The organism is Cupriavidus pauculus (assembly GCF_022179805.1).
GTDB classification, from domain to species: Bacteria; Pseudomonadota; Gammaproteobacteria; order Burkholderiales; family Burkholderiaceae; genus Cupriavidus; species Cupriavidus pauculus_E.
The window spans coordinates 1-57,671 of the sequence record NZ_BPUO01000010.1; the positions used below are offsets into that span (position 1 = coordinate 1).

A 57,671-nucleotide genomic window follows, 5' to 3' on the forward strand; every position below is an offset into this window, starting at 1 on the left:
GCGATCAGATCTTCGGGAATGGTCGGCAGCTCACGATCGGCGGCCTGGCTCGTCTTGGTTCTACGTGGCATGACATGCTCCTTGGCGACATGTTATGCCCTAAACACAAAATTTCTGACGGGCCCGGCGATACGGATCGCCCGCTCGATCTAAATTGCCATAACGTCAACAAAAACGACCCAAAAAACCATGTAGCTATGTGGAATTGACGCTAGCACCTACCGGACAAGCCGCCGCCATCCCACCACAACCCCACTCACCGACATCACAAGCCCGACAATAGAAAGCACCCACACCACCGCATCCCATAGCGGACGTCGCCCGGTCAGCGTAACCAGGTCATAGCTGTGTACGGCGTTGAACAGCCACCGGTAAAGCCGCCGGCTGTCGTCGCTGCGGCCGACCACCTGTCCGATCTCGGGATCGATATAGGCCCAGGTGCCGTCCGGGTCGTCGAAGGCGATGCGCAACACCGGAAACCGGCGTATCTGGTGATGGCTGTACCAGTAGGCATCAGGCTCGTTCTGAACCAATTGCGATTCGATGCGGGCGTGCGGCATCAGATTTGCGGCCGCACGCGCCAGTTCGGCGCCATCCCATTGCACGGCCGCGCCAGCCTGCGGATCGATGGCCCGGACTGCGCCGTCGGCGGCGGACACCAGCAAGACCGGCTTGCCGCCCACCCATACCATGCGGACTTCGCGTAAGTCCTCGGGCAATGCCCGCCAGGCCGGTGCCGGGAACGAGGCGGCTGCATGCCCGGCGTAGCGCTGCAGCGCGGCCCCGTCGAAGCCGCGACCGTTGAACCACTGGTTCGGATTGACCGACAGCCAGCCCGAGATCAGCCAGAGCAGCAGGAATAGCGCGCCTGCCAGCCCCGCCACGTGGTGCCAGGCCATCCAGCCGTGATAAGGCGACATGCCGTCCATGCTGCCGTGGGCAAAGCGGCGTCGCACGCGCAGTCGCAGCCAGCCGATCCAGATCCCCGTGATGGCCACGGCCACGCAAGGACCCGACGTCCACAGCACCACCTGGCGCCATAGCGGCGGATCCTGGCGGATCGGTGTGAAGTAAAGCCAGTGCGGCACCGAGCCCAGCCAGTTCCAGAAGCGCTCGGCGCGGTGGGTATCGCGCATGACCTCGCCGGTTTTTGCCGACACGTAGAGTTCGGTGCCGAAACCATCGTCAATGGCGATTCGATGCAGCGGGCGCCAGGCGTTGAGGCCGTTGGGCACGGTCCACTGGTCGCGTTCGGCCGTCTCCAGCCATTGCGCGGGCTTGCCCGCGAACCGCTGCGCCGTGGTCTGCGCCGTAGCGGCATCGACCTTAGAGATTACGTGGCCGTCCACCGCCGATACCGTATGCGGCCGTCCCTTGCCGTCGATCATGCGATAGACCGGCAGGTCGCCCGCCATTTCAAGCCTCAGGCTCGGCGTGAAGGCATCAAGCCCTGCCGCTGCCATCGCAGCATCCGGCGTGGTGGTGATCGAGCCCAGCGCCAGAGGCGGCAGCCCGGCCAGTCGTTCGGCGTCGGTCAGCTTGGGAAAGCCCACATACATCATGACCAGCCCTGAGCCGAACCACATCGCTATCAACAGACAGCCGGCAATACCCATCCAGCGATGGATCAGGTACAGCCATCGTTTCAGCTTTAACTTGCGCCACACGGATAGGACCCCAATGATAGAAATGCCCGCTAGCTCCGCCGAGCGGGGACGGCCCGGCATTTTACGTGTGTACGCCGCAACAGTCGCTACAAACCTAGCCGCCCAAACAAATCCTTCCACCCATCCCCGCCTCGCTTTCGGTTATCCCATCCGGGCGGCTGCGATAGCACGACAGAACTCGGGCCAACCATGTACGTATACGTCGCGAACGGATACGGTGCATAACGCATGAAATGCATCTCGAAATTGAATGCCGCGTTCTCGAAACGGTTGCTGGCGTACGACTTCTCCGCGCGATAGGCGGCATTGAAATCCGCGAAGCCCGGCTCGCTGAAGGTCTGTTCCTGATACTCGTGGTATAGCTCGTGCGCTTGGGTACTTCGATACTGCAACCAGGAGTTGCCGATGTTGTCGTGCTCCATGGTGACAACACCACTGGTCTGAAAGCCATAATTAGTGGTGTTTCGATTGAAGCTGCTGACGTAGTTCACCTTGTCGAAGTTGGCCTGATTATTGACTGCCGCCTGCACTTCGGCCTGGGTCTGCTTCACACGTGGCGAGTGGTTCGGGTCAACCCAGGTGTTGCTCATCTTCATCAACGCATTCCCGATGGCATTACCGACAATCGCCCCGACCAACGCCCCTCCCGCCCCAGCCAGCAGGTCCCAGTTTCCGTGCTCCATCACTTGAAGGGCACCACTGCTGAGCGTCATGGCGACTCCGAGCGACGACACAATGGTATTCACGGCGAGTCGCCCGACATGCCCGAATATCCAGCCGCTGACCGCAGACAACCCCCATAGCGCCGCGCCCCCTATGGCGCCGGTCAACGCTCCGAGCAGACCGCCCACCACGGCGCCCTTCACACCGCCGTCAATCGCACCCGCTACAGCACCGCCTGCGAAGCCGCCCACAAGTCCGGCAGCGATAGGATTACCGCCGGTCACAATGAAGACCAGCGCACCAAGCGCGCCGCCCACCAGACCGCCCAGTGCCGCGCCGACCGGTGAAAGCCCGGAGGGGTCCGCATAGATCATGGGATTGTTGAGCCCATAGGCATATGGATTCAGCAGCCCCGGCGCCTGGAGTGCCAACTCGGGCGAGAGCAGGTACAGCGGATCGGGACTCACGAAGCGGCCGATCTCGGGAGCGTAATAGCGGGCTCCAAAGTGGTATAGGCCGCTGACGTCGTCCAGCGTCTGGGCACCGAACGCGTACGGGACGGTCGCGCCGGCAGTGCCCTGCCCCGCGTCCTCGCCGAACGGTTGAAGATGGCGACTGCCCGCGAGCACGCCGGCAGCGTCAGTCAAGAGCGTGATATGGCCGAGTTCGTTGCCATGCAGCCACGTACGTTCCCCGCCACGGTCGACGGCGACCGGCATCCCAGCTGCGGACAAATAGCGCCGGACCGTGCCATCGTCGTCCTCCTCGTAGCCACCCAGAAACAGGGTCCGCCGCACCGCGCCGGCAATACTCGTCTCGCGCCACGTCCTTTCGCCGGTGGCGCTGTACCGGTATGTCACCGAAGCGCCGTCATCGCGGCGCACCGACGTCATCCTGCCCAAGCCGTCAAACCTCAACTTCCTGCCGGGTAGCCGGGTGACATTGCCGTTGGCATCGTATTCGTAGAGGCGCACCAGGTTGCCACCGTCAAGAATGCCGGCGATGCGATTACTGCCGGGCGGATCGCAGACCAATGGCGCCGCGCCATGCGTCGGGAAGCGCGTCACGTTATTGGCAGGATCGTAGGCGTAGAGCCGGGTGTATGCGGGCACAGCCGCAGAGCCGCCTCCGTCGACCGCGACCAACCGGTACCGGCCATCCAGCGTGAAGCGACGTGGATGGGGCGCCCCCGGCCCTGTCGGACGGCCGTCCGCATGGGCTAGCACGTTGCCGACGTTGTCCCGGGTGTAGGTGGTGTCTTGCAAGACAGCCGCATTTGCGTCAAGCACGCGCAAGCGTGCGAGGAAGCGGCGCTGGGGATCGTATTCGATCCGGGTCTGTACGCCATTGGCATACTGCAGCGATGTGCGGCGACCCAAGGCGTCATAGGCGATTGCATCCAGCACCCCAGGCACATCCTTCAGTCGTCCGGCACGGTCGTAGCGGAACGCGAGCGTCGCGCCGTCGGGGTATGTGGTTTCTGACACCTGGCCGTTGGCAAGGTACTGCTGAGCCAGCGTCCAGCTCCGACCGTTCGCGGTCAGCGTCCGATGCGTCATCCGTCCCCGCGCGTCGTAGGCGAAACGCCAGGCCCCAGACTCGTCAGTCGCCTCGGTCATGCGGCCAATCGCATGCGGCGGGTCTGCCTGGTCGTACACGAATTGCTGGAGGACGTTGCCATCCACGCTTGTCGCCGTCAGCCGGCCGAGCGCATCCCAGGCATGGGTGATGCGCTGCCCGGCAGCATCGACGGTACGCACGAGCCGGCCCGCGGCATCGTGGAAGAACAGGCGGCGCCCACCGTCGCGATGGTTAAGTTCCAGCAACTGCCCCGCAAGATCCAGACGACGACTCAACAGAAGACCGCCATCCGGGCCGCTGATCTCGCGCAATTGTCCAGCATCGTCGTGGCGGAAAGCATGGCGCGTGGCCACACCGTCGTGCCGCTCCGTGACGGCCGCAAGTCGGCCAAGCCCGTCGAGGTCATGCGTCGTGGGGGTGTCAAAAAAGCCGCGTGCGATGTTCTCCGGCGATGCATCGGTGTCGTTGGCGTCGTACAGGGTCGTGCTGAACGGCTTGAAGACGGTGCGCGTGGTGCGTCCACCCGGCAGGTCGGCCCCGAGAGTGCGGCCCAGGGCATCGTAGTGCAGCGCCGTGACGACGGTGGGTGGCACCGGCGCGAAGGCCAGTCCCTGGCTGAAAGTTGGCTCGCCGATGGTGCCAAGCCAGCCTCGCGCGTTGATCGTGCGGGCGGCGGAAACCAGTACCGATTCCGGGTCGGCTTCGTCGTCGATGAGCATCCGTGACTGCAACACCTGGCCGCTGCCGTCGTAGTACATGCGACGCACCGCAGCGGGCAGCCCATCGTCCGCTTTCTGGGTGAGTTCGACGTAGGGTGGCGTGGCATTGAGGTGATAGGCGACGCTTTCGTCAGGATCCGCCTCTATGCCGGGATCGGGGCCAGCAAGTACGCGAGGCAGCATCAGTCTGGTGACCCTGCCGAGGGCGTCGAAGCTGAATCGGAACACTGCCCCGTTGGAATCGGTAACGGTGTCCGGTTGTAGTGCGGCATCGTCCCAGTGGAGTGTCGTCGCATGGCCAGCCGCGTTGACAACACGCACGGGGTACAGGCCGTCGGCGTCGCGCTCGATCGTGCTTTCGTTGCCGAGGGGGTCGCGGGACTGGGCGATGTTGCCCAAGGCATCGTAGGCATAACGAATTTCGTCGCGCCACCAGGAGCCGGGGGCATCAGGCTCAAGGCGATAACCCAGCGTCGCCGCATCCAAGACCTCGGCGCCGTAGTGCGTGGCAAACGCTTCGGCATCGATGACGCGCACGCTCTGCCGCATCAGGTTTCCCGCGCCTGCCTGCCCGAGCGGCAGACCGGTGAAGGCATCGCCGTCGTAATAAATGCGGCGCTCCCGCAGCATGACGCCATCCGCGTCGCGCTCTATCACGCGCGAAGGCAGCGACGTGAGTCGCCCGTTGGCAGCATGGGCGTACTCCACGTTGCTGGTGACGACCACCGGCGCTGGCCCGTTTGCCTGGCGGCGTTGCGACGTAACGTTGCCGGCTTCGTCAAAGCTGTATGTATGCTCGACTATCACGGCCTCGGCCGCCTCGCCAGTACCATCAAGCTGTTCGGTTCGCAAGGCGGTGCGTGCAATGGTGACCACTGGCGTGCCATCCTCGCCGCTCGCGGCGATCGTTGCGGTCCATGTACCGGTCGCCCGTCGCAGAGGCGGGCCGTCCGGTGGACCTTGCGCAGTTTCCAGTAGCCGGCCCCATTGCGCGACGGCCATTGCGCGGGCGTCGTCGCCCATCTCGGCAGTGGGCTGCGCTGCAAAATGCATGGCGGACAGCAGCGGCGGCGCGCTTGCCTCGCCCCACTCCGTCACTCCTACTCGCGCGAAGCCCGCAAAGCGTCGCTCTCGGCCGTCGTAGAGGCCGTCGCGATAGGCCAGCGTCTGCCGCAGCGAAAGCAACGACGCCGCATCATCCTGTCTGATCTCTGCCACCACCTGTACAGGAAACGGCAGGCTGGTTGTCCACGGCCGGCCTTCTTTCCGGTCGCGGCCGGCGTAGCGACTGGACGTTTCATAGCGGATGGTGGTGCGCTTGCCCAAGCCGTTGTCGACCGAGGTGAGCAGGTATGGTTTGGCCTCGCCGGCCAAATCCAGGAAAAAGCAGCGCGTGCGGGGCCTGACTTCGCTTGCGTAGGTCCAGAGAACGCCGCCGGTGCCGGCACCCAGCATGTCTGCGACGCGTATGTCGGCACCCGCCATGGCGGGTGTGTTGGCGAGCCGTACCGGCGGCGCGAACCCGATGCCGCAGCGATTGATCCAGACCGTGACGGCGTCGCCCTCGACCACCACCAGGTCCGCCACACCGTCGCCGTTCACGTCGCTCAGGAAGATGGCACGGGGCGCGCCGGGGCGCGCGAAGGCCGGTGCGCCTGCCAGCACGCGGCGCCGGCCCCATCGGCCCAGCCCCTCATACGGCCAATAGCAAATCTCGCCCGGACGAATCAACACGATGTCAGGCAGTCCGTCCCCGGTCATGTCCGCCAATTGCACGCGCGGATCGGACAGCGAGATGTCGGGGAAGGCGTCGAAATCATGCACGCGGGGGATCGGTGGCAGCGCTTCCCAGCCGTCCACGCCCCGGTTCAGATACAGCAGGAAGGCGCTATCGGTGGTCCGCAGCAGATCCACGCGGCCATCGGCATCAAGGTCGATCATCCGCGTGGAAGGGTCGCGAAGGCTGGTAGCGGGCGCCTTGGGAAAGCGCCGCAGCGGCCCCCATGTTGCCGGACCGGTGCGTGGGAAATAGCCGGCGTACGGGCCATCGCACGTGAAAAGGCCGGCAGCGCCCTCCCCGTCCAGGTCGCCAAAACCGATCCCCGGATAGCCCAGGTGGGCACCGTCCGGCAGGCTGCGAATCTGCCTTGGGGCGTCGAAGGTGCCGTCGCCTCGATTGGCCCAGTAGACGCGCCGCTCTCCGTCGATCTGCACGAAGTCTGGCAGCCCGTCTCCGGTGCAGTCGACGAGATCGGTGGTGCTGGCGCCCAGATTGGGCAGCGGCGCGCCGTCGGGGTTGGCCAGCGGCCGGCAACGGAACGAGGCGGGCTGCCATGTGCTGTAGCCAAAGGTCAGCGGGGGCATGGTATCGCCTGCATCCGCGTCCTGGCCGCGGTGGCCGCTCAGGCGCACCTCACGCAACAGTGATAACGGCGTCTCGTCTGGTTGCAGGTAATCCAGCGTATAGCGGCGGATGAGCGTATGGCCGGGCAGCCTGTCACAGTGAAGCTCGATGGCCACGCAGCGCAGAGCGGTCGTCAGCGTAAATCCATGGCGGGCCGTGCTGAACACGTCGGGGCGGGGTCCGTAGACAAACGCCAGGCGATATGGGCCCCATGCGGTTTCGCGCAGATAGCGGTTGTTGCCGTCGGACAAATATCGAAAGCGAATAGGGTTACCGTTGCGGTCCTCCACTTCCTGCAGCAACCACGCCAGCACGCGATTGGGATCATCGGGGTCACCCAGCCGTCCTTCGGCGTTCAGGCCGAAGCGCTGCACGCCACCCTCCTTGGGCGAAACTTCCCAGTGATCGCCGCGCGTGATGCGTGCAAATAGCGTGTCGTACTTGGGTCGGAAGCTGCCGTCGCCGATCAGGACAAGCTCGCCCTGGCCTGCGAGCCGAAAGCCATCGGTATCGTCATAGCGGACGAAGTGCCGTTCCGAGTCGAGATAGAGCGTGGGCACCGCCACGTCCCAACCCAGTCCGAATGCGCCATTGCCGGCCGCCGAGCTGTAGGCCAAGGCTAGTGATGGGCGTATGCCCCCTGGCCCCGGTGGCAAGCGCAGGTCGAGCACGTAGCTGCCGGTGCCGCGATTGCAATCAGGCAGAAACGAGCCGCCCAGGCCCCTGACGTCGCCGCCGCCTTTGGGCAGGCTGATGGCCTGTGGCGATATTCCCGATGAACGCGACATGACGAAGGCTGGAGACGATTCAAGCGTCCCGCGCCAGCAGATCGAAGAACCGCGCAGTCGGGTTATTCCACGCGAGAAGCCCGATCCGTCCGGCCGTTCCGATTGCCGCATCGCGGCCGCTGAGCACAACAACCCCATCTAGCGTGGCGACCAGCACGTTGTCCATGGCCGCCACACTCAGCAGATAGGTGCGCCCCGGCGTATAGGCGGCAGTGGTATCCACCGCCGGCACATCCAGGTCGGCAAACACGCCTGCCACCTTACGTCCGAAGCGGCGCAGGCCGTGTGCAGCGTCCATCAGGAAGTAGTAATAGTTGTCGGGGTCCTGGTAGCGGAAGACGACGCCGATGCCATCGCGGTCCGATGCTAGCCGTGTACGCACCACCACGTCGCGTCGGAGGGGCCAGTCGGGGTCGGTCTTGGCGAGGAGCATGGCACCGGGCTTGTTGGGGCCGGCGTCGAGCCAGGCGGTCGCATGGAGGGCGGATTGCTGCACGACAGCGTGCGCGGCGGCGTCGTATGCCCAGACAGCGGGACCGCCGTCGCTGGCGGCCGGATCGTCGATTCGGTCGAACGCGGCAAGCGGGTCGGCGTCAAAGCGGCGCTGTGCAAGCGCTTTGCCGCGCGGCGTATAAGCATAGTTGGCGAAGACCGCCATGTTGCGCACTTTCGCCCAGGTAAAACCGGCCGTGAAGGCGGCTTCGTTCGCGGCGCGGTCGATCTTCACGGCCCAATCGCCAGCGAGTGGCCTGCCGCGCAGACCCGCAAGTCCGCCGGCCGCGCCGGGCGCGGCATCGAGCGAGCCCGCCATGCCATTGGCATCAGTAGTTGCGGTGAAGGCCGAGCCGTCCACAGACACGTCCAGCACCAGACCCGCCGGCGATGTACCGTCTACCGTCTCCAGGTGCACGACGAAGTCCAGCACCGATGGCGCGGTCTGATGGAACGGCAAGTAAGCATGGTCAAGGGTAAAAGGCAGTTCGCCCGTTGCCTGGAAATTGAAGAATGCATCCGGGAATTGAAAGCGCAACGCAAGCCCCAGCATTTGCTCTTCCCGCCCTGCCGCTGCCAGTTCCGCGCGCACGACGCTGGCGGCCTGCGCACTGTAGTAGGCGTCGTAATACAGCACGAGGTGGACGTTGGTGATGGTCTCGTAGTCCACGTCGTTGAGGTCCGGCGGCAAGTCGAGCACCCAGCCGCCGGCAACGCCGCTGTTCTCGAACACCGTGAGCACCTGCTCTTCCGTGGCTGCAAAGACAAACCCATCGCCGCGCAGGTCGAAACGCGACAGGATCATCGTTTCGGGCTTCTGCACGCGCGTGAAAATCTTGCCGTCGCGGCGGCGGTCGACCGAGATGCCGCTGTTGGTCAGGGTTCCGTGCAGGCCGTCAGCCCCCACCAGCCCTTCGATCACTACCTCCACGCGCCGAAGCTTGCGACAGCAGGTGCCCGGGTTCCATCGATCGAAATCGTCCGGCGCGGTCTGGAAGTCAAGGCGCCCAGTCTTGCGAAAACCGCGCCGGAACTGGAAGGGATAGCGGTCCGCCAGCGCCAGGCTCACCTTGATAGGCGCCTTCTTGTCGGTTTCCAGCAACCGGTCATAGCTGAACTGGTCGATGTCCGATAGCAGCAGGTCACCGGCCATCAGTCCGCCAAGGTCGCTGCGCGTGTAGTCGAAGCGGATGCGATTGACCGTGGTGTCGTATTCAAATTCGTACGCACGCTCCATCAGAAATGCGGCACCGATGGCCCGATCGAGATAGCGGCGGCTCAGATCGCGCTGCGCCTCGGCCAGGTTGTCCCACAGTTCTGGCGTCAGTTCCTGGTCTTCGAACGCGTCGAGCTGGCTCCTCGCCTGATCGGCCCGCAACTGCGCTAACTGTTGCTGTGCTTTCGCCGCGGTCACGCCCTGCTTCGCCGCCTTCTTCTGTGCCTGTGCGATCGACAGGTCGTCGCCAAGCTGGTCGATCTTCCGGTCCATGTCGCGGAGTTCCAGATCGCGCGTGGCCTTGCCGCGGCTGCGGTTCATGGTGCGCAGGATCTCGGACTTGCTCACGTCCTTGGTGTAGTAAAAGTCGGACGTCCCGGTGATGCCTGTATAGCGCTCGTGAACGTAGGTGAGCGAAATGCCAAGTTGCGCCGCATAGTTGGGGTCAATATGCACGCCGCCGTCGGGCGCGGCGTACAGCGCACTGATTTCGTCGTAGAACGCGGTCTGTGCCGACACATCGGCGTAGTCGTCCCGTGACGCCTGCGCCTGTTCGATACGACGCGCGGCGACGTCGGCTGTTTCGCCGGCCACCTTTTCTTGCTCCTGCGCGAGCTTGACTTTCTGCTTTTCCACATTGACCGCAGAGTTCTGCGCGTCCACCGATTGCTCCAGCGTCAGGCGCGTAAACGCTTCCTTCTCGGCCGTTCCCTTGAAGGTCAGGAACGCTCGCTCGGCCTGGATGGCCTGATTGGTGAAATAGCGCGCCTGATTCTGCAGGTAGCGCCATGGATGGATAGGAACCAGCGCCTCGGAGAAACCCAGGTAGTTGATGCCTTGCGCAATCTGCTGCAAGTTGGCCAATGCCTGCAACACCAGCAGGCGACGCGTGTAGTCCACGATGTCAAACGCCAGCGGGTCAGGGGCGTTCAGCAGCCCCAGCGTCTCGTCGACGAGCGGCGCAAAGGCGCCGGCGTAAAGCGGGCTGTCGACCGTAAAGCCCTCGTCGCCCATCTTGACGATGCGCTCGTAGCATTGTCGCGCACCGTCGGGATCCTGCTGACGGTAGAGACGGTCACCCTCGGCCAGGTAGGTGCGCGCCAGCCGGGCCCACAGCATCGGGCGCTCGATGGTGAGGTTCAGGTAGCGGTACTCGCGCGCCATCAGGTAATAGTGGGCGGCCAGGTCAAAGCGGCCGAGCGCGTGATAGGTGTCGCCAAGCGCCAGCGGCAACGTGAAGCCGCGAACCTGTGTAAGGTACGTGACGAACAGCACGGGATCTGTGAGGTCAATGCCGAGATCGGACAGGCGCGCCGTATCGATACGCGGCTTGAAGAACGCTGCTTCCAGTCCGGCAGCCGCGTCGTTCGCGAGATCGACGGTGATGGCCCCGCCCTTCCGCGCCACGTCGATGCGCGCAATGGGCGCGATCGTGCGTATCGGCACGGGTAGCCAATCGGCGCCGCAACGCAGCACCAGCGGCAATCCCAGGTTGCCGGCCGGGCGCGTCACGCTGGCACTCCCTGGATTCAGCGCCTGGGTGACGCTCCAGCCAAGCGCGGCCGGCATCCGGTTGATTGCGGCGCCGAAGCGCACGGCGGCATTCTCGGCGTCGCCGGCAAGGCTACCGGCGACGCCGAGGTTATGCTCCATCGACGCTTCCAGGTCAGGCCGGGCCAGCGCCCTGTACCGCTCCGCTGCGCCGGCAAATCCTCCGCGGGCGCTCTCGGCGTCACCACTGGCTAGCGCAATCGCGGCGCGGATGGCCTCGGCGTCGGCCTGCTCCGCCTCGTCTCCCGATTGCCGGGCTTCATCGGCGTACCGGTTTGCCAGGTCAAATTCGCCTTGCTGAAGCAGCGTCAGGCTCAGCGACTGCGCGCGGCGCGCCTTGCCGGCTTCCCCGCCAAATCGTTCGGTCAGGTCGGCCAGCTCGCTGGGCGGATCGATAGCCGGCATGATGGCCGTCGCCCCGCCAAGCACCGGTCGAAGGCGATGCAACGCGGCGCTTGCCTGCAGCAGCGGATCGACAAGATCGACCTTGGTCAACACCAGGGGATCGATCTTGCCAAGGATAGGAGGAAAAACGGGCAGGACCAGCATGGGCAAATGGCCCCAAGCGGTCAGGTAGTTCGACAGCGCTTCGGCGTAGCGGCCGGCGAAGTACGCCAGGTTGCCACTCAGCACCCAAGTCTGGATTTGCCGCTCCAACGGATCGGAGGAAGTCGGCTCAACGAGCACAGCGGCCCGGGCCAATGACTTGGTGCCGTATGCCTCGGCCAGATAGATCGGCATCCTCGTCTCCCGGCAAGGTTTGCCGGCCTCGACTGCACGGGCCGGCCGCATGCACCGATTTAGCCTAGGCGAAAAAATGCAGCGTTGCGGGACTAATGCAATGCTCGCCGTTCCTACTCAGGTGTACAAACAGCCCGCATACAAGCCCTGAGCCAGCGGTGGACCGGATCGGCGTCCAGCCTCGGATGCCAGACCATCGACACAGAGAAGCTCGTCGCGCGCAATGGCAGCGGGAAACTGAACATGCCCTCGCGCAGTGATCCAGTGTGAAGTTCAGGAACAGTTGCTATCAAGTCAGAGTTTCTAGCCAGGGCCAATGCCGTCGCGAAACCACCCACTGAACTCACGACGCGGCGGCGACTGTTCTCCGGCAAAAACTTCCCTTCCATCGAATCTTCGTCAAAGCCGCTTCGCGAGACGATGACGTGCCGCCCTTCCGCATAGTCCTTGAAGCTGATCTCCGTTCGGGCCAGTGGGTGTGATGCACTGATCGCGCCGACCAGGCGGTCTCTGAAAAGGGCCTGGGTACGCAACTTTGGCGACATGGACGCCTCGACCACGGCTGTTTCCAGGTCGATGCGCCCCTCCCGCAAGGGCGCGCTGTCCTTGTCCGCCTTCTGGAGAAAATTCAGTCGAATGCCAGGCGCTTGCTCACCGAGGCGGGCCAGCAGTGGCGGGCCAAAATTCTCGACAAAGCCGTCGCTCGTACGAACGGTGAACGTGCGCTCCACCGTCGAAAGGTCCAGGGCCTTGGTCGGTCGCAGAAGGCGTTGACTCTCCTGCACCAACGAACCCACGCGGTCGCGAAGCTCGATGGCACGGGGTGTTGGCACCAGTCCACGTCCCGCGCGCACCAACAGTGGATCTCCCGTCACCTCGCGCAAACGAGCCAGCGTCCGGCTCATCGCCGAAGAACTCAGGTGGAGGCGAGCCGCAGCGCCGGCGACGCTCCCCTCATCGAGAAGAACGTCCAGTGCGACAAGCAGATTCAGGTCAGGGATCGACATGCCCGGAGGCTAGCATGACATGGCGTTTCACGCATGTATCTGTTGCAATCGTTGCGTCTTCCGCCTCGCCAGAATTGCTCTTACATTCAGTGAACACTTTCAACAGAGCACGAAATGGCAACGAATACACTCACTCGGGCTATGGCGGCGATACACGCGGCATGGGGTCCGCTGACCACGGAATTGGTGGAGACCTGCCGTCAGCAACTTGAATCGCTAGCGCATGCAACCTCCGATGAAAGCTGGCTTGTGGATCTTTACCGCGATCAGCCCGCAAGCCAGGAGCTTTATCGGGATCCGACGCACGGTTTTGTCCTGCTGGCGCATTTTGAGCAAGCTTCGCTCTATCGGCCGCCGCACGACCACGGCCGTAGCTGGGTTATCTATGCCGTGCAGCAAGGGGAAAGTGAGATGGGCACCTATGGGCGTATCACTACCCCGGGTGGTGAAACGCGTCTCGTCAAGCGCAACGCCACCCTCGTCAAGCCCGGCCAGGCCCAGGTCTATTTGCCAGGGGACATCCATGACACCCTTTGTGTATCGGGGCCGGCGCTGCTCTTTCGCTTCACCGAACGCGATCTGAAGCGGGAAGACGCCATCGATAAAAAGGTGACGCGATACGTTCAGCGCAACGGCTTCTGGACTGCGCCATGACCACGCCTATGGATTCAGCACATCAAACGCTTCGCGCACGCAATCCGAAATCCGGCTCGCGAGGAAATTCAGGGGGAAATGGTCGGACGTCACGGCAAAGCTCCTGAACATGACTTCTCCGGAGAACGGTATTTCCCGAAGGTCGGCCAGGCCAAGCGAGCGGCTGACGATTGGGCTCACGATCGAAACGCCCATCCCCTTGCTGACCATCTTGCAGATCGTCGTGGCATAGGGTGTTTCGATGGCCAGCACGCGCGAGCCCGTCGGAAAATGCCGGTCGATCTCGCGACGGTTCGCGCTTTCGGCCGGCAGCGAAATGAAGTGCTCGCCGTCGAGATCGCTCGGCTCCAGCGTCGCCCGGCCAGCCAGCCGGTGGGATCGTGGGACGATGCAGACGCCCCGTGCGACGTTGATTTCGGCATATTGCAGGCTCGGCAGTTCTGTCTGCACCGAGCAGAATCCAATATCGCAAAACCCGGTGGCGATCCATTTTGCGACGACGTCCGAGCGCGCGGTATTCAGCAGCACGGGTATATCGGGAAAAGTCTGCCGGAATATTGCCAGGGCATCCGGCAATATGCTTTCTGCGATGGACCCTACCGCGCCAATCCGGAGTAATCCGGTGCCCCGCCGGCGAATCGAATTGGCGCTATCGTCCAGTGATTCCAGCCCCAGGAACGCGCGTTCGACATCGGCATAAAACGCTTCGGCCTCTGCCGTGGGCAAAAGTTTGGTGCCCACGCGCTGGAACAACTGAAAGCCAACCTGACGCTCCAGCATGGAGATCCAGCGGCTGATATTCGGCTGCGACGTATGCAGGAGACCCGCCGCCGTGGTCATCGAGCGCGACATCATCACGGCACGGAACGCCTCGATCTGCTTGAAATTCATCGAACGGCTCCTGGAAAGTTGTGATTGTGGCACGCCATGGCGGCCGCACCGCCCGCCTTGCAACCTATATCAGAATTGTATAGAAAGCTGCGAGGCGCTGATTTGACGTATGGACCGTCAAAAACCAAACTCGATGCAGGTCTTGTTCACCGAGTTTGATCATGGAATCCAAAGTCAGTCGCCGTCTGAAACAACCTCCCGCGCCGGAGGTTATCCAATTTATTTTCCAGCCCCGCACCACGCGGGAATTCTTCGTCAAGAATTTCGATATTCTGACGCAGATTAATTTCGCTCATCTGGTTATGCTCGACCAGCAGCGAATTCTGGACAAAACCACCACCAAAACCCTGGCCGATGCGCTGCTGAAAATGCGCCAGGCTGGCCCCGACGCCGTGGAACTAGATGCCGCGCGCGAAGATGCCTATTTCAATTACGAGGCGCACCTGATCCGCCAGGTTGGCCAGAATGTCGGCGGCCGGCTGCATACCGCACGCAGCCGGAACGACATCGGCGCGACCAACGACCGGATCCGCGCCCGTGCCTTTGTGATCCGGATCAGCGCGGCGCTCGTGCGGCTGTGCGACAGCGCCCTGAACCAGGCCGACCAGTACGCCGGCCACGTGATGCCCGGATATACCCATATGCAGGCCGCCCAGCCGATCACCTACGGCTACTACCTTTCGGCGCTGGTGGAAGCATGGTCGCGCGACATCGACCGCCTGCAGCATGTTCTTGAAACGCTCGACGGCTGCCCGATGGGCGCCTGCGCACTGGCCGGCACCTCGTTCCCGATCGATCGCGATCTAACCAGTGACTTGCTCGGCTTCAGTCGCCCGCTGGGCAATGCGCTGGACAGCGTGGCATCGCGCGACTTTGCGCTGGAACTCAGCGCGGCGCTGTCGATCATGATGATCACATGCAGTCGCATGGTGCAGGACTTCTATATCTGGTCGACGCCCGAGTTCGGTTTCCTGACCTTTCCGGACAGCATCGCGGGCACGTCGAGCATCATGCCGCAGAAGAAGAATCCGGTGGTGCTCGAATACCTGCGCGGCAAGACCGCACATCTGGTGGGCCTGACGTCCGCCGCGCTGACGACCGTAAAATCGACCCATTTCTCGCACTCTGGCGACAGCAGCCGCGAGAGCACGCGCACCTGCTGGGAAAGCTGCGAAGAAGCTCTGAAATGCCTGGAACTGATGCACCTGCTGATACAGCATGTGGAACCAGAGCCCGAACGCATGGCGTCGCGGGCAGCCAACGACTTCTCGGCCGTCACCGATCTGGCGGATCTGCTCGTACGCAAAGCCGACCTGTCGTTTCGCGATGCCCATCACATCATCGGCGCCGTTGTGCGTCGCGCGCTGGAGCAAGGCCTGCCGGCCACCGCCATCACGTCGGCGATGATCGACGACGCGGCGCTGGAACAGGTGGGAAGATTGGCGGGACTGTCGCCCGAAGACGTCGGACAATGCCTGGATCCGGTCTGCAATGTGAACGGCCGTCAATCGTATGGCGCACCGGCACCCCAGGGCGTTCGCCAGCGCATCGATCACCAGCGGCTGGCCATGGCAAGGCGTGCCGACGCACTGGCGGTCGTCGAGAGCCGGATCCGGGACGCCGCGACGCAGTTGGAACAACGTGCCCAGGCATTGGCCGCTTCACACCCCGTGCCGCAAGCGCAGGCGCAGGCTTGCTGACGCACCGGAGGAGACAACACATGTTCAAGATCACCGCAGTTCTGCTGGCTGCCCTGGGATGCTGCTCCGCCGTCAGCGCACAAGGCTACCCGGACAAGCCGATCAACCTGGTCGTGCCGTTTGCACCGGGTGGTACCGTCAACCTGACCGCCCGCCTGCTGGCCACGCGCATGTCTCAGATGCTGGGGCAGCCGGTCGTCGTCGACAACAAGCCCGGTGCGGGGGGGGCCATTGGCGCGGGTTACGTGGCCAAGGCACGCCCCGATGGCTACACGCTGCTGTATGCCACAATGGGTGCCCAGGTCATCCAGCCGCTGGTGTCCCGCAACCTGAACTACTCGCCATCCAGGGATTTCGCTCCCATTGCGCTGTTCGCCACGGTGCCGAATGTGCTGGCCGTGTCCGCGAACACCCCCGCGAAGAACATGGCGGAACTGCTCAAGTATGCGAAGGCGAACCCCGGCAAGCTCAACATGGGTTCGGCCGGCCAGGGATCGGTCAACCACATGATCGGGGAACTGTTCATGCTGCGTACCTGCGTCCGTTTCACTCATGTGCCCTACAAGGGCGCCGGCCCGGCCACGACCGATCTGCTGGCCGGCCAGATCCAGGTGCTGTTTGCGAACCTGCCGGGTCTTCAGCCGTATGTGAAGTCAGGCAAGGTGCGTCTGCTTGGCGTCGCCAGCAAACAAAGGAATGCCGCCATTCCGGACGTGCCGACGTTTGCGGAACTCGGCATCCCGGACGCCGAGACCGAATCGTGGTCGGCGCTGATGGCGCCCGCCGGCACCAGCCCGGAGATCGTCAGACGCCTGCAGGACACCGTCAAGGCCATTACCTCGGACGCCAGCACGGTGAAACTGCTGCACGACCAGGGTGCCCTGCCGCTCTATGGCAACGGCGACAACCTGTCGAAGGTGATCACCGACGACACCCGGCGCTGGTCGGAAGTGGTTCGACAGGCCAATATCCAGCTCGAATAGGGATCGCCGTGGCCATCGTGGTCGTCGCCAGCTTCACGCTACGCCACGATCGGCTCGCGCGTGTGCGTGCCATTCACGAGCCGATCGATGCCGAGCGGGTTGGCATTCCGCAGCGCCGCCGGCAGCAGCGCGTCGTCCATGTTCTGGAAGCAGACGGGCCGCAGGAAGCGGTCGATGGCCAGCGTACCCACCGAGGTGCCGCGCGCGTCGGACGTTGCTGGATACGGACCGCCATGCACCATGGCATCGCACACCTCGACGCCGGTTGGATAGCCATTGACCAGCAGCCGTCCCGCCTTGTGCTCCAGCGCCGCCACCAGTGGCGCGGCGTCCGCCAGGTCTTCGGGGTCCGCGATCAGGGTTGCCGTCAACTGCCCCTGCAGCGCGTCGATGGCGCGCTGCAGGGCGGCGGCATCGTCCAGCACCACCAGGACCGTGCAAGGCCCGAACACTTCCTGCTGCAAGCGGCCATCGGGCTGGAACAGCAGCTCGGCGTCGGCCTGCCACAGTTCGGCGGACGCCTGGCCGGGATGCGCTGGAGCGGCGGCCAGCAAGGCCATGCCCGGCGTATCGGCAAACTTCCGCACCCCGTCGACGTAGTGATGCCACCCCGCGGCATTGAGCATCGTCTGCGCGGGCTCGGCGGCGATGGCTGTCTTGAAATGCGCGACAAACGCGTCGAGCGCGGCCGAGCGGATGCCCAGGACCAGGCCCGGGTTCGTGCAGAACTGCCCTGCCCCCAGCGTGACCGACGCGGTCAGCTCGGCCGCGATGGCTGCGCCCCGGCGCTCCAGCGCCTGGGGCATCAGGATCAGCGGATTGACGCTGCTCATCTCGGCAAATACGGGAATCGGATGCGGACGGGCCGCGGCCATATCGCAAAGCGCGCGGCCGCCACGCAGCGAACCCGTGAAGCCGACGGCGCGGATCTCTGGATGCTTGACCAGATGCTCGCCAATGCGGTCGCCGAAGATCAGGTTGAAGACGCCGCGCGGCATCTCCGTGGCCTCTGCCGCGCGCACCACAACGTCGGCGATCACCGACGCCGTCGCCATGTGCCCCATATGGGCCTTGAACACCACCGGGCAGCCAGCCGCCAGCGCCGACGCGGTATCGCCACCGGCCGTGGAGAACGCGAGCGGGAAATTGCTGGCGCCGAACACGGCCACCGGCCCGACGCCGATGCGGTACTGCCGCAAGTCGACGCGCGGTAGCGGCGTGCGCTGCGGCATGGCAAGGTCGATGCGCGCGCCCAGAAAATCGCCGCGCCGCAGCACGGTTGCGAACTGCCGCAACTGGTTGCTCGTGCGTGCGCGCTCCCCTGCGATGCGCCCGGCTGACAGCGCGGTTTCCTGGCAAACCAGTTCGATGAACGCATTGTCGAGCGCGTCGATGCCGTCAGCCACGGCGTCCAGGAAGCGGGCCCGCTGGGCCGGCGCCAGCGAACGAAACGCGGGATAGGCCGCCGCTGCAGCGCGCGCAGCCGCGTCCACTTCGCCGGGCGTGGCCTCGTGGAACGCACCGGGCAGGCGCTCGCCCGTGCTGGCATTCACGCTGTACAGCAAGGTAGAACCGGCGGCACTGCGTGCGCCGCCAATGTATTGTTGACCGGTAACTTGCAACGACATCGAGTCTCCTGGAGATGGACGCGGTGTGGCCGCGCGTGTCGGGGGACTCTATGCGGCGGCGCCGGCGGGCGCCAATGAAAAGGGCTGATTTGCCGATAAGCGGCGGTTATCCGGGCGCCGTGCCGGGATGGGTCGAAGGCGCTATAGTGTCGACTTTTGCACGCTCCGCCATGCGCCCCACGGCACTCCCCTCGCTCGCCACCATTGCGTCAAGACTGCGCCTGAAGCAACTGCGCCTGCTGATCGCGCTGGACAATCACGGCTCGCTGCACAAGGCCGCGGACGAGATCGCCATCTCGCAGCCGGGCGCCACCAAGGCGCTGCGCGAGATCGAGGACATCCTGGGCATGTCGCTGTTCGAACGCCAGCCCAAGGGGCTGGTGGCCAACGAACTCGGCCAGTGCGTCACGCGTTATGCGCGCCTGATCTACAGCGATCTTGAACACCTTCATGCCGAGATTACGGCCATCGCGCAAGGCCATGGCGGCCATCTCGCGGTGGGCGTCATCATGGGCGCGATCCCGCTGCTGACCCGCGCGCTGACCGCCTTGCGCGAACAGCAGCCGCACCTGTCGGTCGAGATCATCGAGAACACCAGCGCCGCGCTGCTGCCGCTGCTGGACGAAGGCCGCATCGATGTGGCCCTGTGCCGCTGCGGCGTCAGCCGCAGGCCGGGTGCCTACGACTGCATGGCGCTGGAAATGGAACCGCTCGCGGTCGTGGCCGCGCGCTCGCACCGGCTGGCGGGCGCCTCGGCGCTGACGCTGGCGGACCTGGCCGGCCTGCCGTGGATGGCGTACCCGGTCAACACGCCAATGCGCCGCACGCTCGAACGCGAGCTGGGCGACGCGGGCATCGACGTGCCCCGCTATCCGCTGGAAACCGCATCGGCCTTTGCAACGCTAACGATGCTGCAGGACACGCCCGACCTGGTGGCCGTGGTACCACGCGCCGTGGCGGAATTCGGCGAGCGGTTCGGCATGCTGGTGCAGTTGCCCGTGCCGATGCGCGCACTGGACGACCCCTATGGCGTGATCACCCGATCCGGCGCGCACCTGTCGCCGGCCGCGCGCCTGCTGATCGCGTCGCTGCAGGCGCATTGCGTCGAACCGCTGCCGGACGGCAGCGAGAACGACGGCGAGAACGACAGCGAGGACGGCTCAGCGGATCGGTGAGAAGTCCGCCGGACGCAGCAGCTTGGACTCCATCTTGACCAGCATCGGAAAGGCCACCGGCACGAATTTCTCGAGCCAGTCGCGGTCCTCGTAGAGCGCATTACGGCGGGCGATCCGGTCGTCCAGGCTTTCATAGGCCCAGATGTGCACCACCTGGTTCAACTCGCCAATCTCGGTGTACCACCAGCCCACCAGCTTGGCGTAGCGGGAGATCACGGGCAGCCCCTCCTGCTCGAAGTGCCGCAGGTATTCCTTCATCTTGCCGATCTGGACCGTATAGGTCCGCATTTCGTAGTACATGTGTTTCTCTGGGTATTGGGTTACGCGAACGGATTACGCAAAAGGGTTACGCAAACGCCTCGATATCGCCGCGATGCGCGGCAACGATGATCCGCTCGATGTCGGCCGCGCTGGTCAGGCGCGGATTCACCAGCACGTTGCCGCTGCGCATCGAGTCCTTCACCATCTGCGGCAGGTGGGCCAGGTCCACGCCAAGCTCGCGGATCGTTGACGGGATGCCCAGCGCGCGGTTCAGGTCGCGGATCAAGGTCACCACGCGCCCGGCCGCTTCCAGGTCCGTCAGGCCCGACACCTCGCTACCCAGCGCCTGCGCGATTTCGCGGAAGCGCTCGGGGCTGGCTGGCACGTTGAACGCCACCACATAGGGCAGCAACGCGGCATTGGCGATGCCGTGCGCGACGTCGAACACGCCACCCATCGTGTGGGAAATCGCGTGGACGTTCCCGAGCTTCGATTGCGAGAACGCCACCCCCGCCAGGAACGATCCCATCAGCATGTCCGCCCGCGCCTGCAGGTCCGCGCCGGCATAGAACGCCTTGCGCAAGCTGCCGCCGATCATGCGGATCGCATGCAGCGCCAGGGCCTGGCTGATCGGGTTGGCCTGCTTCGATACGTAGGACTCGATCGCGTGGGTCAGCGCGTCCATGCCGGTGGCGGCGGTGATCGCGGGCGGCAGGCGCAGCGTCAGCTCCGGATCGAGGATGGCCACCTTCGGGAACAGCTTCGGGCTGATGATGACGGTCTTGAACAGCGTTTCCTTGTTGGTGAACACCGTCGACGCCGTGCATTCGCTGCCGGTGCCGGACGTGGTGGGCACCGCCACGATCGGCAATGGTTCGTTCGGGATGCGGTCGTAGCCTTCGTAGTCGAGGACCGACCCCGGGTTCGTCGCCATTGCGGCCACGCCCTTGGCCGTGTCGATGCTGCTGCCGCCGCCCACGCCCGCCACGGCCGTGCAGCCGTGCTCCTTCAGGAATGCCACGGCCCGCTCCAGCACCGAGGTATCGGGGTTCGGCGCCACGCCGTCAAACGTCTCGTAGGCCACACCGGCGTCCCGCAGCGACTGGAAGAAGCCGTCGAGCACGCGGCTGCGCATCAGGCCCTCGTCGGTGACGACAAGCAGCTTGCCGCTGGCATGGGGGCGAATCAGTTCGCCGGCTTGGGCAGCCAGGCCGTTGCCGAACCTGAGCGTGGTGGGAAAGTGATAGAGGAAGGGATGCATGAGGGTTCCGTTTCGGTACGTTGTCTCCAGACCGCACGGTACAAAGCGCGACGCCCCCTGCCTAATGAAAAGGCGTGATGACCCGATAACGGCGGCGCATCGGGCTCGCCCGCCTGCCGTGCCCGGCGGCACCAGCCGTCACCAGCGGTTATCACGCGATCACAACGCGTCATTAGGCAACGCGGGGGCAGCGCTCCTACAGTGCCGGGGCGATTCGCTCGCCCCGACAACCACAACGACGAGACAGCCATGCCATCTCTGCACCCTTCCGCCACCTCCGCGCCCGTCGCAGCCGATGCGTCATCGCCGGCCGCCGCGATGCGCCCCACCAACGTGCGCTGGCGCATCTTCCTGATCATGCTGCTGCTCACGGCCATCAACTACATCGACCGCGCGTCGCTGTCGGTCGCCCTGCCGCTGATCGCGCCCGAATTCAACCTGACGCCCGCCATCGAGGGCCTGATGCTGAGCGCGTTCTTCTGGTCCTATGCGCTGATGCAGATTCCCGCCGGCCTGCTGCTCGACCGCTATCACACGCGGGGCATCATCGCCGCCGCCACCATCGCCTGGGGCGCGTTCCAGGCACTGGCCGCGGTCTCGCACAACTGGATCGTGCTGCTGCTCACGCGCATGGGCCTCGGGGTATCCGAGTCGCCGATCATGCCGTCTGGTGCCAAGCTGATCGGCTCGTGGCTGACGCCGCATGAGCGCGGGCGCGGCGCCGTGCTGGTCGATGGCGGCGCGCCGCTTGGCAGCGCCTTTGGCGCCATCATCATCGCCGGGCTGATCGCGTGGCTCGGCTCCTGGCGCATCGCCTTCGTGATCGCGGGCGTGGGCACCATGCTGGCCGGGCTGCTGGCCTGGCGCTATATCCGCAACCATCCGTCCGAGCATCCCGACGTCAACGCCGCGGAACTGGAGCACATCGTGCGCGGTAACGCCCCGGCCAGCGACGCAGCGGTGCACGCCGCGGTGCCGTTCCGCGAACTGATCCGCGACCGCTCGGTGCTGGCGATGTTTGCCGGCTACAGCTGCATCCTGGCGGTCTTCTACGGCCTGCTGACCTGGATGCCGAGCTACCTGCACAAGGCGCACGGTTTCAACATCACGGCCATGGGCGGCGCCACCTTCCTGATCTTCATGTCCGGCTTTGTCGGCGAACTGGTCGGCGGCTACCTGGGCGACAAATGGAAGGCATCGGGCGCGTCGCCGAACCTGGTCATGCGCACCATGTTCAGCGGCTCGTCGCTGGTGGCCGCCGGCTGCATCCTGGCCGCCGCGTATATCGCGGACTCCACCGTGGTGGTGGCCCTGCTGTGCGTGGCGCTGTTCTTCATCCGCTTCTGTGGCATGTACTGGAGCCTGCCGGCCGTGATCGGCGGCCCGGATCGCACCGGGGTGCTGGCCGGGACCATGAACTTCTGCGGCAACATGGCCGGCGTGGTGGTGCCGGTGCTGATCGGCGTGATCGTGCAGTGGTCCGGATCCTACTTCCTGGCACTGCTGTTCTTCGTCGCCATGGCCGTGGGGATTGCCGTGTTCTCCAGCCTGATCGACTACCGCCCGCGCTCGCAGGCTGCCTCGGGCCACTAAGCCCATCCCGCCCGTTCTGCCCGTCCGGCCCGGCCGGGCCTGGACACCCCGGCGCCGGCAGTGCCCGGCCCGGCACACGCGCCGGCCGACGCGGGAAGGCACCTATGGCCGGCCACCCGGCGCCAGTGCTATGTTGTGCATCCAGCCCGGCCGGATCCCGTGACAGGCGCCATGTGACGGCGGGCAAGACGCAGCGGTGTTGCGACCCGACACGAACGCGAGACCATGTCCAGATCGATCCCTCCCCTGAATCCGCTCCGGGCGTTCGAGGTGGCCGCGCGGCACCTCAGCTTCACCCGGGCCGCCGAGGAACTGTTTGTCACGCCCTCGGCGGTCAGCCACCAGGTCAAGACGCTCGAAGAGAACCTGGGCGTGCAACTGTTCATCCGCGAGGCCAAGGCGCTGGTGCTGACGCCGGCCGGCACCGCCTACCTTCCGGCCGTGCAGCTCGCCTTCAAGCAACTGGCCGACGCCACGCATCGCCTGCACAGCAAGGACCGCCCCGCACTGAAAGTCAACATGCCGCCGACGTTCGCGGTCAAATGGCTGATTCCGCGCATGGACCGCTTCATGCAGGCCCATCCCGAGATCGACCTCAAGGTTTCCACCTCGAACCATCGCATCGACTTCGAGCGCGACGACTTCGACCTGGCCATCCGCTACGGCCGGGGCGACTATCCCGGCCTGTATTCGAGGCTGTGCCTGCCGGTCGAGGTGATCCCGGTCTGCAGCCCCACGCTGCTGCAGGGCGCCGCGCCGCTGAACCAGCCGTCCGACCTGCAGCACCACACGCTGCTGCACGACGACAGTACCTACACCGATGTGAGCAACCCCGACTGGGCGATGTGGCTCGAACATGCTGGCGTCACCAATGTCGACGCCAGCCGTGGCCCGTCGTTCTGGCCGAGCCACCTGGTCATCAACGCCGCCATCAGCGGGCTGGGCGTGGCGCTTGTCAAGAAGAACTGGATCGAGCAGGACCTTGAGGAAGGCCGGCTGGTCAGGCTGTTCGAGTCGATCCGGCTGCCGGTGGAGTTCTCGTACTTCATCGTCTTTCCGCGCGAACGGCTGGACGATCCGCGCATCCGCAGCTTCGCCGACTGGATCTGCGGCGAAACCGCGGCGCTGCGGCAACCGGCGGGGCCGGTCAGCGAACTGCCGGTGCGGCTGTAGCGGCCGAAGCTGCGGCCTCGGCCTTCTTGCGCACGCGCGACTTGAGCCGCTCCACGTCGACCACGAAGCGGCGATGGATGCCGGTGCACACGGTCTCCACGGCGTCGTGGGCGGCCACGTTGAAGGTCACGCTGCGGCCGTCCACGGCCGCCACCTCCACCTCGATCCGCACTTCCCCGCCCAGCGGCGTCGCCCCTGCATGGGCGACCGATACCTCGGTGCCCACCGAGCTCTGCCCCGGTGTCACGTGATCCTGCAGGAAGTCCAGGCAGGTCTGCTCGATGTCGCGCACCAGTTCCGGTGTCGCATAAATGCGCAGGTCCTCGCCCAGGAAGTCGATCGTGCGCGCACGGTCGACTTCCAGCTTGCGGATGCACCGTGCACCCACCTTGATGTCGTTTTCCATGAATGTTTGTCCGTTCAATCGGGCAGCCGGTAGATGCGCGCGGCGTTGTCATGCAACAGCGCGCACTGCTGCGCCTGGGGATAGATCGAAATGGCGGCGATGAAGCCCGCCAGGATGGTGGCGTACGGCGCCACGAGGCTGTCCACCGGATAGTTGCTGGCGAACATGCAGCGATCCGCGCCGACGATGGCAATGGCGTCGCGGATCACCGGCACGTTGTCGGCCTCGGTCCAGGGCCGACCGGGCAGACCCAGCCCCGAGACCTTCACCGCGACGTTGGGCTCGCGCGCCAACCGTTCCATGGCGCGGCGCCAGCCGTCCAGCCCGGCCGCGCTGCGGTCCGCCGGCAGCCCGGTGTGGTTCAGCACAAGCTGGGTCTGCGGAAAATCGCGCGCCAGGTCGGCCGCCTGGTCCAGATGCCACCACGGCGCCTGCAGGTCAAACGACATGCCGTGGCGGCCCAGCAGCGCATAGCCGCGCCGCCACCGCTCGTCGTCCATCGAACCCGGCTGGCCACGGCGCGCGTCCTCGCGCCGCGCCGCCGTGGCCGGCTTGTTGCGGATGCCGCGCATCCGGCCATACGCCGCATGGCCCGCCAACACGGCTTCCACGTCGCCACGGTCAAGCTGAGCATGCCCGACGATGACCGTGGGCCGGCCATGGGCCTCGGCCAGCGCGTCGATCCAGGCGGTCTCGTCGACCGGATTTTCGCGCGCCCATTCCGCCTCGATATGCACGGTCTTCACGGGCGCACATTCCGCCGTATCGCGCGCATAGTCGGCGGGCAGGTAGTTGCGCCGCAACGCGCTGTAGTCGCCATACCGGAAGTTGGGCACCGTCTCGCCCTGCAGCCAGGGATACGGATGGCGCGCCAGATCCCAGAAGTGCTGGTGGGCGTCGATGAACGGCGCGGCGCTTTCGGCGGAAGCGTTCATCTTGCGTTCTGCTGGGCGGCGATGCGTTGCGCCAGCGGCCGGAACTGCACCGCCTCCCGTGCCATCTCGGCCTGCAGCGTCGCGTCGTCGGCGTAGGTGTCGGTGCTGAAATGCAGCTTCTCCAGCGTCTGGCGCATGATGGGCTCCTGGACCGATTTGGCGATCGCCGTCTTCAGCACGGCAATCACTTCGGGCGGCGTGCCCTTGGGCGCCGAGATGCCGCGCCAGATGCCCATCGACAGGTCGATATTGCGTTCCTTCAGCGTCGGCACGTTCTCGAAGCCGGCCACGCGGCGATCCGCCATGACCGCCAGCACCTTGAGCTTGCCCGCCTCCACATGGGTGGCCACCTCGGCCGTGCTCACGGTGACCGCGTCGATATGGCCGCCCAGCAGCGCCAGCGTGGCCGGTGCGCCGCCGGCATACGGAATGTCATTGAACCGCGCACCGGTCTTCTCGGCCAGCGCCGCCGAAGCCATGTGCCACGCCGAGCCCTGCCCGGCCGTGCCAACCCGGATATTGGCGCCGGGCTTGCGGGCATCGGCCAGGAACTGCTCCAGCGTGGCCCACGGCGCATCGGCGCGCACCACCACGGCAGCCGGGTCGGCGTTCAGGCGGGCGATGGGCACCAGGTCCTGATAGGTAAACTTGGCCAACCCCAGCGCGTTCAGGAACGTCAGCTCGCTGGACGACAGCACGAGCTTGTAGCCGTCCGGCTTGGCATGGACCACCTCGCCCAAGCCCACCGCGCCCGTGGCGCCGGGCTTGTTCATGACGACGAGCGGTTGCGGCAGGTGCTTGGCGGCCGCTGCCGCCAGCGCGCGGGCCACCACATCGGCACCGCCGCCGGCCTGCCATGGCACGATCAGTTCGATGCGGCGGCTTGGATAGGTTTCCGCGAACGCGGGCAGATTGCAGCCCAGCGCGGCCAGCGCCAGGGCGCCGAGCACGAGGTGCCGGCGTGAAGTGTGTACGGGTGTCATCCCTGTCTCCTGATGGATTTTGTGGTCCCGGCGGGTCTGGGCCCGCTCGGTATTCAAGCTGTCTTGCGCGCCGGCGGCTGCACCGCGTCCTGCGCGCCAAAGGCGCCCTGCTCGCGCAGCCGCGCCACGGCGGCGGCATCGATGCCGAACTCGGCCAGCACCTCGTCGGTATGCTGCCCCAGCAGTGGCGCCGGATAGCGCACCTGCTGCGGCGTGCCCCAGAGCTTCACGGGAAAGCCTAGTGCCTTGGTCGCGCCCTCCACCGGGTGCTCGATGTCGAGCACCATGTTACGCGCCACGGCCTGCTCGCACACCAGCGCCTCGTCGTACGTGGCGATCGGCCCTGCCGGTACGCCCGCCGCCAGCAGCGCATCGACCCATTCGTCGGCGGGCCGGCGTGCGAACTCGGCCTCGATTTCGCTTATCAAGACGTCACGGTGCCGGATGCGGGCCGCGTTGTCGACAAAACGCGGATCGTCCACCAGCTCGGGACGCCCGATCACCTCGCACAGCGCCTTCCACAGCTTCGGATTCGCAGCCCCGATCACGAAATGGCGGTCGGCGGCGCGCACGGCCTGGTACGGCGCGCTCATGCGATTGGCGCTGCCGATCGGCACCGGCACGGCGCCGGTGCCCCAGTATTCGGCCGACTCCCAGACCGAAAGCCCCAACGCGGTCTCGAACAGCGACGCGTCGACGTACTGCCCCTGCCCGGACTGCGCACGGCCCATCAGCGCGCTGAGGATGCCGTAGGCCGTGAACAGGCCGGCCCCAAGGTCGGCAATCGGCACGCTGGACTTCACCGGCGGCGCGTCGGGATGGCCCATGACGCTCATCACGCCCGACATCGCCTGCGCGATCAGGTCCAGGCCGGGACGGCCCGACCACGGGCCCGTCTGCCCGAACCCCGAGATGCTGGCGTAGACCAAGCGCGGATTGATCGCGCTAAGCGTGGCATGGTCGATCTTGAGCCGCGCCGCCACGCCAGGCCGGTTGTTCTCGACCAGCACGTCGGCGCCCCGCACCAGTTCGTAGAACGCTTCCAGGCCGGCGGGGTTCTTGAGGTCGATCTCGACGCTGCGCTTGTTGCGGTTCAGCGCCAGAAAGCCGCCGCTGTCATCGCCCTTGAGCCGGAAGCCCATGGCCTTGCGGGTCTGGTCGCCCACGCCCGGCGTTTCCACCTTGATGACGTCGGCGCCCATGTCACCCAGCAACATGCAGCAAAACGGACCGGCCATGATCTGGCTGACGTCCAGGACCTTGATGTTCGATAACGGCAAATTCATGAAATGCACCTTGCGGATGGATGTAAGACGGAATAGCTGAGCGGGCGGCGCCTAGCGCCCCACGAACTGCGGGCGCGACTTCGACACGAACGCGTCAAAGCCGATGCGGAAATCCTCGGTGTCGAAGCATGCGTAGGCCTCGTCCTCCTCGTCGGCACGCAGCGGCGCCGATTCCTGCAGCCGGCGCGCAAACCGCTTGTGCCAGCGCGCCACCAGCGGTGCGCCCTGGGCGATGCGCCGGGCCGTGGCGTAGGCTTCCTCGGGTACGTCGGCGTCGGCCACCACACGGTTGACCAGGCGCATCTCGCGCGCCTCGGCGGCACCGAACACGCGGCCTTCCAGCACGATCTCCAGGGCGGCGGCCGGGCCCGCCAGCGCCATCAGGCCGCCCAGCTCGCCATACGACATGACCAGTCCCAGCCGGTTGACCGGCACGCCAAAGCGGCTCGACTGGCCGCAGATCCGCATGTCGCACATCGACGCGATCTCCAGGCCGCCGCCCACGCATGCGCCTTGGATCAGCGCCAGCGTGGGATGCCGGCAATCGGCAATGGCACGCATCGTGGCGTGGGTGATCTGGCCATAGTCACGCGCCTGCGCCGCGGTAAAGCGCCGCGTGCGGAATTCCTCGATATCGGCGCCGGCGGCGAACGCCTTGTCCCCGGCGCCACGCAGGACGACGCAGCGCACGGCGTCGTCAGCCGACAGCGTGGTCATGGCATCGGTCAGGCCCTGCCACATCGACAGGTCCAGCGCGTTGAGCTTCTCGGGGTTGTTCAGCGTGACGGTGGCGATCTGGCCATCGCGTTCGATCAGGATCGGCTGTCTCATGGTTTCTCGTTGGTGTGAGGGTGTGCAGCAAGCCGTGGCCGGCGTGCTGGCTTGCAGTCTAGGGGCGCCGCCGCGCGCGGCAAAACGAGAAAAACTCGACCGGCTTTCAAGAAAATCTAGGCCCATGGCGTTGTGAGTTTTTCTTGGAGCCGCTTCAAGTAAATCCACGTTGTCCGCACCCGGCCTTGTTCCTAGACTTCGACACCATTCCAGCCCCAATTCGACAACCCGGATTGCCGCACCGCAGCACGGTCGCGAGCAACCATCAGGAGACGCCATGCCGCTGATTCAGTACATCACCCAGATCCAGATCGACTTTGGCGCCATCAAGCTGCTTCCGCAGGAATGCGAGCGCATCGGCATCACGCGGCCCCTGGTGGTCACCGATGCAGGCGTCAAGGCGGCTGGGATCGCCCAGTGCGTGCTGGAACAGCTTGCCCCGGGCATGGAAGCCGTGATCTACGACGGCACGCCGTCGAACCCGACCGAGCGGGCCATGCGCGAGGCCGTGGCGCTATATCGCGACTACCGCTGCGACGGCATCATCGCCATCGGCGGCGGCTCGCCCATCGACCTGGCCAAGGGCGTGGCCGTCTGCGCCACGCACGAAGGCCCGCTGCGCCAGTTCGCGGCCGTGGAAGGCGGTGTGGCCCGCATCACGGCCGCCACGGCGCCGGTCATCGCCATCCCCACCACGGCCGGCACCGGCAGCGAAGTGGGCCGGGGCGCCGTGCTGATCCTCGACGACGGCCGCAAGGTTGGCGTGCTGTCCCCGCACATCGTGCCGCGCGTGGCGATCTGCGACCCCGAGCTGACGCTGGGCCTGCCGCCCGGCCTGACCGCCGCCACCGGCATGGATGCCATCGCGCATTGCATGGAAACCTTCATGGCCCCGGCGTTCAATCCGCCGGCGGACGGCATTGCGCTCGACGGCCTGCGGCGCGGCTGGCAGCACATCGAACTGGCGCAGCGCGAGCCGCAGAACCGCGACGCGCGGCTGGCGATGATGAGCGCCTCCATGCAGGGCGCACTGGCCTTCCAGAAGGGACTGGGCTGCGTGCACAGCCTGAGCCATGCGCTGGGCGGCCTGATGCCGACCCTGCATCACGGCACGCTCAACGCCGTGTTGCTGCCTGCCGTGATCCGCTTCAACGCGCAGGCACCCTCGGTGCGCGACGAAGACCGCCTGGCGCGAATGGCCCAGGCGATGGGCCTGGGCAGTGGCGATGACGTCGGGGCGGCCATCGTGGAAAAGAACCAGCGCCTTGGCCTGCCCACCGGACTGGCGCAGATGGGCGTGGACCCGGCGCTGTTCCCGCGCGTGATTGCCTATGCGATGGCCGACCACTGCCACAAGACCAACCCGCGCATCGCCAGCGAAAGCGACTACATGGAAATGCTGACGGCATCGCTCTGACGCCGGCCGCCGGCCGCGCCACACAGCACCACATCGACAAAAAGAAACAGGAGACCGCCATGCAACGTCGTACCTTTATCGGCGCGGGCGCCGCGCTGTTGGCCACCCCCTTGGCCACGCCGTGGGTCCACGCCCAGGCGCTTCCGTCGGGACCGATCCGCATCATCGTCGGCTTTCCGCCCGGCGGCGGCACCGACGTGATGGCGCGGGTGCTGGCCGAGAAGCTGTCCGCGCTATGGCGCACCTCCGTGATCGTCGAGAACCGCCCCGGCGCGGCCGGCGTGGTGGCGGCCGAGTACACCGTGCGCCAACCCGCCGACGGCACCACGCTGCTGATGACCAACATCAGCAACCATGCGATCGCGCCGAGCCTCTATCCGAAGATCAGCTATTCGGTGGAAAAGGACTTCACGCCGCTGATGCTGGTCGGGGTCACGCCCAACCTGCTGATCTGCCGCGCCGGCGGGCCCGCCCGCACGGTGCAGGACGTGGTGGCGCTGTGCCGCAGCCAGCCGGGCAAGATCACGTTCGGATCCTCCGGCACCGGCGCCGCGCAGCACCTGGCCCTGGAGATGTTCAAGCTGCGTGCCGGCGTGGACGCGCTGCACGTGCCCTATCGCGGCTCGGCGCCGATGCTGACCGACCTGGTCGGCGGGCAGATCGACTTCAGCTTCGAGACCATGACGTCGGCCACGCCGCAGATCCGAGGCGGCAAGGCCGTGGCCATCGCCCAGACGCGCCTGCACCGCGCGGCCAGCTTTCCCGACGTGCCCACCCTGGCCGAGTCCGGATTCCCGGGTTTTGACGCAGGCACGTGGTACGGGCTGGTAGGCCCGGCACGGATGCCCGCGGCGCTGGTGGCCAGGATGAACACCGATATGAACCGCGTGATGGCGATGCCCGACGTCGCCCAGCGGCTGGCCGGCTTCGGCGCCGAGGACGGCGGTGGCAGTGCGGCCCACTTCGGCGAGTTCATCAACGCCGAATGCGTCAAATGGGCACGCATCGTCAAGGAAGCCAACGTAAAGGTATGACGGTATGACCATGGCTACCACCATCCCCCGACGCATCACCGTCGAAGAATCGCTGCCAGTCGATGCCGACCGCGCGCTGCTGATTGGCCGTGCGTGGGTACCCGGCAACCTGGGCGGCCCGACGCTGGTCACGGTCCGCCAGGGCGAGCTAGTCGACATCAGCACCATCGCGCCCACCATGGCCGGCCTGCTGGCACTGCCCGACTGCGCCGCGCGGGTGGCGGCGGCCGAGGGGCCGTCGCTTGGCGCGCTGCAGGGCTGGCTCGACGATACCTGCGTGCATGGGCCCGACCCCGCGCACCGGCACCTGCTGGCGCCGAACGACCTGCAGGTGGTCAAGGCGGCTGGCGTCACATTTGCCGCGAGCATGCTCGAACGCGTGATCGAGGAACGCACCCGTGGCGACGCGGCGGGCGCCGCCGCCGTACGGGCGTCGCTGGCCGGGATTCTTGGCGACAAGTTGTCCGACGTGCGCCCCGGCTCGCCCGAGGCGCTGCGCATCAAGCAGGTGCTGCTCGCCCAGGGGCTGTGGTCGCAGTACCTGGAAGTGGGCCTCGGGCCCGATGCCGAGATCTTCACCAAGGCGGCGCCGCTGGCGTCGGTGGGCACCGGCGTGGGCGTCGGCATCCATCCACGCTCCACCTGGAACAACCCCGAGCCCGAGGTCGTGCTGGCCGTAGCGCCAGACAGCCGGATCGTCGGCGCGGCGCTGGGCAATGACGTGAACCTGCGCGACTTCGAGGGGCGCAGTGCCCTGTTGCTCGGCAAGGCCAAGGACAACAACGCTTCGTGCAGCGTGGGGCCGTGGATCCGGCTCTGCGACGCCCACTTCGGCATCGACGAGATCGCCGCCACGGACATCACGCTGACCGTGGAAGGAGAGGACGGCTTTGTGATGGACGGCCACAGCACGATGCGCCAGATCAGCCGCTCTCCGCAGGAACTGGTCACCCACGCCATGGGCGCGCACCACCAGTACCCCGATGGAATGATGCTGTTCTGCGGCACGCTGTTCGCGCCGATCGAGGACCGCGACGAGCCCGGCGCCGGCTTCACCCATCACCAGCAAGACCGCGTGGCCATCCGCGCGGCGCAACTGGGCGGCCTCGTGAACTGGGTGCAGGACTGCACCACCCTGCCGCCGTGGACCTTCGGCCTCGGCGCCCTCATGCACAACCTTGCCCGGCGCGGCCTGCTGCATCCGCCGCCCTGACAACGCTGGCAAAGGGGCCGCATGGCCCCGTCGGCGACCGCCATCCAACCATACCACCGAGGTGGCGGCGCCCTTCATCACCCCAGGAGACAACCACCATGAAACACGCTATCTCGCATATCGTGCTGGCCGCGCTTTTGTCCATCGCCAGCGCGGCGGGCGCCCAGACCGTCAAGCTGCGCTTTGCACATACGGTGCCCGAGACCGATTCCCAGCATCTTGCCGCGCTCTCGTTCAGCGAGAAGGTAAAGGCGCGTACCGGCGGCGCCGTCGAAATCCAGGTCTTTGCCAACAGCCAGCTCGGCAACGACACCTCGCTGGTGACCGGCGTGCGCAGCGGCACCATCGACATCGGCGCCACCGGCAACCCGTTCGTCACCGGCCTGGCACCCCGCCTCAACGTACTGGACCTGCCCTACCAGTTCGAGGACGGACCGAGCGCCTACCGGGTGCTGGACGGCGCCGTCGGCCGCTCCTTGCTGGACGAACTTGGCGCGCACCGCATCAAGGGCCTCGCGTTCTGGGAGATCGGCTTCCGCAGCCTGGGCAACAACAAGCGGCCCGTCCAGCGCGCCGAGGACATCCGCGGCCTGAAGATCCGCACCACGCCGAATCCGTCACATATCAAGGCGTTCCAGCTACTGGGGGCCAGCCCGCAGCCGATGCCATTCGCCGAGGTGTTCGGCGCGCTGGAGTCGGGGGCCGTCGACGGCCAGGAGAATCCGCCCACGCTGATGGTGTCGGCCAAGCTCTACGAGGTGCAGAAGTACGTGTCGCTGACGCGCCATGCCTACACCGCGCTGGTGGTGCTGATGAACAAGGCGAAGTTCGAATCGCTCAAGCCCGAGTACCAGAAGGTGCTGCTGGAAGAGGCCGCCGCGGCCGCCACCTACCAGCGCAAGCTCAATGCCGACAACGAGCGCGCGGCCATCGCCCAGTTGCGCGCCAAGGGCGTGCAGGTCAACGAGCACCCCGACAACGACAGCATCCGCAAGGTAGTACGCGAGGAAACCCGCCAGCTCTTCGTGCAGAAGAACGGCGACGCGGGCGGCGCCATCCTGCGCGCCATCGAGACGCAGCGCTGATGGACGCCGCATCCCCCAAAGCGCGTGACGCCATGACAAACCGCCCCGACGCCATCGTCGACGCCCATCATCACCTGTGGCACCTCGGTGCCGGCCGCTATCCGTGGCTGCAGGACCGCTACGACCCGCAGGCCTTCTTCCTGGGCGACTACGCGGCCCTTCAACGCGACTGCGGCGCGGACGCCTATCTGTCCCACTGGCCGGGCATCCGCGTGGACGGCACGGTCCATGTGGAAGCCGAGCGCGACCGCGCGGAGTCGCTGGCGGAGACGGCCTGGCTCCACGACCACCGCGCCCGGCACGGTTTCCCGAACGCCGTGGTGGCGCACGTCGACCTGCTGGACGTCGACCACGCCACTCACCTGCGCGCGCAACTGCGCTACCCGCTGGTGCGCGGCGTGCGCTGCAAGCCGCGCATCGCCAACGATGCCACGCACGACGTGCGGCACCAGCCGGGCACGCTGCAGGACCCGCGCTGGCGGGCCGGGCTCGATGCGCTGGCCGCGAACGGACTGGCGTGGGACCTGCGCGTGCCGTACTGGCACCTGGAGGAAGCCGCCGAGCTGATCGCCACTGTGCCGGGCCTGCGCGTTGCGGTGGAACACGCCGGGCTGCCGTGGGACCGCTCGGAGACCGGCCTGGCGCGATGGCAGCGCGGCATGCGCGCGCTGGCCAGCCTGCCCGACGTCCACGTGAAGCTGTCGGAGTTTGGCCTGCCCGGCGCGCCGTGGCAGCGCGCCAGCAATGTGGACGTGATCCGGCATGCCATCGACACCTTCGGCGCCGCGCGCTGCATGTTCGCCAGCAACTTGCCGGTATCGGGGCTGCGCGCCAGCGCGGCCGAGATCGTCGACACCATGACCGACGCCATGGCAGGCCTCGACGCCGGCCAGGCACGCGGCATCTGGCGCGACAACGCTCTAGCGTTCTATCGCATCACGCTCGATGGCACGGTGCCGCACGCAGGTGCCGGCCAGCCATCGGCCGCTTCAACAGGAGTACAAGCATGACCCGCCTCACCCTTCGTATCGCCCATGGCGCGATGGTCGTCCTGATGATCGCCATGATCGGGCTCGTCTTCGGCAACGTGGTGCTGCGCTACGTGTTCAACACCGGCATCGCGTTTTCCGAGGAAGCCTCGCGCTTCCTGTTCATGTGGCTCACGCTGCTGGGCGCGCTGCTGGTCATGCACGACCGCGCGCACCTGGGCATGAACACCGTCGTCGCGCGCCTTGGCCCCGGCGCCCAGCGCGTGTGCCGCCTGCTGGCCGATGCCGGCGCGCTCGGCTGCTGCCTGCTACTCACCCATGGCGCGTGGCAGATCGTGGAGATCGGCATGGACGACCGCGCGCCGGTGACCGGGGTGCCGCTCGGCCTGGTCTACGCGTGCCTGCTGCTCTGCGGCGCTGGCATGGCGGCGATGCTCGCGTGGTCGCTCTGGCGGCTGGTCAGTGGCCGCATGGCGCTGGGCGAACTGGTACCGCAGTCAGGCACCAGCGGCGAATGACCGCAAGAAATGTCAGGACGGAGTAGGAATCATGACCATTTTTGTCTTTGTCGGCTCCCTGCTGGGAGCCATGGGCCTCGGCATGCCCATTGCCTTTGCCCTGCTGGCCTCGGGCGTGGCGTTGATGCTGCACCTGGGCAACTTCGATACGCAGATCCTGGCCCAGACGATGCTCGAGGGCGTCAACAACTATCCGCTGATGGCCGTGCCGTTCTTCATGCTGGCCGGCGAGCTGATGAATGCGGGCGGCCTGTCGCGGCGCATCGTCCGGGTGGCCGACGCCGCCGTGGGCCACGTGCGTGGTGGCCTGGGCTACGTCGCGATCATCGCGGCCACGGTCGTGGCCAGCATCTCGGGGTCGGCGGTGGCCGATACCGCCGCCGTGGCTGCGCTGCTGATCCCGATGATGCGCAATGCCGGCTACAACGTGCCGCGCGCGGCGGGACTGATCGCGGCTGGCGGCATCATCGCGCCCGTGATTCCGCCCTCCATCGCCATCGTCGTGTTCGGCGTGGTGGCGCAGATCTCGATCACCAAGCTGTTCCTGGCCGGCATTGCACCGGGCGCCATGATGGCCCTGACCCTGGCCGCCACCTGGTACGTCTGCGCCCGCAAGGAGGACCTGGCCCCCGTGGAGCCGTTCTCGGCGCGCAAGCTGCTGCGCGCGCTGCGCGAGGGCATCTGGGCGCTGGTTCTGCCGGTGGTCATCATCGGCGGCATGAAGATTGGCGCCTTCACGCCGACGGAGGCTGCCGTGGTGGCCGTGGTGTATGCGATGGTGGTGGGCCGCCTGGTCTACGGCGAACTGTCAATGCGCAAGATTCCCGACCTGATCGTCACGGCGGCCAAGACATCGAGCACAGTGCTGTTCCTGGTGGCCTGCGCGCTGGTCTCCGCGTGGCTGATCACCATCGCCAACATCCCCGCGCAGGTGACCGCGCTGCTCGAGCCGTTCATCGGCAACAAGATCCTGCTGATGTTCATCATCATGCTGCTGGTGATCGTGGTGGGCACGGCGCTGGACCTGATGCCCACGGTGCTGATCATGACGCCGATCCTGATGCCGGTGATCACCAAGGCGGGCATCGATCCGGTCTACTTCGGCGTGATGTTCGTGCTCAACAACGCCATCGGCCTGCTGACGCCGCCGGTCGGCACCGTCCTGAACGTGGTGGCCGGCACCTCGCATTGCAGCCTCGACAGCGTGATCGGCGGAGTCTGGCCCTTCCTGCTCAGCCTGACCGCGCTGATGTTCCTGTTCGTGCTGTTCCCGCAACTGATCCTGGTGCCAGCCGCCTGGCTGCACTGAGCCTTTCCCCTTCACAAGACCCGACCATTACAACGAGGAGATAGACATGCACACCACCCCTGCCCGCTCATGGCTGGCATCCGCCATGCTGGCCATGGCCGCAACAACCGCTCTCGCCGTCGTTCAACCGGCAAGGGCCCAGGCCCAGGCAGCGACACCGACCGGCTGCAACGGCATGCTGCGCGTGGAGCCCGAGAACAAGAACTACCCGAGCGTGCGGCGCTATATCAAGACGCCCACCGGCTACCTGCTGGTGCTGCGCATGGGCGACAACGTGCTGGACCGTCTGGCCGCCTTTGCCGAATGCGAAAAGATTCCAAGCGCAAGCCTCTCGGCCATCGGCTTCGCCAACGTGACCTTCGGCTTCTGGGACGCCGGCAAGCAGCAGTTCAATCCCAAGACCTATCGCGACGTGGAAATGGCCAGCGTGGTCGGCAGCGTGGCCTGGAAGGAAGGCAAGCCATCGGTCCATATCCACGGCGTGGCCGGCGACGGCAAGTTCGACACCTACGGCGGCCACATCCTGGCGATGGAAGTGGGCACGGGGTCGCTCGAAGTGACCATCGCCGTGCACGGCCAGCAGCTTGAGCGCGCCATCGATCCGCTGATCGGCGCCAACGTCTTGCAGTTGTCGCGGGAATAGGTGCAGTACAAGAACGGCGCGGAGATCCGCGCCGTTCTTTCACACCAAAGGCACCCCTGCCTCGGTCATCAGCCCTCGCCAACGGACCAGTTCATCGTTCAGGAACGATGGCATGGCCGTGCGCGGCGACGGGGCGAACTTGAGAAAGCCCATGTCGTTGACCGATTTCTGGATGCGATCCTTGGCAATCGACTGGTTCACCTCCTTGTGCAGCAGCGTCAGGATATCGTCGGGCGTGCCCTTGCGGGCGAACAGCGCATGCCACGACACCACGTCGTACTTCTCCCGGATAAAGCTCGCGATGGTGGGCAACTGCGGCGCGAACGGTAGCGGCTGGTCGCTCGTGACGCCCAGCACCACCGCGCGGCCGGCCTGCACCATGGGTGCGGCCACCGACCAGGCCTCGAACATGAACGTCAGGCGCCCGACCACGAGGTCGCTCGTGATGCGGTTGTCCTTGTAGGGCACATGGACGATGGCGGGCAGCCCGACCTTCTTCAGGAAGATCGATGCCGCCACATGCGACGACGTACCGATGCCGTAGGTGCCGTACGACGCCGACTGCTGGTTGCGCTTGAGGTAGTCGACCAGCTCCTTCATGCTGTTGACGCCCAGATCCTTGCTCACGGTCAGCACCAGCGGCAACTGCACGGTGCGCGCGATGGGCTGGAAGTCGGCAAGCGGATCGTACGGCAGGTTCTTGTACAACAGCAGGTTGGTCAGGAACGCTGCCGTGCTGTACAGCAGCGTGTGGCCGTCCGGCCGTGCACGCAGCACCCCCGCCGTGCCGATGCTGCCGCTGGCGCCGGGCTTGTTCTCCGGAATGAACTTGCCGCCAAACCGGGAACCCACGTCCGACATGATCAGCCGCCCCATGTAGTCGGTGCTGCCCCCGGCCGTGAACGGTATGACGACGCTCACGGGCTCCGCAGGGTACTCGCCGGGCCGTTCCGCCCAGCCGAGCTTTGGCAGGACGGCCGCCCCGCCCAGCCCCGCAAGCTGCTTGATGAATGTTCGACGATGCTGGCTCACGGCACGCTCCTAGAACGCCAGGGTCGGCAGGTCCGCATGGCGGCTGGCCAGGTCGGCGTAGGCCGCATTGACGACATCCGCGCCGCCGTCCCCCACGGTCTCGCCGATGGCGCTGAAGATCGAGTTCTTGACGTAGTGCCGCCAGGTCACCGGTACCTGCGCCAGGATCCGTGTCAGCGCGTCGTAGCGGCTGCGGGACCAGACCGCCTCGAACGCGTCGCGCTTATCGCCGTAGCTGAAGTGCGGTCCATCCTTCCACAGCGGGCGCATACCGCGCAGTTCGCGCGTCGCACCCTCGTTGACGGAAAGCTCGTCCGACAGCACCACGCCGTAGACGTCGCGCGCCGCCTCACGGCTCACGAAGCCGGCCGCCACGTCGCGCGCCACCATGTGGGCGCAGCGCTCGAACGGATCGCCATAGCCGCCACCGCCGGGGCCAATGATGCGCAGCACGTCGCCCGGGTTGCAATGCACGACGTCGGAGTTGACCAGATCCACCTCGTTGTCCTGGCCCGGGTTGCGCAGGAACTGCGAATTCCCGCCCGCCTTGCCGCCGAGCACGCCCCAGGTGCTGAACCGGGTGCGGTTGCGATTGCGCGCCGTCACCACCGAGTTCGGCGAGAAGACCTTGAATTCCATCACCATGCCAAGCCCGCCGCGATACCGGCCAGCACCGCCGGAGTCCCGCACCAGGCCGTACTTCATGATCTTGATGGGCACTTCGGTCTCGATCATCTCGACCGGCGTGTTCTTCAGGAACGACCGGTTGCCGCCGCTGCCTTCCGCACCATCGTCCGACACCGAGCCGCCGCCCCCGCCGCTGATCGGCCCGATCGAGGCCATGATCAGGCGGCCGCGACGGTCGTTGGTCTTGACGTTCATGAGCGATGCGCTGCCCGCTGGCGCCGCCGCCAGCTGGGTAGGCAGCGCCTGCTGGAACGCGCCCAGCACGGCAAGCTGCGACACGGCCACGGTCAGGCTGCGCATGCCGCAGGCCGCCGGCGCCTCGGCATTCATCACCGTGCCCTTGGGCAGGATGGCGCGCGCCACACGCGACGTCCCGGCGTTGAGCACCAGATGGGGATTGAGCGTGGCCAGCACGTAGATCAGCGCGGGCGTCACCAGCGCGTGCCGCTCGTGGCCGCCTGTGGGCATGTTCAGCGACGACGCCAGTTGCGGGTCGCTGCCGGTGAAGTCCATGATCAGGTCGTCGCCCTGGATGCGCAGCGTGCAGGCCACGCGGCACGGATAACCATTGACCGAGTCCTCGTCGGCGTAGTCGGCAAAGAAGTACTCGCCGTCGGGAATGCCGCGCACCACTTCACGCGCCTGGCGTTCCGCGTAGTCGAGCAGTTCCTGCTGGGCCGCCTTGAACACGTCGATCCCGAAACGGCGGATGATTTCCTGGATACGGCGCTCGCCGGAGTTCATGGCCGCGATATGCGCCTTGAGATCGCCCCAGTTCTGGTCCGGGGTACGCACGTTGAGCAGCAGGATGTTCAGCACGTCGTCGTTGAACGCGCCGCCTTCGACGATCTTGACCGGCGGAATGCGAATGCCTTCCTGATGCACCTCGTTCAGCGATCGCGACAGCGATGCAGGCACCGCGCCGCCGACATCGGTATTGTGGACGTGGCCGGCCACGAAGCAGACCAGCTCGCCCTCGTGGAAGACCGGCTTCCACATGTGGATGTCCGGCGTATGCGTGGCCACGAAGCCGCTGTACGGATCGTTCGTGATGCAGATGTCGCCCTCGCGGTAGTCCTGCACCAGCGGCAGCACGCCCGAATAGTCGATACCGGTGTACCACGTCGCGCCCAAGCCCTTGGGCGAGGCAAACGTGGTACCTTGCGGCGTTACCAGTTGCGTGGTGAAGTCCTCGGTTTCCTTCACGAACGACGAGTGGGCGGTGCGCATCACCGTATAGGCCATCACCTCGGTCGCGGCCGCGCAGTAGTCGGCCAGAATCTGTAGCGTTGCTCGATTGAGTTTCATCGTTTATTCCTGGTTGGCCGAAATGCGCAAGTTGCCGAATGCGTCCACGCGGGCCTGCATGTGCTGCGGCACGAACGTGGTGGTGTCGTCCTGCGTGACGATGGCCGGGCCGGTGAACACCTGCGTGGCCAGCAGTTGCGCGCGCCGGTACACCGCAGTCTTGCGCCAGCTTCCGTCGGACCACACATCGACCATGGCCACCGGGGTCGGGCTGCCGCTGCCTTCGGCAATGCGCGGCATGTTCGGCTGCGGCGTCTTGCCGCTCACCACCAGCCGCAGGCTGACGATCTGGATCGCTGCATCGGGGTCGCTGTGGCCATAGAGCTTCTCGTGGGCATCGTGGAAGGCCTGGCGCAGCGCCGCGAAATCGCCCGCCTCGATGGCCTTTTCGTCGAGCACCGCTTCGATTTCGTACGACTGGCCGCGATAGCGCATGTCGGCCGAGTAGACGAGCTGCGCTTCGCCGCGATAGTCCTGTTCCTCGCGCAGCCAGTTGACGGCCGTACGGCGCAGGCGCCGGAACTCGTCCTGCAGCACCGGCACGGTTTCCGGTTCCAGGTCCTCGTAGACCGTCTTGATGAAATCGTTCTTCAGGTCGGCGATCAGGCCACCCATCGCGCTGAGCACGCCCGGCACCAGCGGCACGATGATCTCGGTCATTTCGAGCTCGCGCGCCAGCAGGCAGCCCATCATCGGGCCGGCACCGCCGAACGGCAGCATCGCCATCGAGCGCGGGTCCACGCCAAACCGGGTCACCAGGCCGCTGACCTTGGCGAACATGCCCGAGACGGCAATGTTGATGATCGCCTCGGCGGTCTCTTCCACGGTCTGGCCCAGCGCCGTGGCCAGCGTGCCGACGGCTGCCCGCGCACGTTCCACATCGATCTTGACCGCGTTGAAACCGATCTCTCCCTGGCCCACGATGCCGCAAACGGCAAACGCGTCGGTAATGGTCGGACGTTCGCCGCCACGGCCAAAGCATGCGGGGCCGGGGCTGGAGCCCGCGCTGTCGGGGCCTACCTTCAGCACACCGAGCGAATCCACCCACGCAATGGAACCACCGCCATCGCCAATCGACGTCACCGACACCGACGGAATGAAGATCTGGTGCTCGCCGATGTACTCGCCAATGCCGTACTGCGGCGACCCGTTCACGATCAGTGCAACGTCCGCGCTCGTGCCGCCGATGTCCAGGCTCATGCACTCCGGCACTTCGCATTCCTTGGCCACGAACGCCGCGCCGATCACGCCAGACGCCGTGCCCGAAAGAATCATCTGCACGCATTCGCGCTTGGCCTGCTCGGCCGTCATAACGCCACCGTTGGACTTGGTCACGCGCGGCTCGGGCTGCACGCCGGCCTGCTTGAGCGCCTTCTGGAAGGCCGTCAGGTAGTGCTCCACGCGCGGCTGCACGTAGCCGTTGATGATGGCCGTGGTGGTGCGCTCGAATTCGCGCACGATGGGCCAGATCTTTGCCGAGCTGAAGACGGCCATCTCCGGCGCGAGGCTGCGGATCATGTCGCAGGCCGCCTGCTCGTGCGCTGCATTGCGGTACGCATGCAGGAACGACACCACGATGCCCTGCGCCCCACCCTTGCGGGCAAGCTCCACGGCCTGGGCCACGCTGTCGAGGTCCAGCGGCTCGTCCACTGAGCCATCACGGAACAGCCGCTCGCGCACGCCGAACACCATCTCGCGCGGCACCAGCGGCGCGGGACGCTTCGACAACAGGTTGAACATGCTGGGCAACTTCAGGCGCCCCAGTTCCAGCACGTCGCTGAAGCCCTCGGTGACGAACAGCGCAAGCTTGAGGCCCTTGCGCTGGATCACCGCATTTACGCCTACCGTGGTGCCGTGCGTGAAATACGTCACGTCCGCCGGGTCGATGTCGTAGCGCTCGGTGAGCGTCCGAATGCCGGTAATGACCTCCGCACCAGGCTCGTCCGGCCGCGAAAACACCTTCAACGCCTGCACCTGAAGCGTTTCCTCGTTCAGTACCGCAAAGTCGGTGAACGAGCCACCAATATCCACACCAATTCGATAACCCATGTGATTGTCCCAACAGGTTGATTGCCAATGGCGGGACCAATCCAATCACTGCAAATGCCGCTGCAAATGACACCGCAATTCCCGGGATGGTCGCCACAGCGCGGCGGGAGGTCTGCGTTCGTCGAACGCTGTCGCCGTGCTGTGGGTGGGAATGTAGTTGTCACCAGAATGACGAACAACTGATCGTTTTTCAGGGCGTCATTCCAGAATTTCAGACCCCATGACGGCCCCGGGGAAGACCCCCTGGCAGGTGGGATGGCTAGGTGGGTAGCGGCTGGCCGATGGAGGCGAGCAGCCAGGTGCGGAAGGCCGAGATGCCGGGCGCCTCGATGCGGTCGGGCGAATACAGCAGGTAGTAGCACTGCTGTGGCCGGTAGTACGCGTCCGAGAGTTTTACCAACGTGCCCTGCTCGATCGCCTGGGCCGTCAGGTAGTCGGGGAGCAGTGCGCAGCCCAGCCCGCTGACGGCGGCCTGGAAGCCCAGGGACAGGATGGAGTAGCGCGGCCCGGCCGAGAAGCGCGAGCCTTCGATGCCTTGCGCCTGCAGGAATTCGCTCCAGGCATCGGGGAACAGCGACTGGTGCAATAGCGGCAGGTTCGCCACGTCCGCCAGCGATGCCACGGGCCGGTCCGCCACCAGCGACGGGGCACAGACCGGATAGGCCTCGATGCCCATGACCAGGTCGTTGCCATAACGCGCAGGCGGGTTGGCGTTGGTGACGATCGCGATGTCGAGCCCTTCCTCGTTCAGGTCCGGTACACCGGTACGGGTCGTGATATTGAGCGTGATGTCGGGGTGCGCCTTCGCGAAATCGGACAGGCGCGGCAGCAGCCAGAACGATGCGAACGAAGGCACGACGGACAGGTTCAGGCTGCCGGTCTCGCCGCGCGTGGCCATCAGGTCGGCCGTGGCGTCGTCCAGGTCGTCAAGGATGCGCGTGACGCGCCGCAGGTATTCCTTGCCGGCCACGGTCGGCACGATGCCATTGGTCGTGCGGTCCAGCAGCTTGAGCCCCACGAACTGCTCCAGCTCGGAAAGCTGCTTGCTCACTGCGCTTTGGGTGAGATGCATCTCGCGTGCGGCGAGCGTGATACTGCCCAGGCGTGCCGCCGTTGCGAACGCCAGCAGGTTCGATACCGCCGGCAGGTGGCGTCGGCCAATACGTTTCATCAGGTGGATGGTGCGGGGAACAAATCGACGGCGATCGTAGCACCGGGGCTACGCCCGGCTCAAGGAAGCGAAAACCCCAAGCAAATCCGAAGCCGTGGTGCGACGCCGGACGCATCCGTGGCGCCGCATTGGTGCACCATGCGTGCGTCGGCGGCCGGCAACGCACCATCCCCGCGCCTAATGCGCGCGCACGGCGTTCGTGATCGCCCCTGCGCATTCGCGCACCATGGGCCCAAGCTTGCCCACCACGTCTTCCTGCGTCCACCGGCTGCTCGGCGCCACCACATGTACGGCCGCCACCGCACGGCCGTCCTTGTTGTACACGGGCGCTCCCACGTTCAGGTGGCCAATCCAGTATTCCTCGAAGTTGGTCGAGTAGCCCCGCGCGCGGCTCTCGCGCACCTGCGCCAGGATCGCGTCCGGGTCGGTGACCGTATGGGCGGTAATGGGCTTGAGCGGCGCCGCCGCCAGCAGTCCGCGCGCCTCGTCGTCCGGCAGGCCGGCCAGGTAGGCGCGTCCCGCCGACGTGCAGTACATCGGCATGCGGCTGCCGATGGCCATATGCGCGACGATCGGCTTGCGGCTGGTGAACGACGCTACGTAGACCATGTTCGTCCCGCAGGGCTCGGTAAGGGACACCGTTTCGTCGCAGTTGCTGTTCATCGCCGACAGGAACGGATTGGCACTCTCGATAAGCGTGTTGGCCGCCACATAGTTGCAGCCGATCTCCATGACCTTCGTCGCCAGTTCATAGCGGCGAGTATGGGGATCCTTCGCGACGTAGCCCAGCGCCTCCAGCGTGAAGACGATCCGCTGCGCGGAACTGCGGGTGATCCCCACCGTCTCGGCGATCTGGCCCAGGCTCATCAGCCGGTTGCGCGAGCCAAAGGCCGCCAGGATCGCAAGGCCCTTCTCGACCGACTGGTTGAACATCGGCGAATTCCTGCTGGCGCTGTCCATTGCAGACTCCTATATCGGTTACAACTTTATCGATATTCGATTACACATATACGTTTACCGATTGCACAGAGAATCCTAGACTCTTTTTCATCGCAATGCGGATTGAGTGTATCGCATAGCGATTAAATTCAAAAGACGATTTGTGCAGAACGACACATCGCCTGCTTGTTGCCAGCGGTCCATGATCGATAGGGAAAAAGCCATGAGAGTAGGAGTCGAGGTAGGTGGGACGTTTACGGATCTGGTTGCCCACACGGATGGGGGCATCCAGGTCATCAAGGTGCCGAGCACGCCGGCATCGCCGGACATCGGGGTACTCGACGCCTTGCGCGCCGCCCGCATCGATGTCTCGCGGATCGAAGACTTCGCGCACGGCTCGACCGTCGCCACCAATGCGGTGCTCGAACGCAAGGGCGGCAAGGTCGCCTTCGTGGCCACGACCGGATTCCGCGACATCCTTTTCCTGCAGCGTCACGACCGCAAGCAGATCTACGACCTGTTCTACCGCAAGCCGGCCCCGCCCGTGCAGCGCAGCGCGTGCTTCGAAGCCCATGAGCGCGTGCTGGCCGACGGCTCGGTCGAGGCAGCCCTCGACGAAGCCCGGTTCCGCGCCGAAGTCCTGCCGCAACTCGAAGCCGGCGGTTTCGACGCCGTGGCGATCTGCCTGCTGAACGCCTACCGCAATCCGGCGCACGAACAGCGCCTGGCCGCGATGATCCGCACGGCACTGCCGGCTATCTCCGTCACGTGCTCGCACCAGGTGGCCTGCGAGTTCCGCGAGTACGAGCGCGCGAGCACCGCCACGCTGTCGGCCTTCGTCCAGCCCGTGATCGCCGGCTATCTGCAGCGGCTGACGGCGGCCCTGACCCGTGACGGATTCCGCGGCCGATTCTCGGTCATGCAGTCCAATGGCGGCCGCCTGCCGGCCGATGCCATGCGCGACAACGCCATCAGCGCCCTGTTCTCGGGCCCCGCCGCCGGCGTGGTCGGCGCCGTGCGCCAAGTGCTGCAGTCTGGCTACCGGGACATCATCACGTTCGACATGGGCGGCACCAGTTCTGACGTCTGCCTGGTGCAGGACGGCAAACCGACCCTGGCGCCCGAAACGGAAATCGATGGCCTGCCGGTACGCACGCCGGTCCTCGACATCGTGTCGGTCGGGGCCGGAGGCGGCAGCCTGATCTGGATCGATGACGGCGGCATGCTGCGCGTGGGCCCGGAAAGCGCCGGCGCGCAGCCGGGGCCTGCCTGCTATGGCCGTGGCGGCACGCGCCCGACCATTACGGACGCCCATGTCGTGCTGGGCACGGTACAGCCGGAAGCCTTCCTTGGCGGGCATATGACGCTGGACGTGGCGGCCGCCCACCGTGCCTTCGACGAGCTGGCCCGCCATTTCGGCCTGCCGGTGGAAGCCGTGGCCTACAACGCGGTGCGGCTGGCCAACGCCAATATCGTGCGCGCCATCCAGCTCGTCTCCACGCAACGGGGCCGGGATCCGCGCGACTACGTGCTGGTGCCGTTTGGCGGCGCCGGACCAATGCAGGCGGCCCAGATCGCCGAGGAACTGGGTATCTCGCTGGTGGTGGCGCCGCCCAATCCGGGCGTCACCTCGGCGCACGGCCTGCTGGCGTCCGACTTCATCAAGTACGAGACGATGACGCATCGCGTGCAGGCGGACGACGATACCTGCGACGCCCTGCGCGAACGCTTCGCGGTCATGCAGCAACAGCTCCAGGACCAGTTCACCAACATGGCGTTCGACCAGCGGCTCGATTTCAGCTTCACGCTCGAGATGCGCTACGTGGGGCAGGCGTTCGAGGTACCGCTGGAACTCGACGCCACGCGCCTGCAAGCCCTGGACCGCCACGCGCTGGAGTCCGGGTTCGTCGACGCCCATCACCGTATCTACTTTCACAGCGACAAGTCCGGTCGCCCCATCGAGGTCGTTGCGCTGCGGGTAGGCGCCACGGTGGCCACGGCACACCTGCCTGCCACCACCGGCGAGACGACCGGCAACGCCATGGCGCGCGGCGAGCACGCGCTCTATGACGGCAAGGGCTGGACACCGTGCCGGCGCGAGCCGGTGACGGGCCTCGCACCGCACGCGGCCCCGCTGCCGGGGCCCGCCGTGCTGGAGGACTACACCACGACCGTACTCGTGCCACTGGGCTGGACCGCAGCGGTGGACGCCCAATCCAACCTGATCCTTGCCAAGGAGGCCTGAGCATGACCGTCAACCCGTTCGACAACGCCATCATCAGCCAGAGCATCCTGGCCGCCGCGCGCGAAATGGGCATCAAGCTGATCCGCTCGGCCTACTCGACCATCCTTCGTGAAGCCAGCGACGGCTCCGCCGCCATCGCCGACGTCAACGGCGACGTGATCGCCCAGGCCGAGCTGATTCCGATCCAGCTTGGCCCCATCGGCATGACGCTCAAGCAGTGCCTGCAGCGCTTTCCGGCCGAAACGATCGGCCCGGACGACTTCATGATCACAAACGACCCGTACTCGGGTGGCCAGCACCTGCCGGACGTCTACATCTTCTGCCCGATCTTCTTCCGGGGGCGCCTGGTCGGCTTTTCGGCCAGCGTGGCACACCAGATCGACTTCGGCGGCGGCGCGCCGGGCCTGGACCCCGGCGCCACCGACATCTACCAGGAAGGCCTGCGCCTGCCGCTCACGCGGTGGTCGGTAAGCCGTGACTGGAATGGCGGACCGCTGGAGCAGCTCGTGCGCGCCAACATCCGCGTACCGGACCTGACCATCGGCGACATGAATGCCATGTTCGCCGCCAACGCAATCGCCGCCGCGCGCATCGCGCAGCTCTGCGAGAAGTATGGCGACACCATGGTGACCGACGTCATGGCCGAGATGGCCAACTATTCCGAGCGGCGCTTCCGTGCCGCCATCGCCCAACTGCCCGACGGGGTTTATTACGGCGAAGACGTCATCGACGACGACGGCACCAGCGACGAGCCGCTGCATATCAAGGTCAAGGTGGCCGTGTCGGGCGACGGGGTCGACATCGATTTCGCTGGCAGCAGCCCCCAGGTGCGCCGCAACCTGAACTCGCCGTTCTCCTGCACGGTGTCGGCGGCGGTAACCTGCGTGAAGTCCATATTGACCTCGCCTGACATTCCGTTCAACGATGGCATTCTTCGTGCGATACGCATCAGCGCGCCGTACGGATCGATCCTGAACCCGGCACCGCCCTCGCCCGTACGGGCTCGGCTCGAAGCCAACTACCGCATCTACAACGCCATCATGCGCGCGCTGTCCTCCGTCGCCCCCGAGAAGGTGATTGCCACAGGGTTCGACACCCTGACCGCCGCGTGCTTCTCATTGCAGCGCGGCGAAGGCTACAGCGTCTACCTGGAGATCTTCGGCGGCGGTTATGGCGGCTCCCTGCACGGTGACGGCTGCGACGCCGTGGACTCGCCGCTTTCCAACTGCGCCAACACGCCCGCCGAGGCGCTGGACATGGAGTACGACTTCTTCCGGCTTGAACGCTATGCGCTGGAGGCCGATTCGTTCGGCCAGGGCAAGCATCGCGGCGGCGCGGGGTTCAGCCGCGAATACTCGGTGCTCAAGGACGGCGTCGTATTCGCCATCTATGCCGACCGCTACCGCTACGCGCCCCAGGGCCTGTTCGGCGGCGAGGAAGGCCAGCGTGGCTACTGCGAACTCACGCGCAACGGCGTGACCGAACGGCTCGCGTCGAAGTCGATGGTGACGCTCAACCGCGGCGACCGCGTCAAGGTCTTCATGGGCGGCGGTGGCGGCTACGGCGATCCGGCCGAGCGAGACCCGGCGCTGATCGAGGCTGACATCGCGAACGGCATGGCATCGGCACAGTAGCGCGGATCGACACGCAGACAAGCACGCAGACCAACAGTCACATCGGGGAGCGAACATCATGCAAGCAAAACCAGGCCGCAAGGCCGGCCTGACAGTGTTGGCGGTATCGGCGGCACTGGCCACGTCCGCCGCCCAGGCGCAGATCTCGGACGGCGCGGTCAGGATTGGCCTGCTGACCGATATGAGCGGCGCGTTCTCGCAGTTCTCGGGACAGGGCTCGGTCGTTGCCGCTCAAATGGCGATCGACGACTGCCTGGCCAGCGAGTGCAAGGGCCTGAAGATCGAATTGCTGACGGCCGACCACCAGAACAAGACCGACATCGCGCTGGCCAAGGCGCGCGAATGGGCCGACATCAACAAGGTGGACGTCTACGCCGACATGGTGAACTCCGCCGTGGCGCTCGCCATGTCGAACCTTGCCGTGCAAAAAGGCAAGGCGGCGCTGTTCGCCGGCGGCCCGGTGCGCATCTCCAGCGAGGAATGCCAGCCCGATTACACCGTGCAATGGATGTGGGATACCTACTCGCAGACCGCCGCCGCCATCAAGGGGCTGGCCAAGCCGGGGCAAGGCTGGTACTTCATCACGGTGGACTACGCGTATGGCAACGCCGCCGTGGCCGAGGCGCGCAAGCAGCTGGAGGCCATCGGCGCACGCACCGTCGGGGAGTCCAAGCATCCGCTGAACAGCAGCGACATGTCGTCGCAAGTCATCGCCGCGCTGCAGTCGAAGGCCGATGTCGTGGCGTTCGCCAACTCGGGCGCCGATGCGGCAAACGCCATCAAGACCGCCAGCGAGTTCAAGCTCTCCGCCAAGAAGCTGCAGGCGGCATTCTTTCCCACGATCTACGAGATCAAGGGCATTGGCCTGGAGCAGGCCAAGGGACTGCGCTTTCCCGAGAGCTTCTATTGGGACATCGACGACGGCACGCGGCGCTTCAGCAAGCGTTTCATGGAGCGCTACAAGAAGGGGCCGCCCTCTCTCACCCATGCCGGGGTCTACTCCTCGGTCTATCACTACCTGAAGGCCGTGGCGGCCACGCGCTCGGACGATGCCCGCACGGTGATCAAAAAAATGCACCAGTTGCCGATCCAGGATGACGTGGTGCGCAACCCGAAGCTGCGCCCGGACGGACGCATGGTGCATGACTACTACTACTTCCGCGTCAAGACGCCGCAAGAGTCCAAGGGCGACTGGGACTTGTACGCGCTGGAGCGGACGCTGCCCGGCGACGAGGTTTTCCTGCCGGTAGCGCAAAGCCAGTGCCGTGTCTTCAAGAACCCGTCCAACTGAGGAGACGACGGATGGCGTCGCCGATGGGCCCGTCCCTGTGGTCCGAAACCGCGCCACCGGCGCCTGTCTTCCCGGCACTCACCGCGTCCACGACGGCCGATGTGCTGGTCGTCGGTGGTGGCTACACGGGATTGTCGGCCGCGTTGCATCTGGCCGAGGCTGGCACCGGCGTTTGCCTGGTCGAGGCCAACGCGCCGGGCTGGGGCGCTTCGGGGCGCAATGGGGGCCAGGTCAATCCATCGCTCAAGCACGATCCGGATGAACTGGTCAGGCAGCTCGGCGCCACGCAGGCCGAAGCGCTGATCGACGCCGTATCGGGCGCTGCCGACCTGGTCTTCAGCCTTGTCGCGCGCCACGCGATCGACTGCCATCCGGTGCGCAACGGGTGGCTGCAACTGGCGTACGCAGAGCGGGATGTTCCCGCATTGCACGCGCGGGCGCGACAGTGGCAGCGCCGAGGCGTCGCGGTCGACATGCTGGACCGCGCGGACGTGGAGCGTCGCGTAGGCACCCACGCGTTTGCGGGCGGATGGCTCGACGGGCGCGCGGGCGCCATCCAGCCGCTGGCCTATGCCCACGGCCTGGCACGTGCCGCCCGCCAGGCGGGCGCCGCGATTCATGGCAATACCCGCGTACGCTCGCTCGCCCGGCAGGGCGGAAGCTGGATCGCTACGCTGGACACGGGCGCCACAGTGCGGGCCGAGCGCGTGCTGATCGCCACCAATGGCTATTCCGACGGACTTTGGCCGGGGTTGCGCCAGACGCTGCTGACCGCGAACAGCTTCATCGTCGCCACGCGCCCGCTGCCCGGCGGCACCGCCGGGACCATCCTGCCGAAAGGCGAGACTGCATCGACCTCTCAGCGTCTGTTGCTCTACTTCCGCAAGGATCACACCGGGCGCCTGCTCATCGGCGGGCGCGGATATTTCACCGATCCCAGCCACCCCCGGGACTTCGCGCACCTGGAACGCTCCGTCGCCCTGCTCTTCCCGCAACTGGGACCGCTCGAAACCGAGTACCGCTGGGCCGGCCGCATCGCCGTGACACGCGATTTCATGCCCCATGTGCACGAGCCCGCGCCGGGCATCACGATGGCGGTGGGCTGCAACGGCCGCGGCATCGCGCTATGCACAAGCCTTGGCAAGCACCTCGCCACGCGCATGGCGGGCGGGCCGGCGCCCATCCCGTTCCCGGTCTCTCCGTTGAAGCCGATACCGTTCCACGGCCTGCAACGGCTGTACATCGCCGCCGGCGTGGCGTGGTACAGCCTGCTCGACAAGATCGCGTAGGCGTTTAGGCGAGCGCGATGGCTGGCCTACCAGTTCTCCTCGCGCGCGTTGTCGAGCAGGAAGTCGCGCAGGAGCTGCGCGCTGGGGCCGATCTTCTTCGAATGCACCAGGAAGATTTCGAGCGGCGCGGTTTCCACCTCGGGCAGTACACGTACCAGGTCGCCGGATGCGAGCAGCGACGCCGCATCGTAGGCCGGCAGCCGCGCAATGCCGTCGCCCGCCAGCACGAAGGCGAGCCGTGACGCCGCGCTGTCGGTCACGACGTCGCCCTGCACCGGGATGTCGATGTCCCGGCCATCGACGCGCACCGCCGTGCTGCGCTGACTGGGCGGATAGATGACCCAGCGATGGTGTTCCAGTTCGTCGACCGAGGCCGGTGCACGATGCGCGCGCAGGTAGGCCGGCGCCGCGCAGAGCATCGTGACTTCTCGCAGCAGGGGGCGCGCCACCAGCGACGAGTCGGCCAGGGGGCCTGCGCGCACGGCCAGTTCCACGCCGTGATGGACGATATCCACGTTCGCGTCCGACATCGCGACATGAAGACGCACGGCCGGATAGCGGCGTCGAAACGCCACCAGCGCCGGCAAGATTCGCTTGGTGCCGAAATGATGCGAACAGGTCAGCCAGACTTCGCCACGTGGCTCGGCGCGCATCAGTTCCATGCTGCGGATACCGTCCACCGCCTCGTCCAGGAGCCGCTCGCAATGCACGCGGAATGCCTGCCCGGCTGGCGTGAGGCTGAAGCTGCGCGTGCTGCGCTGTGCCAGCGGCACGCCAAGCCGGTTTTCGAGCGCCCGGATGTGATGGCTGACGACCGCCCGCGTGAGGCCCAGCGTGCGCGCGGCACCGGCAAAGCTGCCGCTGCGCACCACGGTGGCGAAGATCGCCATCGCGCGTAGTTCGTCGAGGATCGTGCTGTTCGTGTCCATCCGCCTATTGTCTTATTCGATAAGCCAATGTGTCAACACGACGATACCTACTCGGCACATCGGGAACAGCCTACAGTTCCTTCAACCCCGATCCACCGGGACGACATCAAGCCAAAAGGAGTTCATCATGACCGTCAAGCATGTACTGTTCATTTTGACAAACGCCGCCGAGATCGGACCGAACAAGCGCGCCACGGGGTATTTCTACCCCGAGGTTGCCCATCCGTACGAAGTGCTGGACCACGCCGGCATCGCCGTCGAATATGCGTCGCCGCTGGGTGGCAACCCGCCGTTTGACGGCTACGACGACACGGACCCGGCACAGCACGCCTTCAGCCAGAGCCAGGCCATCCGCCGCATGGCACATAGCCGCAAGCTGTCGGAAGTCGACGTACTCGACTACGACGCGATCTTCTTCCCCGGCGGCCTCGGCCCCATGGTCGACATCGCCAACGACCCGGACGTCAAGCGCGCCGTGCTGCGCGCCTGGAACGGGGGCAAGATCGTCGCCGCCGTGTGCCACGGCCCGGTTGCGCTGCTCGGCGTCAATCTCGACGACGGCACCCCGCTCGTCCAGGGCCGCAAGCTGACATCGTTCTCGAACGCGGAAGAAGACGGCTACGCCAAGGCCGACGTGCCATTCATGCTGGAAGACGCCCTGCGCGCGGCAGGCGCCGAGTACTCGTCGACCGACCCGTGGCAGTCCAAGCTCGTGGTCGATGGCCGCCTGATCACGGGCCAGAATCCGGCATCGGGCACCGCGGTGGGTGAAGCCATCGTCGCCGCACTGACGGAGGCCAAGTGATGAGCGCGTCAGGACAGATCGTCGTCATCGCGCGCTGGCGGATGGACGAAGCACGGGTGGCCGAAGTACTCGAACTGGTCGGTGCGCTGCGCAAGCAGTCGCTGGCCGAGCCCGGGTGCCTGGGCTACGAGGTGTTCCGCAACACGGATGAGCCGGGCTCGCTGCTGCTGCTCGAACGCTATCGCGACAACGCCGCCATCGAAGCCCATCGCCAGGCGCCGCACTACCGCGAACTGGTGGTCGAACGGATCATCCCGTTGTTGTCCGACAGGCAGGTCGAGCTGTTGCCAGCTTGAGACTTGCGGTCAGGTGGCGGCTCGCCGCGGTGCCGGCGTGTCCGCCAGGTAGATCTCGAACACCTCGACCAGATGCCGGATCCCCTGTTCGAGGTCGTCGGCGGACGACTCAGGCGCGCAAGCCGGCTGCCTGTACGTGCCCGATGCCAGCGCGTCGAGCATGCAGGCCGCTATCGCATCGTAGCGATCGGCGCGTTGCCGGGCATGGGCGTCCGGCTCGCCGGCGCGCAGCACCTCGATCACGGCGGCGGCCCCGCATACCGACCGCAGCGCCACGATCACCTCGCGAAGCTGTTCCAGCTTCACCGAGCGCCACTGCCCTTCCAGTAGCATGCGCTCGCGCGTGACTTCGAGCCGCGTGCTCGTCATGCCGGCCTCGCGCTGCAGCCGATCCAGCGAGTCATCGGCGTCACCGGCCATCCGCAGCGCCGCCGACGCAAACGCCATGTTGGCGCCGATGGCCGCCGACAGGGCTGACTTCAGGGCGTTGTTCTCCTTGTCAGGCCAAAGCAGGAAACTCGCCGCCACACCCACGCAGGCACCCACGAATTCATTGGTCAGGCGCGCCATCACCAGGCCGTTGGCGGGATGAATGAAGTCCGACAGCATCATGAACATTGGCGTCAGGAAGACCACGAACAGGCCGTAGTTCACCAGCCGCAGTGCAACGGTGATGACCGCAAGCGGCAGGATCGCCAGGATCATCGCGACCGGATCGGACAGGTGGGTCAGCAGCACGGCCGCCATCGCCCCGCCGACGAGCGTGCCGCAGGCGCGCTCCAGGATGCGCAGCCAGGTATTGGCGGAAACAGGCTGGGTCACGACAATGGCGGCGATTGCGCCCCAGTAGGCGAAGGTGACGCTGAACCACGTGCCGATCATGTAGGCCAGCACCGACGCCACCGCCACCCGCAGCGCATGGCGCCACACCAATGCATCGATCCCCATCGCACCGGCAGGCGCGGTCGATGGCGCCTGGCGGTCGGCCGCGAGTGATTGATCGCGGTCTGCCAGCCGCGCGATAGCGGTGGCGGCAAAGGCAACGGCGCGCGACGCCGGATCGTTCAAGCCGGCCGTCTTCTGCATCAACGCCATGGCCTGCGCGCGCAAGACTTCGGGCTGCGGGAGTTGTTGCTGGACCTGCCCGGTCACCGTTTGCAGCAGGCTCCGCAGTTCCGCGAGCAGGGCCTGCGAAGGCGCGTCATATCCTGAGGCACCTTCGCGCCGGCAATGTCCCATGGCGATCAGCGCCGAAAACACCCTGCCCGCAGCGTCGATGCCGCGCCCCAGCACGGGGTGGTTGCGCACGTCATGCGCCGCCAGCGCCCTGCCGCGCTCGATCGACATACGCACGCCACGCCGGTAGACCGTGTCGAACGCCGTCCAGCCTTGCGCGTCCGTCTGCATGTCGCCTTGCCGCAGCGATTCGAGAAAGCCCGCCATGTCCTCGAGCCTGCCGAAGATCGTGGCAAGCGTCAGGCATGCCGATTGGGGAAACGGCATGGGCCACAGAAACACGCAGAAGAGGATGGTCCAGGCGGATCCCAGCAGGAAGTAGCCCATGTGGGCCAGGGCACCGGCCAGTGGCTCGGGCGTTGCAATGCCGATGACAACCGCGAGCGAGGCGATCAGTCCCGCCTGCGCCGGCATTGGCCCCAGCGACGGCTTGTAGGACCGCGTCAGCCCACAGAGAAATACCAGCACGAACAGGGTGAGGATGCTGGCCGCATAGCCCCAATGGGCACCATAAACGGCCATCGGCAAGACGACGGCGCCGAGCGCGGCAAAGATGCCCATCGACTTCAGGCGCGACGACTTTGATCCCTGGGGGTCGCAAAGACAGGTCCAGAACGCAGCCACCGCGCCGAACGCGATGTCGGGACGACCGAGTAGCGCCGCCGCGCAAAGCATTGGCGCCATCGCCAGCGCCGCGTGGATGCCCTCGGTGATCGCAATGCGCTCGGGCGTGATCGCGAACACATGCCCTTCTGACCAGAGGGTGCGACGGCTGACCTGGGAGACGATCTTACCGATCATGGGCATGGCACCCCCCGATACGCTGAATACGCTGAGTTGTTGGCTTGCTGACGCTGACGACGTGCGGGGAGTTTTCCGCCTCCCCATTCTAGACAACGGCGGAGGCGCCTAAGGCTCCCTCCCCCACCCCCGGGTTTACGTTACTTGCCCCTCCCTCTCACCCCGCCTAAATTCATGGTTAATTGTTAACAATCAATTGTTGGCAAGCCTAGAAACGAGGAAAACATGCGTATTGAGCACTTTGAGACCATCGCCTGCGACGCTGGGTGGCGTAATTACTACTTTCTGAAGGTTGTGACGTCTGACGGCACGGTTGGCTGGAGCGAGTACGACGAGTCGTTTGGGCCGCCGGGGTTGACCGGTGTGATCGAGCAGCTCGGTGCGCGGTTGATCGGCAAGTCCGTGTACGACCACGAGCAAGCGTATGGCCGGCTGGCGGCGTCGTTACGGCCGGCGCCTTATGGGCTCAGTGCCGAGGCGATTGGTGCGATCGAGAATGCCTTGCTCGATGCGAAGGCCAAGTCGTTGGGGCTGCCGGTTTATCAGCTGCTGGGCGGCAAGCATCGGGATAGCGTGCCGATTTACTGGTCGCACTGCGCCACTTGGCGGATCAGCCATCCCAAGCTGTATCCGCCGGCCATTGTCGATCTGGATGGAGTGAAGAAGGCCGGTGAAGACGCACGCAAGTCGGGGATTTCGGCGCTGAAGACGAATCTGTTTGTCGATGAAAATGGCAAGCCGCGCCAGTGGATGGCCGGTTTTGGTTCGCCTTATGCGCCGTCGCTGAACGTCGACAAGGCGTTGATCCGGAATCTGCGGGCGCATCTGGAAGCGCTGCGCGACGGTGCCGGCCCGGACGTCGATATTCTCGTGGACCTGAATTTCAACGCGCGCACCGAGGGTTATCTTTCGCTGATCAATGCGATCAAGGATTTCGATCTGTTCTGGGTCGAGCTTGATATCTACAACCCGGACGCCATGGCGTATATCCGCCAGCGCAGTCACGCACCGATCGCGGCCTGCGAGACGCTGTTTGGCGTGCGCCAGTTCCTGCCTTATTTCCAGGCGCAGTCCATGGATGTGGCCATTGTCGATGCGGTGTGGAATGGCGTCTGGCAGGCGATGAAGATTGCCAACGTGGCCGATGCGTTCGACGTCAATATCGCGCCGCATAACTTCTACAGCCATCTCTCCACGATGATGAATGTGCATTTTGCGGCGGCGGTGCCGAATCTGCGCGTCATGGAAGTGGACGTGGACCGGCTGTCCTGGGACGACGAACTCTTTACCAGCACGCCGCAAATCGAACGTGGCGGGATTCTGGTGCCGGATGCCCCGGGTTGGGGTTGCGATCCCATCGAGGAAGCGCTGCGCGCCCATCCGCCGCAAGTCCGTCGCAGCCATCTGGGCCTGTAAGTCCTTCAAATCCTAAATACCGATCACTTCCCGGGAGGAGGTGGAGACCGTCGCGCGCTGGCGCGACCGACCTCCCCTCGGGAGCCGCCTATATCACCACCATTCGAATGGCTGGAGCAGGATCATGATGACAGTTTCCACCCCCGCCGCGCGGCAGCACGCGGCGCCTTCGCACACGCGTGACGAGGTGAAGCAAACCTTTGCCAAGGTCACGCTGCGCATTATTCCGTTCCTTTTCATCTGCTATGTCTTTGCCTACCTGGACCGCGTCAATATTGGCTTTGCCGCGCTGCAGATGAAGCAGGATCTGGCGTTCTCGGACGCCGTCTACGGTCTGGGGGCCGGCATTTTCTTCCTCGGCTATTTTCTGTTCGAGGTGCCCAGCAACCTGCTGCTCGAAAAGATTGGCGCGCGCAAGACGCTGATGCGGATCATGGTCGTGTGGGGATGCATTTCGGCGAGCTTCGCGTTTATCAGCACGCCCACGCAGTTCTACGTGGCCCGCTTTCTCCTGGGCGCGTTCGAGGCCGGATTCTTTCCCGGTATCGTGCTGTACCTGACGTACTGGTACCCGCCCGCCATGCGTGGAAAGATCATTACGCTCTTCATGTCCGCCATTGCGGTATCGGGTGTGATTGGCGGCCCGCTGTCCGGCTGGATCATGGTCAACATGACCGGTGCGTCGGGTCTGAATGGCTGGCAATGGCTGTTTATTATCGAGGCGGTGCCGTCGATTATTCTCGGCGTGCTGGTGATGTTTGTGCTGTCTGACAAGCCGGCAGATGCCCGCTGGCTCACGGCGCGGGAAAAAGAGATCCTGATCCATGAAGTGGGTGAAAACGGCGCGCATGGTCATGGTCATTCGTTCGCGAAAACGCTGCGCGATCCGCGACTCTATGCCATGTCGATGATTTACTTCACGATCGCCGCCGGCCTGTACATCATCAGTTTCTGGCTGCCCGAAATGGTGCGCAGCTATCACGTGACCAATCCCCTGCAGATCGGCATCCTGTCGGCGATTCCTTATGTGGTGACGTGCGTCGGCATGGTGATCGTCGGCAAGCATTCCGACAAGACCGGCGAACGCCGCTGGCACGTGGCACTGGGCATGATCGTTGCCGCGATTGGGCTGGTCACCGTAACGTTTGTCCATACCAGCCTGGTGGTCGCGCTGGTCGTGTTCTCGATTACCACGCTCGGCATCCTGACCGCCATGCCGCTGTTCTGGACGATTCCCACCTCATACTTGTCCGCGTCCGGTGCGGCCGGCGGTATTGCCGTTATCAACAGCATTGGACTGATTGGCGGTTTCGCCAGCCCGTCCGTGCTCGGCTGGGTCAAGATTACGACCGGATCCCTGAACTACGGCCTGTACACGTTTGCGATAGCGCTGGTACTGGGCGCGATTCTGCTGCTGACGGCCATGCCACAGCGATTGCTCAAGGGCGACGCTCGCGTTTAATTAAAAGGAGACATCATGCGAATTCTGGTTTTGGGCGCCGGCGCGATCGGCGGCTACTATGGCGGCCGGCTGGTTCAGCACGGCGCGGACGTCACCTTTCTCGTGCGCCCGGCGCGGCGCGCCATTCTCGAACGCGATGGCCTGAACATTCGCAGCCAATACGGCGATTTCAAGGCCACCGTGAAAACGGTCACCCAGCAGGAGCTGAACGGGCACTATGACATCGTGCTGCTGACCAGCAAGGCTTATGACCTCGATTCCGCCATCGAAGCCATTCGCCCCAC

At 65.7% G+C, this 57,671-nt stretch carries 44 protein-coding genes (1 of these 44 running past the window's edge); 24 read left to right on the top strand and 20 right to left on the bottom strand.

The genetic code is table 11. The features are described from left to right. Positions 1-209 (top strand): hypothetical protein (locus tag MFF62_RS20510; protein ID WP_238264968.1); only part of this gene is annotated, 209 nt, incomplete at its 5' end. A gap of 9 nt (positions 210-218) precedes the next feature. Here MFF62_RS20510 and MFF62_RS20515 read toward each other — a convergent pair. The 4 genes from MFF62_RS20515 to MFF62_RS20530 all read right to left on the bottom strand — a co-directional run bounded on the left by MFF62_RS20515 (position 219) and on the right by MFF62_RS20530 (position 12,829). Beyond that, on the bottom strand, positions 219-1,667 hold the full coding sequence (locus tag MFF62_RS20515; protein ID WP_238264969.1) for a PepSY domain-containing protein: 1,449 nt from the start codon (positions 1,665-1,667) through the stop codon (positions 219-221). A gap of 86 nt (positions 1,668-1,753) precedes the next feature. Continuing rightward, complete coding sequence (locus MFF62_RS20520; protein WP_238264970.1) at positions 1,754-7,822, bottom strand: toxin TcdB middle/N-terminal domain-containing protein; 6,069 nt, start codon at positions 7,820-7,822, stop codon at positions 1,754-1,756. 19 nt (positions 7,823-7,841) lie between these two features. Next, positions 7,842-11,822 carry a Tc toxin subunit A-related protein gene (locus tag MFF62_RS20525; RefSeq protein WP_238264971.1) on the bottom strand — a complete coding sequence of 1,327 codons (3,981 nt, stop codon included), beginning with the start codon at positions 11,820-11,822 and terminating at the stop codon, positions 7,842-7,844. A gap of 113 nt (positions 11,823-11,935) precedes the next feature. Next, positions 11,936-12,829, bottom strand: a complete 894-nt coding sequence (locus MFF62_RS20530) for a LysR family transcriptional regulator (protein ID WP_238264972.1) — start codon at positions 12,827-12,829, stop codon at positions 11,936-11,938. Between the two features lie 114 nt (positions 12,830-12,943). Between MFF62_RS20530 and MFF62_RS20535 the strand changes: the two genes are divergently transcribed. Next, positions 12,944-13,483 carry a hypothetical protein gene (locus MFF62_RS20535; RefSeq protein WP_238264973.1) on the top strand — a complete coding sequence of 180 codons (540 nt, stop codon included), beginning with the start codon at positions 12,944-12,946 and terminating at the stop codon, positions 13,481-13,483. 6 nt (positions 13,484-13,489) lie between these two features. Here MFF62_RS20535 and MFF62_RS20540 read toward each other — a convergent pair whose 3' ends face one another. Beyond that, positions 13,490-14,374: a LysR substrate-binding domain-containing protein gene (locus tag MFF62_RS20540; protein WP_238264974.1), complete on the bottom strand. Its 885-nt coding sequence runs from the start codon at positions 14,372-14,374 to the stop codon at positions 13,490-13,492. A 161-nt stretch (positions 14,375-14,535) separates the two neighbouring features. On the opposite strand from MFF62_RS20540, the gene argH reads away from it, so the two are divergent. Next, positions 14,536-16,074: an argininosuccinate lyase gene (gene argH, locus MFF62_RS20545; protein ID WP_238264975.1), complete on the top strand. Its 1,539-nt coding sequence runs from the start codon at positions 14,536-14,538 to the stop codon at positions 16,072-16,074. Positions 16,075-16,094: 20 nt separating this feature from the next. Further along, a complete protein-coding gene (locus MFF62_RS20550; protein ID WP_238264976.1) occupies positions 16,095-17,057 on the top strand; it encodes a Bug family tripartite tricarboxylate transporter substrate binding protein in 963 nt (320 codons plus the stop codon). A gap of 38 nt (positions 17,058-17,095) precedes the next feature. Here MFF62_RS20550 and MFF62_RS20555 read toward each other — a convergent pair whose 3' ends face one another. Then, positions 17,096-18,685 carry an aldehyde dehydrogenase (NADP(+)) gene (locus MFF62_RS20555; protein WP_238264977.1) on the bottom strand — a complete coding sequence of 530 codons (1,590 nt, stop codon included), beginning with the start codon at positions 18,683-18,685 and terminating at the stop codon, positions 17,096-17,098. A gap of 170 nt (positions 18,686-18,855) precedes the next feature. On the opposite strand from MFF62_RS20555, the gene MFF62_RS20560 reads away from it, so the two are divergent. Continuing rightward, complete coding sequence (locus MFF62_RS20560) at positions 18,856-19,860, top strand: LysR family transcriptional regulator (RefSeq protein ID WP_238265128.1); 1,005 nt, start codon at positions 18,856-18,858, stop codon at positions 19,858-19,860. Here the strand turns inward: MFF62_RS20560 and MFF62_RS20565 are convergent. Both MFF62_RS20565 and MFF62_RS20570 read right to left on the bottom strand, forming a co-directional pair. Beyond that, entirely contained in the window at positions 19,846-20,160 is a 315-nt protein-coding gene (locus tag MFF62_RS20565) for an NIPSNAP family protein (protein WP_238264978.1), read from the bottom strand. The two genes, MFF62_RS20560 and MFF62_RS20565, sit on opposite strands and share 15 nt — an antisense overlap. Before the next feature lie 46 nt (positions 20,161-20,206). After that, the gene (locus tag MFF62_RS20570; RefSeq protein WP_238264979.1) at positions 20,207-21,382 is read right to left on the bottom strand and encodes an iron-containing alcohol dehydrogenase; all 1,176 of its coding nucleotides are present in this window, start codon (positions 21,380-21,382) and stop codon (positions 20,207-20,209) included. A 249-nt stretch (positions 21,383-21,631) separates the two neighbouring features. Here MFF62_RS20570 and MFF62_RS20575 point away from each other — a divergent pair, with 249 nt between their 5' ends. Both MFF62_RS20575 and MFF62_RS20580 read left to right on the top strand, forming a co-directional pair. Further along, entirely contained in the window at positions 21,632-22,975 is a 1,344-nt protein-coding gene (locus MFF62_RS20575) for an MFS transporter (protein ID WP_404990802.1), read from the top strand. Positions 22,976-23,200: 225 nt separating this feature from the next. Beyond that, positions 23,201-24,148: a transcriptional regulator GcvA gene (locus tag MFF62_RS20580; RefSeq protein WP_238264980.1), complete on the top strand. Its 948-nt coding sequence runs from the start codon at positions 23,201-23,203 to the stop codon at positions 24,146-24,148. Here the strand turns inward: MFF62_RS20580 and MFF62_RS20585 are convergent. From MFF62_RS20585 to MFF62_RS20605, 5 genes are read right to left on the bottom strand one after another with little or no spacing between them, the layout of a single operon-like run. After that, on the bottom strand, positions 24,123-24,554 hold the full coding sequence (locus MFF62_RS20585; protein ID WP_238264981.1) for a thioesterase family protein: 432 nt from the start codon (positions 24,552-24,554) through the stop codon (positions 24,123-24,125). The two genes, MFF62_RS20580 and MFF62_RS20585, sit on opposite strands and share 26 nt — an antisense overlap. 14 nt (positions 24,555-24,568) lie before the next feature. Then, complete coding sequence (locus MFF62_RS20590; RefSeq protein ID WP_238264982.1) at positions 24,569-25,489, bottom strand: amidohydrolase family protein; 921 nt, start codon at positions 25,487-25,489, stop codon at positions 24,569-24,571. Beyond that, positions 25,486-26,472 carry a tripartite tricarboxylate transporter substrate binding protein gene (locus MFF62_RS20595; protein WP_238264983.1) on the bottom strand — a complete coding sequence of 329 codons (987 nt, stop codon included), beginning with the start codon at positions 26,470-26,472 and terminating at the stop codon, positions 25,486-25,488. Before MFF62_RS20595 ends, MFF62_RS20590 begins: the two co-directional genes overlap by 4 nt. Positions 26,473-26,525: 53 nt before the next feature. Then, positions 26,526-27,758, bottom strand: a complete 1,233-nt coding sequence (locus MFF62_RS20600; protein ID WP_238264984.1) for a CaiB/BaiF CoA transferase family protein — start codon at positions 27,756-27,758, stop codon at positions 26,526-26,528. Between the two features lie 51 nt (positions 27,759-27,809). Continuing rightward, positions 27,810-28,589, bottom strand: coding sequence for an enoyl-CoA hydratase/isomerase family protein (locus MFF62_RS20605; RefSeq protein ID WP_238264985.1), 780 nt, complete (start codon positions 28,587-28,589; stop codon positions 27,810-27,812). Positions 28,590-28,866: 277 nt separating this feature from the next. On the opposite strand from MFF62_RS20605, the gene MFF62_RS20610 reads away from it, so the two are divergent. From MFF62_RS20610 to MFF62_RS20645, 8 genes are all read left to right on the top strand, one after another. Beyond that, positions 28,867-30,006 (top strand): iron-containing alcohol dehydrogenase, encoded by a 1,140-nt coding sequence (locus MFF62_RS20610; RefSeq protein ID WP_238264986.1) that lies wholly within the window; start codon positions 28,867-28,869, stop codon positions 30,004-30,006. 59 nt (positions 30,007-30,065) lie between these two features. Next, on the top strand, positions 30,066-31,040 hold the full coding sequence (locus tag MFF62_RS20615; protein ID WP_238264987.1) for a Bug family tripartite tricarboxylate transporter substrate binding protein: 975 nt from the start codon (positions 30,066-30,068) through the stop codon (positions 31,038-31,040). Positions 31,041-31,050: 10 nt separating this feature from the next. Next, the gene (locus MFF62_RS20620) at positions 31,051-32,253 is read left to right on the top strand and encodes a fumarylacetoacetate hydrolase family protein (RefSeq protein WP_238264988.1); all 1,203 of its coding nucleotides are present in this window, start codon (positions 31,051-31,053) and stop codon (positions 32,251-32,253) included. 98 nt (positions 32,254-32,351) lie between these two features. Continuing rightward, positions 32,352-33,338 carry a DctP family TRAP transporter solute-binding subunit gene (locus MFF62_RS20625; protein WP_238264989.1) on the top strand — a complete coding sequence of 329 codons (987 nt, stop codon included), beginning with the start codon at positions 32,352-32,354 and terminating at the stop codon, positions 33,336-33,338. A gap of 32 nt (positions 33,339-33,370) precedes the next feature. After that, positions 33,371-34,348 (top strand): amidohydrolase family protein, encoded by a 978-nt coding sequence (locus MFF62_RS20630; protein ID WP_238264990.1) that lies wholly within the window; start codon positions 33,371-33,373, stop codon positions 34,346-34,348. Beyond that, positions 34,345-34,845 carry a TRAP transporter small permease gene (locus MFF62_RS20635; protein WP_238264991.1) on the top strand — a complete coding sequence of 167 codons (501 nt, stop codon included), beginning with the start codon at positions 34,345-34,347 and terminating at the stop codon, positions 34,843-34,845. Before MFF62_RS20630 ends, MFF62_RS20635 begins: the two co-directional genes overlap by 4 nt. 31 nt (positions 34,846-34,876) lie before the next feature. After that, on the top strand, positions 34,877-36,154 hold the full coding sequence (locus tag MFF62_RS20640) for a TRAP transporter large permease (RefSeq protein WP_238264992.1): 1,278 nt from the start codon (positions 34,877-34,879) through the stop codon (positions 36,152-36,154). Positions 36,155-36,200: 46 nt separating this feature from the next. Further along, positions 36,201-36,797: a PPC domain-containing DNA-binding protein gene (locus tag MFF62_RS20645; protein WP_238264993.1), complete on the top strand. Its 597-nt coding sequence runs from the start codon at positions 36,201-36,203 to the stop codon at positions 36,795-36,797. A 39-nt stretch (positions 36,798-36,836) separates the two neighbouring features. Here the strand turns inward: MFF62_RS20645 and MFF62_RS20650 are convergent, their stop codons facing one another. The 5 genes from MFF62_RS20650 to MFF62_RS20670 form a co-directional block, all read right to left on the bottom strand. Beyond that, the gene (locus MFF62_RS20650) at positions 36,837-37,829 is read right to left on the bottom strand and encodes a Bug family tripartite tricarboxylate transporter substrate binding protein (protein WP_238264994.1); all 993 of its coding nucleotides are present in this window, start codon (positions 37,827-37,829) and stop codon (positions 36,837-36,839) included. A gap of 9 nt (positions 37,830-37,838) precedes the next feature. After that, positions 37,839-39,824: a hydantoinase B/oxoprolinase family protein gene (locus MFF62_RS20655; protein WP_238264995.1), complete on the bottom strand. Its 1,986-nt coding sequence runs from the start codon at positions 39,822-39,824 to the stop codon at positions 37,839-37,841. Positions 39,825-39,827: 3 nt separating this feature from the next. Then, on the bottom strand, positions 39,828-41,873 hold the full coding sequence (locus tag MFF62_RS20660; RefSeq protein WP_238264996.1) for a hydantoinase/oxoprolinase family protein: 2,046 nt from the start codon (positions 41,871-41,873) through the stop codon (positions 39,828-39,830). Between the two features lie 259 nt (positions 41,874-42,132). Continuing rightward, positions 42,133-43,044 carry a LysR substrate-binding domain-containing protein gene (locus tag MFF62_RS20665; RefSeq protein WP_238264997.1) on the bottom strand — a complete coding sequence of 304 codons (912 nt, stop codon included), beginning with the start codon at positions 43,042-43,044 and terminating at the stop codon, positions 42,133-42,135. 177 nt (positions 43,045-43,221) lie between these two features. Continuing rightward, positions 43,222-44,004, bottom strand: a complete 783-nt coding sequence (locus MFF62_RS20670) for an IclR family transcriptional regulator (RefSeq protein WP_238264998.1) — start codon at positions 44,002-44,004, stop codon at positions 43,222-43,224. A gap of 202 nt (positions 44,005-44,206) precedes the next feature. Here MFF62_RS20670 and MFF62_RS20675 point away from each other — a divergent pair, with 202 nt between their 5' ends. The 4 genes from MFF62_RS20675 to MFF62_RS20690 are packed head-to-tail and all read left to right on the top strand — an operon-like array spanning position 44,207 to position 50,442. Then, on the top strand, positions 44,207-46,228 hold the full coding sequence (locus tag MFF62_RS20675) for a hydantoinase/oxoprolinase family protein (RefSeq protein WP_238264999.1): 2,022 nt from the start codon (positions 44,207-44,209) through the stop codon (positions 46,226-46,228). Between the two features lie 2 nt (positions 46,229-46,230). Beyond that, positions 46,231-47,862 carry a hydantoinase B/oxoprolinase family protein gene (locus MFF62_RS20680; RefSeq protein ID WP_238265000.1) on the top strand — a complete coding sequence of 544 codons (1,632 nt, stop codon included), beginning with the start codon at positions 46,231-46,233 and terminating at the stop codon, positions 47,860-47,862. Between the two features lie 58 nt (positions 47,863-47,920). Then, positions 47,921-49,153 carry an ABC transporter substrate-binding protein gene (locus MFF62_RS20685; protein ID WP_238265001.1) on the top strand — a complete coding sequence of 411 codons (1,233 nt, stop codon included), beginning with the start codon at positions 47,921-47,923 and terminating at the stop codon, positions 49,151-49,153. 11 nt (positions 49,154-49,164) lie between these two features. Further along, positions 49,165-50,442 carry an NAD(P)/FAD-dependent oxidoreductase gene (locus MFF62_RS20690; protein ID WP_238265002.1) on the top strand — a complete coding sequence of 426 codons (1,278 nt, stop codon included), beginning with the start codon at positions 49,165-49,167 and terminating at the stop codon, positions 50,440-50,442. A gap of 26 nt (positions 50,443-50,468) precedes the next feature. Here MFF62_RS20690 and MFF62_RS20695 read toward each other — a convergent pair whose 3' ends face one another. Further along, positions 50,469-51,371 carry a LysR family transcriptional regulator gene (locus MFF62_RS20695; RefSeq protein WP_238265003.1) on the bottom strand — a complete coding sequence of 301 codons (903 nt, stop codon included), beginning with the start codon at positions 51,369-51,371 and terminating at the stop codon, positions 50,469-50,471. Between the two features lie 127 nt (positions 51,372-51,498). Here MFF62_RS20695 and MFF62_RS20700 point away from each other — a divergent pair, with 127 nt between their 5' ends. Together MFF62_RS20700 and MFF62_RS20705 are read left to right on the top strand one after the other, a co-directional pair. Next, the gene (locus MFF62_RS20700; RefSeq protein ID WP_238265004.1) at positions 51,499-52,176 is read left to right on the top strand and encodes a type 1 glutamine amidotransferase domain-containing protein; all 678 of its coding nucleotides are present in this window, start codon (positions 51,499-51,501) and stop codon (positions 52,174-52,176) included. After that, entirely contained in the window at positions 52,176-52,472 is a 297-nt protein-coding gene (locus tag MFF62_RS20705) for a putative quinol monooxygenase (RefSeq protein ID WP_238265005.1), read from the top strand. Before MFF62_RS20700 ends, MFF62_RS20705 begins: the two co-directional genes overlap by 1 nt. Before the next feature lie 9 nt (positions 52,473-52,481). Here the strand turns inward: MFF62_RS20705 and MFF62_RS20710 are convergent, their stop codons facing one another. After that, entirely contained in the window at positions 52,482-54,515 is a 2,034-nt protein-coding gene (locus MFF62_RS20710; RefSeq protein ID WP_238265006.1) for an FUSC family protein, read from the bottom strand. Between the two features lie 219 nt (positions 54,516-54,734). On the opposite strand from MFF62_RS20710, the gene MFF62_RS20715 reads away from it, so the two are divergent. The 3 genes from MFF62_RS20715 to MFF62_RS20725 all read left to right on the top strand — a co-directional run. Beyond that, on the top strand, positions 54,735-55,925 hold the full coding sequence (locus tag MFF62_RS20715) for a mandelate racemase/muconate lactonizing enzyme family protein (RefSeq protein WP_238265007.1): 1,191 nt from the start codon (positions 54,735-54,737) through the stop codon (positions 55,923-55,925). A gap of 124 nt (positions 55,926-56,049) precedes the next feature. After that, the gene (locus MFF62_RS20720) at positions 56,050-57,387 is read left to right on the top strand and encodes an MFS transporter (protein WP_238265008.1); all 1,338 of its coding nucleotides are present in this window, start codon (positions 56,050-56,052) and stop codon (positions 57,385-57,387) included. Between the two features lie 30 nt (positions 57,388-57,417). Then, a protein-coding gene (locus MFF62_RS20725; protein WP_238265009.1) for a 2-dehydropantoate 2-reductase crosses the window boundary here: on the top strand, positions 57,418-57,671 show its 5' end (the start). The gene runs 670 nt beyond the window's last position; only the first 254 of its 924 coding nucleotides appear in the window; the start codon lies at positions 57,418-57,420; the stop codon falls past the right edge of the window.

What these genes read in the sequence shown, in the direction of transcription:
- MFF62_RS20580 (WP_238264980.1), top strand. Translation starts at nt 23,201, where the DNA reads ATGTCCAGATCGATCCCTCCCCTGAATCCGCTCCGGGCGTTCGAGGTG.
- MFF62_RS20685 (WP_238265001.1), top strand. Translation starts at nt 47,921, where the DNA reads ATGCAAGCAAAACCAGGCCGCAAGGCCGGCCTGACAGTGTTGGCGGTA.
- argH (WP_238264975.1), top strand. Translation starts at nt 14,536, where the DNA reads ATGGAATCCAAAGTCAGTCGCCGTCTGAAACAACCTCCCGCGCCGGAG.
- MFF62_RS20625 (WP_238264989.1), top strand. Translation starts at nt 32,352, where the DNA reads ATGAAACACGCTATCTCGCATATCGTGCTGGCCGCGCTTTTGTCCATC.
- MFF62_RS20585 (WP_238264981.1), bottom strand. Translation starts at nt 24,554, where the DNA reads ATGGAAAACGACATCAAGGTGGGTGCACGGTGCATCCGCAAGCTGGAA.
- MFF62_RS20690 (WP_238265002.1), top strand. Translation starts at nt 49,165, where the DNA reads ATGGCGTCGCCGATGGGCCCGTCCCTGTGGTCCGAAACCGCGCCACCG.
- MFF62_RS20555 (WP_238264977.1), bottom strand. Translation starts at nt 18,685, where the DNA reads ATGTCGTTGCAAGTTACCGGTCAACAATACATTGGCGGCGCACGCAGT.
- MFF62_RS20710 (WP_238265006.1), bottom strand. Translation starts at nt 54,515, where the DNA reads ATGCCCATGATCGGTAAGATCGTCTCCCAGGTCAGCCGTCGCACCCTC.
- MFF62_RS20565 (WP_238264978.1), bottom strand. Translation starts at nt 20,160, where the DNA reads ATGTACTACGAAATGCGGACCTATACGGTCCAGATCGGCAAGATGAAG.
- MFF62_RS20640 (WP_238264992.1), top strand. Translation starts at nt 34,877, where the DNA reads ATGACCATTTTTGTCTTTGTCGGCTCCCTGCTGGGAGCCATGGGCCTC.
- MFF62_RS20610 (WP_238264986.1), top strand. Translation starts at nt 28,867, where the DNA reads ATGCCGCTGATTCAGTACATCACCCAGATCCAGATCGACTTTGGCGCC.
- MFF62_RS20540 (WP_238264974.1), bottom strand. Translation starts at nt 14,374, where the DNA reads ATGAATTTCAAGCAGATCGAGGCGTTCCGTGCCGTGATGATGTCGCGC.
- MFF62_RS20530 (WP_238264972.1), bottom strand. Translation starts at nt 12,829, where the DNA reads ATGTCGATCCCTGACCTGAATCTGCTTGTCGCACTGGACGTTCTTCTC.
- MFF62_RS20655 (WP_238264995.1), bottom strand. Translation starts at nt 39,824, where the DNA reads ATGAAACTCAATCGAGCAACGCTACAGATTCTGGCCGACTACTGCGCG.
- MFF62_RS20635 (WP_238264991.1), top strand. Translation starts at nt 34,345, where the DNA reads ATGACCCGCCTCACCCTTCGTATCGCCCATGGCGCGATGGTCGTCCTG.
- MFF62_RS20590 (WP_238264982.1), bottom strand. Translation starts at nt 25,489, where the DNA reads ATGAACGCTTCCGCCGAAAGCGCCGCGCCGTTCATCGACGCCCACCAG.
- MFF62_RS20680 (WP_238265000.1), top strand. Translation starts at nt 46,231, where the DNA reads ATGACCGTCAACCCGTTCGACAACGCCATCATCAGCCAGAGCATCCTG.
- MFF62_RS20615 (WP_238264987.1), top strand. Translation starts at nt 30,066, where the DNA reads ATGCAACGTCGTACCTTTATCGGCGCGGGCGCCGCGCTGTTGGCCACC.
- MFF62_RS20700 (WP_238265004.1), top strand. Translation starts at nt 51,499, where the DNA reads ATGACCGTCAAGCATGTACTGTTCATTTTGACAAACGCCGCCGAGATC.
- MFF62_RS20525 (WP_238264971.1), bottom strand. Translation starts at nt 11,822, where the DNA reads ATGCCGATCTATCTGGCCGAGGCATACGGCACCAAGTCATTGGCCCGG.
- MFF62_RS20560 (WP_238265128.1), top strand. Translation starts at nt 18,856, where the DNA reads ATGCGCCCCACGGCACTCCCCTCGCTCGCCACCATTGCGTCAAGACTG.
- MFF62_RS20595 (WP_238264983.1), bottom strand. Translation starts at nt 26,472, where the DNA reads ATGACACCCGTACACACTTCACGCCGGCACCTCGTGCTCGGCGCCCTG.
- MFF62_RS20620 (WP_238264988.1), top strand. Translation starts at nt 31,051, where the DNA reads ATGGCTACCACCATCCCCCGACGCATCACCGTCGAAGAATCGCTGCCA.
- MFF62_RS20600 (WP_238264984.1), bottom strand. Translation starts at nt 27,758, where the DNA reads ATGAATTTGCCGTTATCGAACATCAAGGTCCTGGACGTCAGCCAGATC.
- MFF62_RS20695 (WP_238265003.1), bottom strand. Translation starts at nt 51,371, where the DNA reads ATGGACACGAACAGCACGATCCTCGACGAACTACGCGCGATGGCGATC.
- MFF62_RS20720 (WP_238265008.1), top strand. Translation starts at nt 56,050, where the DNA reads ATGATGACAGTTTCCACCCCCGCCGCGCGGCAGCACGCGGCGCCTTCG.
- MFF62_RS20705 (WP_238265005.1), top strand. Translation starts at nt 52,176, where the DNA reads ATGAGCGCGTCAGGACAGATCGTCGTCATCGCGCGCTGGCGGATGGAC.
- MFF62_RS20570 (WP_238264979.1), bottom strand. Translation starts at nt 21,382, where the DNA reads ATGCATCCCTTCCTCTATCACTTTCCCACCACGCTCAGGTTCGGCAAC.
- MFF62_RS20665 (WP_238264997.1), bottom strand. Translation starts at nt 43,044, where the DNA reads ATGAAACGTATTGGCCGACGCCACCTGCCGGCGGTATCGAACCTGCTG.
- MFF62_RS20645 (WP_238264993.1), top strand. Translation starts at nt 36,201, where the DNA reads ATGCACACCACCCCTGCCCGCTCATGGCTGGCATCCGCCATGCTGGCC.
- MFF62_RS20520 (WP_238264970.1), bottom strand. Translation starts at nt 7,822, where the DNA reads ATGTCGCGTTCATCGGGAATATCGCCACAGGCCATCAGCCTGCCCAAA.
- MFF62_RS20670 (WP_238264998.1), bottom strand. Translation starts at nt 44,004, where the DNA reads ATGGACAGCGCCAGCAGGAATTCGCCGATGTTCAACCAGTCGGTCGAG.
- MFF62_RS20715 (WP_238265007.1), top strand. Translation starts at nt 54,735, where the DNA reads ATGCGTATTGAGCACTTTGAGACCATCGCCTGCGACGCTGGGTGGCGT.
- MFF62_RS20630 (WP_238264990.1), top strand. Translation starts at nt 33,371, where the DNA reads ATGACAAACCGCCCCGACGCCATCGTCGACGCCCATCATCACCTGTGG.
- MFF62_RS20605 (WP_238264985.1), bottom strand. Translation starts at nt 28,589, where the DNA reads ATGAGACAGCCGATCCTGATCGAACGCGATGGCCAGATCGCCACCGTC.
- MFF62_RS20575 (WP_404990802.1), top strand. Translation starts at nt 21,632, where the DNA reads ATGCCATCTCTGCACCCTTCCGCCACCTCCGCGCCCGTCGCAGCCGAT.
- MFF62_RS20550 (WP_238264976.1), top strand. Translation starts at nt 16,095, where the DNA reads ATGTTCAAGATCACCGCAGTTCTGCTGGCTGCCCTGGGATGCTGCTCC.
- MFF62_RS20675 (WP_238264999.1), top strand. Translation starts at nt 44,207, where the DNA reads ATGAGAGTAGGAGTCGAGGTAGGTGGGACGTTTACGGATCTGGTTGCC.
- MFF62_RS20660 (WP_238264996.1), bottom strand. Translation starts at nt 41,873, where the DNA reads ATGGGTTATCGAATTGGTGTGGATATTGGTGGCTCGTTCACCGACTTT.
- MFF62_RS20535 (WP_238264973.1), top strand. Translation starts at nt 12,944, where the DNA reads ATGGCAACGAATACACTCACTCGGGCTATGGCGGCGATACACGCGGCA.